This window comes from Streptomyces sp. WAC07094, assembly GCF_036320405.1.
In the GTDB taxonomy this organism is placed as follows: domain Bacteria; phylum Actinomycetota; class Actinomycetes; order Streptomycetales; family Streptomycetaceae; genus Streptomyces; species Streptomyces lannensis.
The window spans coordinates 3892692-3950362 of the sequence record NZ_JAVMJZ010000001.1 but is presented as its reverse complement, the minus strand read 5'-3'; the positions used below and the strand labels follow the sequence as shown (position 1 = coordinate 3950362).

Sequence of the window (57671 nt, the reverse complement as noted above, 5' to 3'; positions counted from 1 at the left end):
CGTCGGGATCACCCTCGACGCACACCACGGGGATCTTCAGCTCACGCAGCCGGGTCATGACCCGGGTGCCGATCTTCCCGAGGCCGAGCAGCACCACATGTCCCGACAGTCCGCGCGGCGGTTTGCGCAGCGCGGACCCGTTGCGGAAGGTGCCGAGCGCCTCCAGCACGGCCGCCAGCAGCACCGGAAGCAGCAGCAACCCCACCAACCCGGACAGCAGTTGGAGAATCTGCCGCCCGGTGGGTTCGCCGATGGCCGGGTTGTTGATGGCGAACAGGTCGAGGAGCGTCAAGTACGTGGCTCGCAGTGGGGTTTCGTCGGTGACGGCCATGGACGCGACGGCGAGCGCGATCACGCAGCCGACAATTCCGGCGAACGACCAGCGCAGCCGCCGCGACAGCAGCGAGCCGAGCGGCACGGGGCCGCGCCCGGCGGCCAGGGCGGGACCCGCGTACGAAACGGCCTCCAGGACGACGGTGCCGCGCCCGGTGGCCTCGGCGACGGCCCTTTCGTCGGGCAGGAGCCGGGGTCCCTGCTCGCCGCTCACCTCCGAACCATCCGCTCCCGCCGGATCGTTCGCCGTCGCGGACAGCAGGGCGAGTGTGCACAGCCCCGGGTCGGCGACCTGACCCGGCGGGGGCGGTGGACGCTCGACGGCCCTCAGTATCAGACCGTCGGTCTGTACGACCTTGGTGGTGCCGGCGACGGCGGTCGCGGCCAGCGCGGGCGCGGCGGTGTCGGCGTCGGACAGGACGGTCGTGGATGCGTCGGGCTCCTCCTCACCGCCGGGCCCGCCCGAGGCCAACGCCGCGGCCTGGTCGAGCAGTGCCTCGATGTGCTGTCCCAGGCGCCGGTTGTACAGGCGCAGCACGAGTCGCAGTCGAGGATTGATTCGGCGGGCGGTGAGCGCGGCCCGGATATTGGTCTCGTCGTCGTCATAGACGAGTGCCAGCGCCGTGGCCCGGTCCACTCCGGCCTCGGCCAGCACGGCCTCGGACGCCTCCGTGGCCTCCAACAGTCTTGTGGAGCCGGGGGATTCCGTCGTGGCGCCGCCCCTGGTGGCGGGACGTGCGTCCGTACCGTTTCCTTGACCGTTGCCGTTGCCGTTGCCGTTGCCCGCCGCTCGTGTGACGGCGGCCGAGACCCGGTCGAGCAGCCCAGATCCCCGGGCGCGCCCCACGACCGGCTGCCGGGCGACTCGTTCGGCGGGCGGTACGACAAGCGTCACCTGCTCCCCGTACACCCCGCGCAACTCGGCGGCCAGCCGGTGCGCGAGTCCGTCGTCGCCGCACACCACCATGTGCGCGACGGGTTCACCCGACCCGTTCTGCTGCGGAACGCCTGCCACAGGGAGAAAGACTGCCCTACTGAGGGCGCTGGTTCCACAGGGGTGGGCAATGCGAGGTGCGGTTCCGGGGAAGGCCGTCCCGTGGGACGGAGGGCGGAAACCGACGGGTTCGACTCGGGCCCCGCTCCTACCGGTTCGGGTGTGCCGGATCACACGGCGCGCATTGAGCGGATTCCCCGGCCGATGTGCGTACCCACCCATGACGATCGGGCTCCGGATGCAAGGATGATGTCCGTCATGGCCGTTGGGTGGTGTTCTCGCACGCTACGGGCCGCGGTGTTCGCCGCAGTGTGCGTATCGCTCGCCGCCCTGGGGCACACGATGATGTCCGGTTCCCCGCTGCCCTGGTGGAGCCCGGCCGCCGGTGTCCTCGTCACCGGTGGCGCGGGCTGGTTCCTGGCCGGCCGCGAGCGTGGACGTCCGTTTGTCGTCTCCGCCGTGGTCGTCGCCCAGGCAGGACTGCACGTGGGGTTCTCCTACGCGCAGTCGGGGCGGCACCTCATGGCGCCCGCCACCACGGGTGGAGGCCTCACACCTCGGGAGCCCATGGACTGCGCGGACATGGGGCCCGCGTCGACGGGACCCATGGACGGACCCGCGTCGACGGGACCCATGGACGGCATGGACATGGGTGCCACGATGGCCGGCGCCGACATGGGACTCATGGATCCAGCCGGCCTCGGACCCGCCGTCGCGGCAGCCTCCGGCGGCATGCTCGTAGCCCACCTGTCCGCCGCCGTGTTGTGCGGCCTGTGGCTGGCATACGGCGAGCGGGCCGCGTTCAGGATCCTGCGGGCGGTCGCCGGCCGGCTGTCCGCACCGCTGCGGCTGCTGCTGACCCTGCCGGCCCCTCCGGAGCGGCCGCGGGTGCGGGCCCGTCGTCGAGGGGCCGACCGCCCACCGCGTCGGCTTCCCCTCGTTCACTCGATCACCTCAAGGGGCCCACCACCGGGAACCGCTGTCCTCTGACGGACAGCCGTATCCCGAGGCCGCGCCACCGCGTGCCCCGGGCCATGGCCGTGATCCGGCAAAGGCGTCGAACGCACGACGCCGGCCCTCACGGCCGCACCCCACTCACCGGACCGCGGGCGCCGCCGACGCGTGCCCTTCGCGCGCGCGTGCCCCGGTGCGGATACCGCATGACCAGAGAAGGACACCAGGTGATCACTTCTGCCCTGCCCGCCTCCCGTGAGGGACGCCGGCCGACACGATCGAGCGACGACTCGATCACCGCCTGGGCACTCGCCGCCCGTCGTGGCGACGCCGACGCCGTCGAGCGCTTGGTCCGGGCCCTGCACCGCGACGTACAGCGCTACGTCGCCCACCTCTGCGCCGACCCGCAGGCCGTCGACGACCTGGCGCAGGACACGTTCCTGCGGGCGCTCGGCAGCCTGCATCGGTTCGAGGGTCGCTGCTCGGCCCGTGCCTGGCTGCTCTCCATAGCCCGCCGTGCGGTGGTGGACAGTTTTCGGCACGCGGCCACGCGGCCCCGGCTGTCCGACGTCCACGACTGGCTGCCGGCCGCCGAGCGTGCCCAGTCGCCGCACGCGCCGGGCTTCGACGACGGTGTGGCGCTGCTCGATCTGCTGACGGCGCTGCCCGCGGAACGGCGGGAGGCCTTTGTCCTCACCCAACTGCTGGAGCTGCCCTACGCGGAGGTGGCCGTCCTGAGCGGCTGCCCCGTCGGCACGGTCCGCTCCCGTGTGGCCCGCGCCCGCGCCACGCTGCTGAACCTGCTCACCGAAGCCGATCCCGCAGCCGGGGTCTGAGGCACTGGACGGGAATGCCTGCGGCGGTCGGCGATGTGGTGGCCGCCGCAGGCCGAGCGTGTGACGGCGCTGCGAGACGGTCCCCACGAACGTGGTGCTCACCGGGAGAGGAACTGCCCGGCACGTCTCCGGATGGCCTTGTGAAGGGCACTGATCGGCGAGGAGCGAGGCGGCAGCCCATGAGTCATACTCAGAAATGTGCCTCGACCGTGGCCACGGATGGGAGCGTACGTTCGAAATCCGCGGCGCATCACCGCCCGGGGACGGAGGAAGGCGGGTGCCGCAAGGGCCCGCGGGAGTGCGTCAGCCGTTTGTGCTCCCTCCCGGCCGGTGAAAAAGGTCCCCGCAGGAAACATTCGTCCATCCAGGCCCGGACGGGTGCCATTGCCGCACCCCGGCAGGGGAGCGAGGCAGCCCGCATCGGGGGGCGTCCGGCGGCCGCAGGAGCCGTCACCGGCCGGACCAGTCCCTTAGGGGGCCATCATGGCTGTGGGAGTTCCGCCCTTGGTCCGCCCCTCCCGGCTCAGGCGCCGAGGGGGCCTCCTGGGCGAATGCCTCGCAGAGTTCCTGGGGACGTTCGTCCTCATCGCCTTCGGGTGCGGGGTGGGAGCCGTGGCGGTCGCCGCGCTGCCGGGATCGGGTCGCACGGCGGGACCCACCACCATCTTTCTCGGTGCCGGAGACTGGCTGCTGATCACATGGGGCTGGGCCATGGCCGTGACCTTCGGTGTCTATGTGGCCGGAGGGGTCAGCGGCGCGCACATCAATCCGGCGGTCACGCTGGCCTTCGCGGTGCGTCGCAGGTTTCCCTGGGCCAAGGTGGTGCCGTACATGTTCGCGCAGCTGACCGGCGCGTTCGCCGGGGCCGCGCTGGTGTACGGCGTCTACCACGACGCGATCCACGCCTTCGACAGCGCCTCGACGGATCCGAAGACCAATGGGCACACCCTCGCCACCTTCTCGATCTTCGGGACGTTCCCCGCCTCGTACTTCCACGGTGGCGTCTGGGGGCCGCTGGTGGACCAGATCGTCGGGACCGCGTTCCTGGTCATGTTCATCGTGGCGGTCGTCGACCTGCGCAACACGGCGGTGAAGGCCAACCTCGGCCCTCTGGTGATCGGACTCGCGGTCGCCGCCGTCGGCATGTCGTACGGCGCGAACGCCGGTTATGCCGTCAACCCCGCGAGGGACTTCGGGCCACGCCTGTTCACCTGGCTGGCGGGATGGCAGGAACTCGCGCTCCCGGGGACACTGGCCGGCTCCTTCAGCGACTACTTCTGGATACCCATCGTCGGACCCCTCGTCGGGGGAGTGATCGGCGTCCTCGCCTACGACCTGTTCGTCGGCGATGTCCTGCACATCCGGTCGCAGTCGCCCGAGCCGCCCCCGGCGGGCCGGACCCGTGCGGCGTCCAGCACCGACGACGAGGAATGACGGATCCGGTGCGGGCGGCGGGCGGGGTGCGCATGGCGCGCCGTCACCGCCGTCCCGCACGGAGCCATGGGCTGCGGATGCACGCGAGAAACCTCTTCAGGGCCCTCGCGTGGGCCGTGGCCCGGCGCGGTCGTCCGAGTACGGCGCCCGGGAAAAGGGAAACCTACCGCCTCGAAGGGGAACCTTCCGCCGCGGAGGACGGAAATACTTCCCGGGCCTTTCCATGGGACAGGGCCAGGCGATGGAGGCGCCGGACGTGCGAAGCCAACGGCCGAAATCGTCACGGGTCGCGTATTTCTGCGACCTGCGCCCGTCCCTGCGGCATGCGGTAATCCATCGTGCGCCTTCACGCTCACCGAGGTAACGTCAGGTCGACCGCCGTGCCGACAACATGAATATCGAGCCCCAAGTACCCCACGCGGGCTTATTCATGATCGGCCGGATATCCCCTTCGTCGGTAAATCGCCGTTGCGCCGGACAAGCGTGTCGGGCAACACCCCCATGGGACACCGCTGTTACTTTGCGCTTCCCGGGGGATCGCAACCCACAAAGGACCGAAAGCGCGCCGGACGGCGAAAAGAAGTGTCTCAGCCGAGTACCGGCCCATCCCGGTCGAGAGGATACGGACCATGCACGATTTTTCTCGCCGCGGCCTGTTCAAGGCGACGGCGGCCGCCGGTGCAGGGGCGGTCGTCGTTCCGGGTATTACAGCCGTGGAAGCCCCGGTCGCGAGTGCCGCGAGCGCGGAGGCCAAAAGCGGGAAATGCCCGCCGGCGCAGTTGACCGGTCGTATCGTCCGCCCCGAAAGTCCGGACTACACGGCCGCGCGTCTCGGCTGGGACCAGCTCTTCTCCCACTATCCACTGGTCATCGTCTTCGCCCAGAACACCCAGGACGTGGTCAGCGCCCTGACCTGGGCGCGGCAGCACGATGTGGCGCTGCGGGTGCGGAGCGGCCGCCACAACCTCGAGGGCTGGTCGAACGTGGACAACGGCCTCGTGATCGACATCAGCGAGCTGAAATCGGTCCACATCGACACCGGCTTGCGTATCGCGAGAGTCGGCGCCGGGCTGAACCAACTGGAAGCGGTGACCGCACTCGCGCGGAAGAACCTCGCGGTGACCACCGGAACCGAGGGCAGCGTGGGCCTGGCCGGTGCGACGCTCGGCGGCGGCTTCGGCTTTCTCACCCGCTGGCTCGGCATGGCCTGCGACAGCCTTGTGGGCGCCGAGATCGTCGTTCCATCGGGTGACGAGTGCGCCGAGGTGATCGAGGTGGATCCGAGGAACCACTCGGATTTGCTCTGGGCTCTCCGCGGGGCCGGAAACGGCAACTTCGGAATCATCACCTCGCTCACCTATAAAGTGACCCCGCTGAACAGCGTGGCTTATGTGCAGGCGATGTGGAACGGCATCGCCGACCTGCCCGGGATCTTCGACGCATGGCAGCGTACGGCGCCGGTCGCGGACAATCGGCTCGGAACCCAGCTCGAGATCCACCGGAACCAGATCCTGTTGTTCGCCGTTCTCGCAGAAGGAACACCGGCGCAGGCGCGGCAGATGCTGGCCCCGGTCCTGTCGATCGGCAGCCCCAATGTCACCGAACAGACCGGTAACTGGGGGGACATCTACGCGGCATTCCAGGTTCCGATCCAGAGCGAGCCCGCGAACTGGAAGTTCTTCTCGCAGTTCACGAGAAAGCCGTTCCCGAGCGCGGCGATCGAAGTCATCACCTCGTACATGTCCGACGCTCCCACGGATGACAGCAATTTCTTCACCCAAGCCTTCGGCGGGGCGGTCCGAAGGACCCCTCGCGGCGGCACCGCGTTCCCGCACCGCGACGCACTCTTCTACTCCGAGCCCGGCGCCGGCTGGGGGACTCGGGGAACACAACCGGGCGTGTGCGACCCGCTCACCCCACAGGCCCAGGCCTGGATCGCCGAGTTCAGCCAGGCACTGCGTCCCTATGTGGACGGCGCCTACGTCAACGTGCCGAACATCGGCATGCAGGACTGGGAAACCGCCTACTGGGGATCCAACTTCGACCGGCTGCGCGAGATCAAGGCGCAGTACGACCCGTACAACGTGTTCCAGTACGAGCAGAGCATCCCGCCCGCGACACGGCGGAACGGCAGGTGAGCCACGCCGTCCAGGAGGCGCGTCTCCTCCCTGACGGGCATGCGGGCCCGGCTGCGTCCCGTCCGGCGGAGGAGGACGTCTCCCGCAACCCGGTCGGCGGCGGCACCGTTGTCGGCTGAGCCACCGGAGTTCGGCCACGAAGGCGGGTGCTCCGAGCGCTCACCCACCTGCTCGGCGGTGCGCCCCGGCACGCAACCAGGTGCGGGGTGGGGCGCACCGCCGAAGCGGCGTCGACCGCGGCCCGGGCCGGTGACGTCGGCTCCGGCGACCCGGTCACGGTGATCGACTTCCACCTCTGCCCGCCGGGCGGCGGTGAAGGGACGGGTTCGCCTTACGCGGTCTTCCGCCGGAGTTCCCGGCCGGCACCGCCGTCAACCCAGTAGAGCCGCGACCACCACCAACACCGGCACCGAAAGCACCGTGGACAGCAGAATCGAGTCCCTGGCGAGCACCTCGCCCACCCGATAAGTGGCGGCGTAGGTGTACAGGTTCTGCGCGGCCGGCAGTGCCGAGGTCACCGTCACGTCGAGCAGTGGCGCTCCGCGCAATCCGAAGACCGTGGTGGCGAGGGCCCAGGCGACGACCGGCTGGCCGAACGCCTTCAAGGCCACGGCGAGGAACACGGGGTGTCGTTCCCGGCCGCGGCCGGGCAGGGCGCTGCCGCGCAGAGAGATGCCGAAGGCGAGCAGGACCGCCGGGACGGACATGTTGCCGATGAGGGTGACGGGGTCCATGACCGGGCCGGGGACGTGGACGCCGGTCGCCGAGACCAGGACACCGCTCAGCGAGCCCAGCGCGATCGGATTGCGCAACGGCGCCAGCAGGCGCCGCCACCACGGGCCCTTCTCGCCCCTGCCGGAGAGGTCGAGGACGGTCAGGGCGATGGGGGTCACCATGACGACCTGGAAGAGCAGCACCGGGGCCACCAGGGACGCGTCGCCCAGGACGTACACGGCGATGGGGATGCCGAGGTTGCCGGAGTTGACGTAGCTGGAGCACAGGGCGCCGATGGTGGTGTCGCCCACGCCCCAGCGGCGTACGGCACCGACCGCGACGAAGGCGCCCGCCGCCGCGGCCGTGCTCATCGCCGTCACCAGCAGTCGGCTGGAGAAGATCACCGACAGGTCGGCGCGGGCGAGCGTGGCGAACAGCAGGGCGGGGGACGCCACATGGAAGGCCAGCTTGGTCAGCACCTCCCGGCCGTGCTCGCCGAGATGGCCGCCGCGGCCGAGTAGATAACCGACGGCGATGACGGCCGCGATGACCGCGAATCCGCTCAACACCCCCTGCACGGCGACTCCTTGGCGGGCCGGGGGGCGTCGGGTATCCGGAACGGTGCCGATCCGGAGGATCCATGGTGCATGCAGCCAACCCTCGGGGGAGGGCCGGGCCGGGTCAATGTGATGTTCGCTGCTCCGGCCGACGGGCTCCGCCGGTGTGCTCCCTCGTCACGCACGGCTGCACACGGATGGGCCCCCTCGCGACGCACGGGGCCGCACAGACGGGACCCCTCGTCACGCACGCGCGGTCGTTCTTCGCGCTGCCGGGGTGCCCAGGGGGATGGGCCGGGAGTGACGCCCGCCACGGTGAACCCGGTCCGGCGGAACTTGTTTTTCTTTCAACTTCATTGTTGAATTCGAAACGACCTGGCCTTGGTCGATCGACGCCCGAAGACGCCCATGCCGGCCGAAGCACCAGGTCGACTGCACAACTCCGCTCTTCACAACCTCTTTGGGAGTACCGACATGAGTGAAGCCGCCCGCGTCGCGGTCATCTACTACTCGGCCACCGGATCCGTGCGGAAGCTCGCCGAGGCGGTCGCCGAAGGGGCGGCCAAGGACGGTGCCGAGGTCCGCCTGCGCAAGGTCGCCGAGCTGGCGCCGGAAGCAGCCATCAACAGCAACCCGACCTGGGCCGAGAACCACCGTGACTCGGAGCACATCGCCGAGGCCACGCTCGACGACCTGGAGTGGGCGGACGCGGTGGTCTTCGGCTCGCCGACCCGCTTCGGCCTGCCCGCCGCGCAGCTGAAGCAGTTCCTCGACCTCACCGGCCCGCTCTGGGCCCAGGGCAAGCTGGCGAACAAGGTGTACTCGTCGTTCGCCTCGGCCGCCAACGTGCACGGCGGTCAGGAGAGCACCATCCTGGCGCTGAACAACACCTTCTACCACTGGGGCGGCATCATCGTCTCGACCGGCTACACCGACCCGCTGGTGTTCCAGGCCGGTGGCAACCCCTACGGCCCCTCGCACGCCTCCAACAACGGCGCCGACCTGCCCGACGAGAGCCGTCTCGAAGCGGCGCGGTACCTGGGTCGACGGGTCAACCACATCGCTTCGGCCCTTCGGCCGGGCGGCTCGCTCTGATCCGTACACCGCTTCCCCGCGGTCCGCGGAGGGACGGGGAAACCCCATCGTGAAGAGGGCCCGGAGACCTCCGGGCCCTCTTCCGTGCGCTCAGGGCGCCATGGCCACCCAGTCGGCGCCGGGCGCGGACTCGCCACCGTCCGCGTACCGGGCGGTCACCCGGTAGAAGTGAGTGGTGCCCTTGGCGGCGCCGGTGTCCTCGTAGGAAGTCCCTGTCGTGGCCGCCAGCTTCTCGTACGCCTTGGTGTCCGGGTTCCAGCGATAGACCTGGTAGCCGGTGGCGTCGGTCACCGGATGCCAGGACAGTTCGACGCCCGCCTCTTTCGACGTGGCCGTCAGCTCGACCGGCGAGCCCTCCGGCGTCGACACGCTCGGTGTCATGTCGAGCTCGGTCGCGGTCACGACCCGGGCCTCGCCCGTCCACTCGAAGGAAGAGTTCCCGGCGTCGTCGACGGCATCGACGATGAAGCAGCGCTCCTCGCCGTCCGGGAGGGTGGTGTACGCGTACGACGTGGTGTCGGCCCCCAGGTCATAGCCGGGGTAGAGGGAGCACCACTGCCCCTCCTCGTCGCCCTGCAACTCGCCGGGCCGGACCACGTACCGTGCCAGGTCCGCGGTCGGGTTGGCGTCCCAGTGCACCTCGAAGCCGTACTCGGTCGGGGTGACGGTCACCCCGGTGACGGCGGACGGCGGAGTGAGGTCCCAGAAAGTGCCGCTGACGGCGACGGACCGCGCGGACTCGTTGCCCGCGGAGTCGAGAGCCGTCACCCGGTAGTAGTAGGTGATGCCCTCGGTGGCCGAGGCGTCAAGGTACGAGACCTGGGCGGTAGTGCCGACGCGGGTGTACGTCCCGTCCGCGTTGGTGGCCCGGTACACCCGGTACGACGCCGCTCCTTCGGCCGCGCTCCACCGGACTCGCAGCGCCTCCGGTTCCCGGGTGACGCTCGGGCCCGCCGGCACGGGCGGCGGGGTCCGGTCGACGGTGGTGACCGCCTGATCGGCGGTGCCGGCCGACTCGTTGCCCGCCTTGTCGTAGGCGCGGATCTCGTAGTAGTAGGCCGCGCCGGTCACCGGCAGGGTCGTGTCCGTGTACGACGTGGCGGTGGTGGTCGCGAGCCTCGTCCAGCCCGTGCTGCTCTTGGGACGCCGGTAGACCCGGTAGCCCGCCAGGTCCATCTCCTTGTTCTTGGACCAGGTGAGCCCGGCCTTCCCCGTAGCCCTGTCGTACGACACGGATGTTCCGGCCGGAGCGAGCGGCCTGACCTTGTCGACGGTCGCGGAAGTGCGGGGCGTGTAGGCGAACTTGACGTTCGCGCTCTGGGTCCAGTTGACGTAGTCGACGCGGAGGGTGTGCTTGCCGGAGGGGACCGTCAGGTTGACGGTCCTGGAGACCGTCGACGAGACGTTCTTCCACAGGTCGATCTTGCGGCTGCCGTCGAGGTAGACACGGATGCCGTCCTGGGCCGACGCGGTGAGGGCGAAGGGGCCGCCGGAGCCGAAGTCGCGCGTCACCGACCAGCGGACGGAGAAGTTGTCGACCGGCAGGGCCGAAGTGGGGTGGCCCGTACCCCAGTTCTCGCTGATCGTGGAGTCGCAGTCGGTCTTCTTCGGTGTGCCCGAGAAGGTGGTGTTCGCGAAGAACTGCCGCTTGTAGACGGGGGAAGCACAGCTGACGGCTGCTGAGGCGGGCGTGGCGAGGGCGGTGAGCAGGCCACCCGCGGTGGTGAGCACGACGGCGGTGGCGGCCGCGGAGGCCACGCGTCGTCCGGCTGGGTTCATTCGGTCCTCTGATCGGATCAGAACGCGGAAAGGAACGTTCGTGATCACGACACATGAGACCGGGCAGAGGTTGTACCTCCACTGGCCGCCGACCCGGACTTTGCTCAGGGGGTCCGCAGTCCCTCCGCTCCCGGGCCCACACGCCGAACTGATCCGGCATCCAGTGCTCCTTCCCGGACGCGCGTCCCGTCCGTGGCGGGTCCGATCACGGTTACGAGTAAGTGATCTCCGGTACACCTGATGGGCCCGGGGTTGCTGTTACCCTCATGCCGTTTTGCATGGGGGGACAGCCGGGGGGCTGGGCATTCTCTCGGCGCCGTTGACGCGCGCCTGATCGGCGACCGCCGTCCCGCCATGCCCTTTTCCCGCCCAGGAGGCCGCGTTGGCCCGTCGTACCACCACCCGTGGGATCACCGCCGCGTTGGCGGTCCTCGCCGTGACCGCCGGATTCGGCCCCCTCTCCGTGCCGGCCGGCGCCCAGACCGCCGCCGGGAGTACCGCCGCGGCGGAGAAGGTCTTCCAGTCGGACCGCTACTTTCCGCGCAAGGACCGTCTGTACTCCGCCGGATCGACCGGCTATCTGCACGCCCAGGAGGGTAGTTCGGGCTATCTGTGGACGTCGTACGGCACCGGCACGACCACCGAACTGGGCAACCTCACCCGGGAGGAAGTCCCCGCGTACCTCGGGGCGTCTTCGGACGTCGTGACCGATGTCGTCTCGCCCACCGCGAAGGTCGTCCTCAGGGACATGACCGCCGGTACCGCCACGGAAGTCGCCATCACTCACGGCCTCTACCGGGCCACCTTCGGCACCCATGTGCTCACCGAGGCACGGGACGCCGACGGCAACCGCCTGCTGTACCTGTTCGGTGACGGCGAATCCGCCGAGGGCACCCTCGTCGGCGGATGGCCGACCGGGATCACCACCAACTTCAGCGTCCTGGGCGGCGACAGCGGGACCGCCGTCATCGCTTACACACTGGCAGGGGGCAGGTTCCACCTGGCACTGGTGGACCTGGCCACCGCGAGCGTCACCGGCGATGTGGCGGTGCCCGTCGCTCCGACGGACGTCGCGCTGAGTGCGGACCGGCTGGTCTGGTACCGGTCCGGCGACACGACGGCACACGTCCTCGACCGCGCCGACCTCTCCGCCGCCGGGACGACGGTGACGCTGCCCGGCACGGAGGGCACCCCGCACCTGGGCATCGCCGGACGCTGGCTGGTGGTGGCCCGTTCCGTGCCGTCGAATGTCCACGACATGGCCGACACATCCGGCGAGCGGCTCATGGCCGTCCCCCTCACCGGCGGTGACGCACTCACCCTGCTCCGGCACGCGAACACCTCACTCACGACGGCACCGGACGGCAGTCTGCTGGCCGTGGGCGGCACCGACTCGGGGCACTGGTCGGTACGCAGGATCACCGACACGGGGGCGGACACCCCGGCGTTGACGGAGCTGACCGCAATTCCGCCGGCGGCCGCCAGGATCAACCAACTGTCGCTGCAGAACGGCACTCTGGCCACCAATGAGGCCGACAGCAGCTTCCTGGGCGCCTACTTCACCCGGCAGGTCACCGCCGATGGAGCGCCGGGCGCGCCGACCTGGCGGGAGTGGACGGACCGCGAGGAGGGCCCGTACGCCACCGGCGACGGTCGCGCGGTGACGTTCACCGCGGAGCCCGAGCCCGTCGGGTCGTACGTCCAGTCCCTCGACAAGGCCGACGATGCCGGCTTCTTCTACCTGCACTCGTCCTCCGGGACCGTCCTCGACGTCACGGGCCGGTACGCGGTCGTCAACGGCTCGTCCCCCGCCAAGCAGTACGTCGGCGACCTCGGCGTCCACACCGATCTGCAGCCCGTCCTCACCCGCTCCGTCACGGCCGCCTCCGTCTGGGGGAGCAAGCTGTGGACCCCGGGTTCCGGTACCGGTGTCGTCACCGCGAAGGACCTGAGGACCGGGAAAACCACCGACACCGTCACCATCGGTGCCCCGTGCGTCCCGAAGGAGTTGCAGGTCGTGGGGCGCTGGATCTACTGGTCCTGCGGCCCCGCCGCGACGGCCGGTGTCTGGGACCGTACGGCGAAGAAGAAGATCTCCGTCCCGTCGGGCCAGGCGCTGCTCGGCGACGGCTACCTCGTCCGGCACGACACCGCGTCCGGAGCGCTCCTCCTCACCTCCTTCGCAGGCGGCACCGCGACCACCCGCACGATCGGCACACTCGCGGCGGGCACCCCCAGCGTGCGCGGGGTGAACTGGACCGTGGACAAGTTCGGCGGACCCGTCGCCTACGTCGACGCGGACCACCGGATCCATCTGGTGCCCAGCGGGGTCGCCGCCCAGCCGCTCGGCGCCGTCGAGTCCGAGGTCACCGGCAACACGCTGGAGAACATGCTGGACGGCAGCCTGTGGTGGCAGTGGGGCGGACTGCTCTCCAAGCCCGCCGCCTCCTGGACGGCCACGGTCACCAGGAAGGCCACCGGCGCCGTGGTGCGTACGCTCGGCGGCGGCGAAGTGCACGGCAATCTGACCGCACGATGGGACAAGCGTGACGCCAAGGGCGCGCTCGTCCCCGACGGCACGTACACGTTCAAGCTGACGGCCCGGCCGGCCGACGGTTCCGGAGTACCGCTGACGGTGACGCAGACGGTGAAGGTGTCCGACGGGGCGGTGGCGCACCGCGACTTCACCGGCAGCGGCAGGACCGAACTCGACGGGATCGGCGACATCCTGGTCCGCTCGTCGTACGGAGACATCGGCTATCGGCCGGGCAACGGCGCGGGCACCTTGAGTGAGGGCGATTCGGTACCGGGCTGGCCCTCCACCGCGACGCTGATCCCCTTCGGCGACATCGACGGTGACCGCCGCAACGACATCCTTGTCCGATTCAGCAGCGGCGAACTGCGGGTGTACCGGCCCGGATTCGGAACGCCGATCGAGACCAGCACCCCCCACACCACGCTGGGCACCGGCTGGAACCAGTACGACATGCTGACCTCGCCGGGGGACGTCAGTGGTGACGGGCGGCCCGATCTGCTGGCCCGTAACGCGTCGACGGGTGCGGTGTATCTGTACAAGGGGACCGGTGCGGGGAAGCTGTCGGCGCGGGTGAAGCTGTACGACAACTGGAAGACGTACAAGAAGGTCGTGGGCGTCGGTGACCTCAACGGTGACGGGATCGGGGATCTGGTCGCCCAGGACAGGTCGAATGTCTTCTACCACTACTACGGCACGGGGAAGGGCACCTTCGCGACCCGGGTACGGCTGTTCACGAACTGGGGCAGTTCGTACAACGTGGTGATCGGGGCGGGTGACATCACGGGGGACGGCAAGGCGGACATCGTTGCGCGGGACACCGCGGGCAACCTGTTCCGGCAGACCGGTTACGGCAACGGATCCTTCGCGCCGCGGGTGAAGATCGGCACCGGCTGGCAGAAGTACAAGGCCCTGTACTGAGGCCCGGGCCGAGAAGTCGCGGCCGGGTGCCCCACATCCGGCCCGACGGGAGGCAGCACCACGGATGACGCCCCGCCTCGCCCGAGGCGGGGCGTCCCGCTTTCCCCGATCCCACCCGCTCGCTCAGGCAGGACCTGATCCTCACGGCTGGGATTGCTCGTCGGTCGAGAGCCTCTGCGCTTTCTGCAGAAGCTCTGTCCAGCCAGGCGAACTACGGAAGCGGTCCACCATCGACGACTGCGACCCGTGGCGCAGCCGGTCCTGGGGCCACGTTCACAGGGCCTCCGGTTCCACCGGCTGAACCCCGGCCTCCGAGTCCATCGCGCGCCTGCTCTGCCGGATGGTCTCCTGGACGTGACGCTCGATCTCCTCCGGGTTCAGGCCGAGGGCCTTGCCCGTGTGCACCGCCCAGACTTCGGCGCGCAGATTGGTCTCGAAATCCAGATCGGCCCGCACGTTCTCTCGTGCGGCTTGCCGATTCTGGCTCACCATCACGAACGTGGACAGGAAGATCGCCTCCAGACTCACGATCGTGGTGAGCAGCCCGAACGGGTAAGGGTCGAAAACCGCTGACCGGCCGAACAGCCCGAGGTTGAGAGCGATCCACACCGCGAACCAGACGGCGTGGACATAGACGAACCCCATCGTGCCCGCGAGGGCGGTGATCGCGTCCGCGAACCGGTCCTGCGACGTGCGCATCCTGGCGAACACCAGCTGTTCGTGGCGCAAGCGGGGATCGGGGCGGCGATGAGTACCGCCGGGAGCGGAGCTCTCTCGGACGGCGTGCTCTCCGGAGTGTGAGGTCATCGTGTCAGCCGTTGTCAGCCTTCCCGTATCGAACCGGTTGCTTCGCAGGGAAGACAGGGCACGGCCCTTATCTGTGACACCTCCCTGCGCCTTCTGCCTCGTACAGGACCGAAGGACGTCGGTGACCCGGTGACCCGGTGACCTGGCGGTCGCCGCCGGAGCCGGATCTGTCGTGGCCCTGCCCCGGGTCAGGGCAGGGCCACGTGCTGTGGCGGCGGCCGGCGGCTGCATCCGTCGCCTGGGGAGAGGGCGTGGCCCCCTCCCCAGGCTGCCTCCCGGACCGCAGTTTCGCCTTTCCGATCAAGATCCGGACACCGCTGCAGGTGAAACGCGCAGGCTAGGAGCAGTCAGGTACGGTGCTGGGGTTACTACAGTTGTTGGGCTGGTTGCCGAAAACGGGACTGGCGATCCGCGTCACCGTGCCGCTGGCCCTGAAGATGCCGCCACCGTCTGCACCCGTTCCCAGCGCCTGGTTTTTGGTTACCGAGCTACGAGTGAGAGCTACTGTGCCGGATCCCGTATTGAAGACGCCGCCACCGCGGGAGTTCGTGCCGTTGGTGGTGTTGCCGGTGACCAGGCTGTTGGTGGTGAGCTTTACCGTGCCGGCGAGGCTATAGATGCCGCCGCCTTGCGCAGTGTTACCGGTGGCGGTGTTGCCAATGACCTTGCTGTTCTTCAGCGTCATGGTTCCGGCTTGCGCGATGCCGCCGCCCTGCGCATTGTTACGGGTGACGTCGTTGTGGGTGACTCGGGTGCTGGTCAGCGTCACCGTCGTGCCGACGGCAGCGGCGATCCCGCCAGCCAGGACGGTTGCGTGATTGCCGGTGATCCTGCTTTTGTCGATGGTCGCCGTGCCGGAACCTCCGAATGGGTTGACAAACATGGCCCCACCGGCAAGCGCCCCGTTGTTGTAGAGCGTGCTTCTGTTGACGCTCACCACGCCGTTGTCGTTGTCGATGGCCCCGCCGTAGGTGTCGGCAGTGTTGGTGGTGAGGCTGGTGTTGTTCAGCGTCAGTACGGCACCGGCGCCACTGAGCCAGATGGCACCGCCCCGGCCGTTGCCGAGGCTACTGGACGCGTGACCGTTGCTGAGGGTCAGGGCGTTGAGCGTGAGGTTTCCATCGGGGCCGTCGATTTCGAAGAAACGGAAATTGGCGGCGGTTGCGGCTCGGGTGATGGTGTCGCCGCGTCCGTTGATCGTAACCTTGTTCTTGATGACCGGCAGGCCGTTATCGTCGTTGGGCGGCGCGGCGTCGGTGAGGATGTAGGTGCAGCCGCGCCTGAGGTTGACCGTGCCGCCGACTGTGGCGACAGCGCCGATCGCGGCCTGCAGGTCGCTCTCGCTGCAGCTGGACAGATTCACAATCAGCGCCCCGCTGGTGGCAGGAGGGATTTTGCTTGCCTCGGCGGAAGGAGCGCCGGTCACTGGGTTGACAGGCGTCGTACCCGACTGCGACACGCCGAGTAGGTCCGGACCCGGTGGGGCAGGTTGTGCGGTAGCGGGCGGCGTGACCACGCCAAAAGCCGCGAGGATGGTTCCCATGAGAATGGGGGCGATACGAGAGATGCTCGGACGCATCGGGGCTCCTTCGGGCGGATCGCGACTGCGTTTTCGTAAGTTGACCGGAATACCGGCAGAAATGATTCATGTCGGATCAATCGGCGGAGACGCAACACGCCCAGCTAGGATCACAATTCAACCGGGAGATCCTCGCCTGAATAGCCACGAGTGACACACCGCATGCGTACTCACCGCGGCAGCCAGCTCCATTCCGGCACCATTCGGCGACGGTGCACTCGGAAGCGCTGAGCGCGATTCGCGTTGAAGGTGAAGCCGCAATTACATCTCCGGAATCCGCTCTACGAGGCTTCCCGGGTCATCGGCTGAGGACCGCCGGAACAGAGTCCGGCGCGCCATCCCGAACCGAGAGACTGTCCGAGGGTCAGTCTTCGCCCTCGAATCCGTGGACGAAGCCTTGGAGAAGAGGGTCCAGTTCGGCCCCCGCTCCGCACAGGGAACAAAGTCGGGTACCGGGATGCTCTGCGGCGTCCAGGGCACTGTCCAGAGTCAAGGCCGGCGCTCCGACAGGTGCTTCCTCGCAGTCGACGGGGTGGACGACCCCCCGGCCGCCGTCCAGTTTCAGCAGCACCCAACCAGAAGGCCGGCGCGGCCCCAGCACCTCGCGCACCGCTGACGGCTTCTCCAGGCGCTCGGTGGGCACGGCCCTGTAGGAGACGCCGCCGACAGGTCGCACGTGCTCGGGGGCGCGCACCCACACCCGGTACTCGGCAGGTTCTACGTCGCCGTCCTCGGTGTTGCGGTACGACGGCAGTCCGACCTCGTAGAACCAGCCCCGGGGGGTTTCATGCCGTGCCCAGAGCCGGGCGGTGAGTTCCTGGCCGTCCGGCAGCAGAACGCGAACTGGCACCGGCACGGCCCGGTCGTCGGGGGCGTCGTCACGCGCCCACGTTAGACGAGACGCCTGCGGCGGACGCCTCAGAAGGCCTGAGGTCCTCCGGGGTGCGGCTACGGACAGCACGAGGAGGCGACGCCATCACTTGATCAACTTCGTTTGGCCCCTGTTTGGCCCCCGAGCACGTCAGAGGGCCATTCGCGATCATGCGAATGGCCCTCTGACCAGCGTCGGGGTGGCGGGATTTGAACCCACGACCTCTTCGTCCCGAACGAAGCGCGCTGCCAAGCTGCGCTACACCCCGATGTCGCTGCTTGTCGCGGCGACGACGTTTACTTTAGCCCACCGGCAGCCGTAGACGAAATCCGGTTTTTCGGCGGTGACGGCGGGTGGGGTCGGGGCGGATGTGGTCCAGTGCGACCAGGAGGACGGCCAGGGCGAAGAACGCCAGACCCAGGAGCAGCGCGTTGGCGAGGACGCTTCGGTAGCCGAGTCGGCCCACGTCCAGGAAGGGGTAGAGGTACCGGCCGGGCGTGCCCGGAGGGATCAGTTCGCCGCGCACCAGGGATGCGGCCAGGTACGCCATGGGGTACAGCAGCCACGTCCGCGCATGGCGCAGGGACAGCGGGGTCGGGCGCATGATCAGCAGCCAGTCCAGTAGCACCGCGACCGGCGTCACCGTGTGGATCACGTGGCTCGCGACCGCCGCCCAGACCGTGTGTACGGCGGGTCGGCTCGTCAGGAAGAAAGAGCCCGGTTCGTGCAGCAGGAGCACGTGGTAGACCAGGCCGGCGATCAGCACATAGAACAGCGCGCCCCCGGTCACCAGGGCGGGCAGTGGGCGGCGGGCCGTCGTGCATCGCCACGCCGACAGGGCGAAGACCACGGCGACGATCACGTTGGCCTGGACAGCGAAATGGCTCAGCACCCGGACCGGACTGCCGATGAGCAGATCGAGGGCCACCGCCGCCGCGGCGACCAGCGCGACCAGCAAACGGTAGGCAGCCGCCATCGGACGATAGGTGGGGGCCACCACGGCCGCAGGAGGAACGAAGGACGGCCGCAGCCTCGGCCTGCTCTGCACCGCCGGCAGGTCGGGGATCTCCTTGGGTATCGGCGAGATCATGCCCTCACGCTAAGTGGATGGGGCAGATCGGGCGATATGGGTGGTCCAGTCGGGTTACGGTCCGGGATACGGCCGCCGCCCGCGTCCGGGCCGCTACTCCTTGCCGACCAGTGTCAGCAGCGACGCCTCCGGCGGGCACGCGAACCGCACCGGCGTGTAGCGGTTGGTGCCGCAGCCCGCCGACACGTGCAGATACGACGCCCGGCCCTCGGCGGTGTGCCGGGACAGGCCCTTCACCCGGTCCGTGTCCAGGTCGCAGTTGGTGACCAGCGCACCGTAGAAGGGGATGCACAGTTGTCCGCCGTGGGTGTGCCCCGCCAGGATCAGCGGATAGCCGTCCGACGTGAACGCGTCCAGAGTGCGCAGGTACGGGGCGTGGACCACGCCCATCGAGAAGTCCGCCGACGAGGACGGGCCGCCCGCCACGTGTTCGTAGCGGTCGCGCCGGATGTGCGGATCGTCCAGGCCCGTCAGTTCCACCTCCAGGCCGTCGATCTTCAGCGCCCCCCGGGTGTTGGTCAGGTTCTGCCAGCCGGCGGCGTCGAAGCCGTCGCGCAGGTCCTCCCAGGGGTTGTGGACGACCCCGACCGCGGGCGCGTTGCCGTTCAGACCGTGGCGGCCCTGCGTCTTCTCCAGCAAGTACCGGGCGGGGTTGCGCAGTTTGGGACCGTAGTAGTCGTTCGAACCGAAGACGTACGCCCCCGGGAACTCCAGCAGCGGGCCGAGCGCGTCCAGCACCTCGGGCACGCCCTCCGGGTCGGAGAGGTTGTCCCCGGTGTTGATCACGAAGTCGGGGCGCAGACCCGCCAGCGAGCGCAGCCAGCGCTGCTTCTTGCGCTGCCCGCTCACCATGTGGATGTCCGAGACCTGGAGCACGCGCAGTGGGCGCGCCCTCGGCGGCAGCACCGGGATCGTCACCCGGCGCAGCCGGAAGGAGCGGGCTTCGAACCCGGCCGAGTAGAGCAGTCCGGCGGCGGCCACCGCCGTGATTCCCAGGGGTACTCCGTATCGCGCGCGCATACGACCATCGTGTCAGAACAAGAGGCGGCGTCGACTCACCTGTGGACAACGGGAGCACCGCCGGGCGAGCGCCTCCGCCGACGACGAGGGCGCGTTGCCGGCGCGTATTCGGGCAGGGCCGTGCGAACCCCTGGAAATCAATGGGCGGTCGCGCCGTCACACCTGCGACAATCGGAGCCATGACCACGCTCAAGTCGAAGCTGCAGGAAGACCTCAACGCCGCGATCAAGGAGCGCAACGAGCTCCGCTCCTCGACGCTCCGGCTGACGCTCACCGCGATCACCAAGGAGGAGGTCGCCGGCAAGGAGAAGCGCCAGCTCTCCGACGAGGAGGTCACCAAGGTGATCACTCGCGAGGCGAAGAAGCGCCGCGAGGCCGCGGACGCCTTCGCGCAGGGCGGCCGCCCCGAGCAGGCCGAGCGGGAGAAGGCGGAGGGCGAGCTGCTGGCCACGTACCTGCCCAAGCAGATGTCCGACGACGAGCTGCGGCAGATCGTCGCCCAGGCCGTCGAGGAGGCGAAGGCGGCCGGGGCCGAGGGCCCGCGCGCCATGGGCCAGGTCATGAAGATCGTGAACCCGAAGGTGGCCGGTCAGGCGGAGGGCGGTCGTGTCGCCGCCGTGGTCAAGCAGCTCCTCGCGGGCGGCTGACCGAACGGCCCCGCACCGGGGACAGCACGACGGGGCGCTCCTCGCAGAAGGAGCGCCCCGTCGTCGTACGAGCATCACCTCGGCGCCGGCGCGGCGCCGACGGCCGCGGACCCGCGGTGCCGGTTAGCCCCGTTGTCCGCCGTTTCCGTTGCCGCCGTTTCCGTTCCCCTGGATCCATCCCTCGGGAATGGAGAAGGAAGGCGTCGGGAACCCGCCACCGGTCTGACCGCCGTTGGCGCCTCCGTCGGTCAGACCGCCACCGGTCAGACCACCGTTGGCCAAGCCGCCGTTGTCGTTGCCGCGGCCGTGCCCGTCACCGTGACCGTCTCCGTCCCCCCGGTCCTGTCGGTCGGGGATGTTGACGAGGTTGAAGTTCTCGACCGGCTTGTTCTGCAGTGCGCCGTTCATCATGTCGCGCCAGATCGGGCCCGGGACCTGGCCACCGTAGACCTTGTCGTTCCACACGCCGCCGATGCGGATGCTCTTCATCTGCCGCTTGTGGGCCGGGTCGCCGACCCAGACGGCGCCCGCCATGTTCGGCGTGTAGCCGACGAACCAGGCCGCGTAGCGATTGTCCGTCGTACCGGTCTTGCCCGCGCTGGGACGGCTGCCGAGGCCCGCAGGCGTACCCGTGCCGTCCTCGACCACGCCCTTGAGGAGGGTGCTGATCGTGTCGGCGGTGGTCTCGGACATCGCGCGCGAGCATGTCGTCTTCGGGACGGGCAGGGACTTCTTCTGGTTGGCGACGGTCTGCGTGATGGACTCGATGGCGACCGGCGTGCAGTACGTGCCGCGGTCGGCGAAGGCCGCGTAGGCGCTCGCCATCGTCAGCGGGGACATCTCCTGGGTGCCGAGCGCGATCGACGGCGCCTGGTTGATCGCAGCGCCGTCCGCCCGGTTGACGCCCATCTTCTTGGCCATGTCGATCACCGGGCAGATGCCGATGTCGCCGATCAGCTGCACGTAGTAGGTGTTGACCGACTTGGCGGTCGCCTCCTTCATGCTGTACGGCCCGTGCTCCGACTCGTCCTCGTTCGTCAGCGTGGTCGGCTTGTACGGGTCGTCCTTCCAGACCTTGCCGTCACAGATCGAGACCGGGCTCGGATACGCCATCTCGTACGGCGAGGGGAACTCCTGGGTGGCCGGCGTGCCGCCTTCGATGGCGGCCGCGGCCACGATCGGCTTGAACGTCGAACCGGGCTGGTAGCCCGCGCCACCGCCCATGGACTTGTCCACCGAGAGGTTGATCTGGGTCTCGTTCTTGCCGAAGCCGTACGGACGGGACTGGCCCATCGCGAGGATCTTGCCCGTGCCCGGCTCGACGATGGTCGCGGCCGTGGCCACGTCGTCGCTCTTGTAGACGTGCTTCTTTATGGACGACTGCACCGATTCCTGCGCCTGCGGGTCGAGCGTCGTGCGGATCGTCAGACCACCGCGGTTCCAGATCTTCGCCCGGTCCGCCTGGGTCTTGCCGAACGACGGGTTGTTCAGGAACACCTCGCGGACGTAGTCGCAGAAGAAGCCCGCGCCCTTGACGGCCGTGATGCAACCGTTCTTCGGCTGGCTCACATGCAGTCCGAGGGGGGTCGCCTTGGCCTTGTCGGCCTCGGCCTGGGTTATGTCGTGCACATCCGCCATGCGCTGGAGCACCACATTGCGCCGCTTCTTGGCCTCCGTCGCGTCGTTCACGGGGTCGTACCGCGTGGGCGACTGGACGAGGCCCGCGAGCAGCGCGGACTCCTGCAGGCTCAGGTCCTTGGCGTGCTTGGAGAAGTACCGCTGGGAGGCGGCCTCGACGCCGTACGCCTGCTGGCCGAAGAACGTGATGTTCAGGTAGTTCTCGAGGATCTTCTTCTTACCGAGCTTCTCCTCGATCTGGATCGCGTACTTCAGCTCGCGGATCTTCCGGCCGACGGTCTGCTGGGTGGCCTGGGCGACCTTCGTCGGGTCGTCGCCGGCCTCCTCCACGAAGTAGTTCTTCACCAGCTGCTGGGTCAGCGTGGAGGCGCCCTGGGCCACTCCGCCGCTCTGCGCGTTCTGGTTCAGCGCGCGCAGGACGCCCTTCAGGTCGATCGCGCCGTGCTGGTAGAACCGCGAGTCCTCGATGGCGACGAGCGCCTTCTGCATGTACGGCGAGATGTCCTTGAGGTCCACCACCGTGCGGTCGCGCGAGTAGACCGTGGCGATCTGGCCGCCCTGGCTGTCCAGGATGGTGGTGCGCTGGCTGAGCTGAGGGCTCTGCAGATTGGCCGGAATGTCGTCGAATCCCTTGACCGACCCCTTGGCCGCGAGCCCGAGCGCGCCGGCTGCGGGCAGCGCGATGCCGGCCATCACCGCCCCCGCGAGCACACTTACTCCGAGGAACTTGGCGGCCAGCTGCACGGGGGACGTCCCCCCGCCCGAGCGCTTCTTTGGCATGAGGGCAGCCTACGTTCTCATTCGGCGGACATGCGTACAGGCATTGGCCTAAGCTGAACCCAACTGTCACAGCAGTAGGGCCACGTATCAAGTACGTCCGGCGACCCCGAATCGTTCCGGTGTTCTCCCGAGTTTTTTGTTGGGTGCGTGTCCGAATCCGCCTTGTGTGTCACTGGGTGTCCGTTGTGACGTAACTGAATTGTCCGGTTCGCCGGGAAAGTTACGTATACCCCCAGCTCACTCCCCCGGGTGATCTGCCGTTTACCCATAGTCCGTTCGGGCCATTCAAGATTGGGCCCGAAGGGGGTGTTGCGCTGTGCCCGCCTTCCGTAACGTCCTCAACTGGCGGCGGTGAATATGCCGCTGCCGCCGTGGGGGAGCCTCGATTCGGGAGAGGACGGCGCCGGTATGGGCTGGGTAACCGACTGGAGTGCGCAGGCGGCCTGCCGCACTACCGATCCGGATGAACTGTTCGTTCAAGGAGCAGCGCAGAACAGGGCCAAGGCTGTGTGCACCGGGTGTCCGGTACGCACGGAGTGCCTGGCCGATGCGTTGGACAACCGCGTCGAATTCGGCGTGTGGGGTGGCATGACGGAGCGGGAGCGCCGCGCACTGCTGCGCAGGCGGCCGACCGTCACCTCGTGGCGTCGCCTGCTGGAGACCGCGCGTACGGAGTACGAGCGCGGAGCGGGCCTGCTGCCCCTCGACGAGGAAGAGGTGTACGAGAACTACGCGGCCGTGGGCTGAGGACCGGCCGGGTCCGGGATCGGCTCGAGCTGTCGGTGGACGCGGACGCCTTCGGGGGGCTCCCCGGGGCGTCGGGTCGTCCCCGACGTGCCCTCGGCGAGTCCACGGAGAGCGGATCCGCCGACCGTCGCTGACCCAGGACGTCCGTTGTGCGGGACGCTCATGAGGTCTGCGCCGCCCACAACGGCTGCCGTCACGACCGGCATCGTCATGCGGCAGGGTCGGCGTGAGCATGCTGTCATGGCTGATCCGGGCCCGCAGTGCGCGCGGTCACTCCTGAGGGCCGGGCCTGCAGGATCGTCATGACTCCATGCCCGGGACGTCCGTGGGGGCCCGTGCCCTCGTTGATCGGTGGACGCAGTCGTTCGGGCAGCGTGTGCGCGACTCGGTTTCCACAGCCTGTGTGTCGACTACGCGCCCCAGAGGGCGCCCGGTTTCGGGGCGGCCCCGGGGCGAACGGTGCGACAGCCATGCTTGCTCGCCGGGACGCTCATGTGTGGTGCGGGTCGCGGAGGGACTCGGTCACCGCACCGGACGATCAGGGCTCCTTAACCGTGTGCTTCGTGCTCCTCGGGACGCTCGTCCTGATTGGCCGCGAGCCGGTCTCCGACGTCCCGCAGTCCCACGAGGTCGTGGACGTCACCGGGCAGCGCGGCCACTTCCGCAACCGCCACCTCGGGGTGGCGCGCGGTGAAGCGGTCACGCGTGCGCTGTTCACGGGAGAGCAACTGCATGCGCTCCGCGTGAAGCCTCAACAGGCCTGCCGTGAGTTGCTCCACGCTCCGGTCCTGGTCCGTGGCGGCGGGGGAGCCTGCGTCGGTGTCAGATGCCTCGGAGGCGGAAGAAGATGAACTGCCGTACGTGTCGGGAGAGTTACGAAGTCCAGCTTTCCCGCCCTGCTGATCCACAATGCGGGGCTCTTCAAGATTTTCCGCGGCGGCGAGTGCCCGCTCGGCCGAGAGCTGGACGGCGTCGCTGCCGTGGACCCGGTTGAGCACGAGGCCGGCCAGCGGCATGTCCTCGGCGGCCAGCCGCTCCACGAAGTACGCCGCCTCCCGCAGCGCGTCCCGCTCCGGCGCCGCCACCACCAGGAAGGCCGTACCGGGCGCCTGCAGCAGTCTGTAGGTGGCGTCCGCGCGGGTGCGGAACCCGCCGAACATGGTGTCCATCGCGGCCACAAAGGTCTGCACGTCCTTCAGGAGCTGTCCGCCGAGCAGCTTCCCCAGGGCGCCGGTCATCATCGACATCCCGACGTTCAGGAATTTCATTCCCGCGCGCCCGCCGACCTTCGCCGGGGCCATCAGGACCCGGATCAACTTGCCGTCCAGGAAGGATCCGAGGCGCTTGGGGGCGTCGAGGAAGTCCAGCGCCGAACGGGACGGCGGAGTGTCGACGACGATGAGGTCCCACTCGTCCCGTGCGCGCAGCTGCCCCAGCTTCTCCATCGCCATGTACTCCTGCGTGCCCGCGAAGCCGGCGGAGAGCGACTGGTAGAAGGGGTTGCCCAGAATGGCGGCCGCCCGCTCGCGGTCCGCATGCGCCTCGACGATCTCGTCGAAGGTGCGCTTCATGTCGAGCATCATGGCGTGCAGTTCGCCGCCGGCGGTGTCCTCGATGCCCTTCACCCTCCGGGGGGTGTTGTCCAGTGCGTCGATGCCCATCGACTGGGCGAGCCGGCGGGCCGGGTCGATGGTGAGCACGACCACTTTGCGGCCGCGCTCCGCCGCGCGCAGCCCGAGGGCGGCCGCCGTGGTCGTCTTGCCCACGCCGCCCGAGCCGCAGCACACGATGATGCGCGTCTCGGGGTCGTCGAGAAGAGGGTCGACCTCCAGGACGGGACCCGGGTTCAACGCGCGCACGGAGCCCGTGTCGTGGAGGAGTGCCGCATCCGGTGCGGAGGCCGATTCGTCGCGTGTGGGGGAGGGGTCCGAGCTCATGAGATCCCTTGCTGACGCAGTTCCGAGGCCAGTTCGTACAGGCCCGCGAGGTCCATTCCCTCGGCGAGCAGCGGCAGTTCGCGCAGGGGCAGGCCCAGCTCCGTGAGCACGCCGCGCTGTTCGCGCTCCAGCGCGAAGCGCTCCGCGTACTCGTCGGCCTGCCGGAGCAGCGGGTCCACCAGCCGTTCGGCAAGCCCGCCGCGGCGCGCTCCGCCGAGTCCGGCACCCGACAGGGACTTGGCGACGGCGGTCCGCGGTACCGCGTGCGCGAGATCGAGGTCCGCCTGGTCCAGGATCGTGGGGCGCACCATGTTGACGATGATCCGGCCCACCGGGAGCTTGGCGGCGCGCAGTTCGGTGATGCCGTCCGCCGTCTCCTGGACGGGCATCTCCTCCAGCAGCGTCACCAGGTGCACGGCCGTCTCCCGCGACTTCAGCACCCGCATCACGGCCTGGGCCTGATTGTGTATCGGGCCGATCCTGGCGAGCCCGGCCACCTCGTCGTTCACGTTCAGGAAGCGGGTGACGCGTCCCGTGGGCGGGGCGTCCATCACCACGTAGTCGTATACGAAACGGCCGCTCCGGTCCTTCCGGCGAACGGCCTCGCACGCCTTGCCGGTCAGGAGCACATCCCTGAGGCCGGGCGCGACGGTCGTGGCGAAGTCGATCGCGCCGAGCTTTTTCAGGGCGCGCCCCGCGCCGCCCATCTTGTAGAACATCTGGAGGTAGTCCAGCAGGGCGAGCTCGGGGTCGATCGCGAGCGCGTAGACCTCACCGCCGCCCGGGGCGACGGCGATCTTTCGTTCCTCGTACGGCAACGCCTCCGTCTCGAAGAGCTGTGCGATGCCCTGTCTGCCTTCGACCTCCACGAGAAGAGTGCGCTTGCCCTCGGTCGCGAGGGCGAGCGCGAGTGCGGCGGAGACCGTTGTCTTACCGGTTCCGCCCTTGCCGCTGACGACCTGGAGCCTGCTCACGTCTTCGAGCCTAACCAGTCAGCGCGCGGCCTACGCGGGAGGCTGTGGACAACTGTGGCAACAGTCGGCCGCACGCGGCCCCCTCCGGGGTGCCGGGCGGCCACATGCACCGCACGCCGCAGCGGCTACAGTCGCCCCCATGACCAAGTGGGAATACGCAACCGTGCCGCTGCTCGTCCACGCCACGAAGCAGATTCTGGACACCTGGGGCGAGGACGGCTGGGAGCTCGTCCAGGTCGTGCCCGGCCCGAACAACCCGGAGCAGCTGGTGGCCTATCTGAAGCGGGAGAAGCAGGCATGAGCGCGGTCGAGTCCCGGCTCGCCGAACTGGGTCTGACGCTGCCGGAGGTCGTGCCGCCGCTCGCGGCCTACCAGCCGGCCGTGCAGTCCGGGGTGTACGTCTACACCGCGGGCCAGCTGCCCATGGTGGAGGGCAAGCTCCCGGTGACCGGCAAGGTGGGCGCCGAGGTCACCGCGGAGGAGGCCAAGGACCTCGCCCGTACCTGCGCGCTGAACGCCCTCGCCGCGGTCAAGTCCGTGGCCGGCGACCTCGACCGCATCGCCCGCGTGGTGAAGGTCGTCGGCTTCGTGGCGTCGGCGACCGACTTCACGGGCCAGCCCGGGGTCGTCAACGGCGCCAGCGAGCTGCTCGCCGAGGTCCTCGGCGACAGGGGTGTGCACGCCCGCAGCGCGGTCGGCGTCGCGGTGCTCCCGCTGGACGCGCCGGTCGAGGTGGAGATCCAGGTGGAGCTGACCCAGGCGTAGTCGGGCTCTCCGGGACGGCTCCGCACCCGCGGAACCCGGGTTCGACCCGTCGCCGGCCCGGAAGAGCGCGCCCGTCCGGCGGCGGGGCGGCCGGGGCCGATCATTGGCACTCGAACATCCGCCCAGTACGGGATAGCCTCCGGCCATGGCTAATGGGCAGTGGTTCCCACCGGAGTGGCCAGAGCGGATCCGCGCGCTCGCGGAGGGCACGCTCACCCCGGCCGACCCGAAGCGCGCGGCCACCGTGATGCTCCTCAGGGACACCGACGGCGGCGCCCCCGCGGTCCACATGCTGCGCAGACGCGCCTCCATGGCCTTCGCGGGGGGCGCGTACGCCTACCCGGGCGGCGGCGTCGATCCGCGCGACCACGAACGCCTGGTCGGCTGGACGGGCCCCACGCGCGCGTGGTGGGCGGATCGCCTCGGCGTCGACGAGACGTCCGCCCAGGCGATCGTCTGCGCCGCCGTACGGGAGACGTACGAGGAGGCGGGCGTACTGCTCGCCGGCCCGACCCCCGAGACGGTCGTCGGCGACACCACCGGCTCCGACTGGGAGGCCGACCGCGCGTCCCTGGTCGCCCGCGATCTGTCCTTCGCCGAGTTCCTCGATCGCAGGGGACTGGTCCTGCGTTCCGATCTGCTCGGCGCGTGGACCCGCTGGATCACCCCGGAGTTCGAACCCCGCCGCTACGACACATGGTTCTTCGTGGCGGCACTCCCCGAGGGCCAGCGCACCCGCAACGCCTCCACGGAGGCCGATCGCACGGTCTGGATCCGGCCCTCGGAGGCGGCGGCCTCGTACGACAAGGGTGAGCTGCTGATGATGCCGCCCACCGTCGCGACCCTGCGTCAGCTCGTCCCCTACGCCACCGCCTCCGAGACGCTGGAGGCCGCGCCCGGTCGTGACCTGACGCCGGTCCTGGCCCGGGCCCGTCTGGAGAACGGCGAGGTCGTGCTGGCCTGGCCCGGACACGACGAGTTCACCAAGCACATTCCGACGGGGGAAGCGCCCGCATGACCTACGCGAAGGAAGGTGCCGGCGCATGACGGACGCCACAGCTCTCCCCGGACAGCCGCGCGGCGGGGTCCTCTCGGGTCCCGCGACCGCGCGCGCCGTGAACGTCCTCGCCCCCAACGCCTCGCCGATGACACTCGACGGCACCAACACGTGGATCGTCTCCGAGCCCGACTCCGAACTCGCCGTGGTGATCGACCCCGGTCCGCTCGACGACGGCCATCTGGGGCATGTCATCGACACGGCGGAGAAGTCCGGCAAGCGGATCGCTCTCACGCTTCTCACGCACGGTCACCCCGACCACGCGGAGGGCGCCGTGAGGTTCGCCGAGCTGACCGGTACGGGGGTGCGCGCCCTGGACCCGGCGCTCCGGCTCGGCGACGAGGGTCTCGGCCACGGGGACGTCGTCGCGGTCGGCGGCCTGGAACTGCGCGTCGTGCCGACACCGGGCCACACCGCCGACTCCCTGTGCTTCCATCTCCCGGCCGACCGGGCCGTCCTGACCGGGGACACCATCCTGGGCCGCGGTACGACGGTCGTGGCCCACCCCGACGGCCGCCTGGGGGACTATCTGGACTCCCTGCGCCGGCTCAGGTCGCTGACCGTCGACGACGGCGTCCACACCGTCCTGCCGGGCCACGGGCCCGTGCTGGAGGACGCGCAGGGTGCCGTCGAGTACTACCTCGCCCACCGTGCCCACCGGCTCGCCCAGGTCGAGACGGCCGTCGAGAACGGCCACCGAACGCCGGACGAGGTCGTGGCCCATGTCTACGCGGACGTGGACCGCTCCCTGTGGCCGGCCGCCGAGCTGTCCGTGCGGGCGCAGTTGGACTACCTCAGGGAACACGGGCTGATCTGAAGGTCTCGCCCGATGGGAGTCCGTAGGAGCCCGGCGCCCTGACACCGTGCACGCGTGCGTACTCCCGAGCGGGGATCAAAGGGCCTCCGACGGAGCGATGCCGGACGGCCGGACCGCCGTTCGACTCGCACGGGAGCACGGCCGTCGAGTGCGTCCGCTCCGCCCTCAGCGGGGTACGCGGCGAACGCCTCGGGCATTCGGAGGGCGCGTGCCCTGCCCGCGGCCGCCGATGATGCGCCGACCGCGCCCGTCACCCGATGGCGGACGGTTCGGGGGCTCGGGGGCCCCGGCGGCCTCACGACGACGGGCCCCGCCTCTCGAGAGGCGGGGCCCGATGGTCGTTGTGCGGGGCCGGCTCCGGCGTACCGGACTCAGCGCGAGCGCTTGGCCAGCCGCTCCACGTCCAGCAGGATCACCGCGCGCGCCTCCAGACGGAGCCAGCCGCGCCCGGCGAAGTCCGCCAGCGCCTTGTTGACCGTCTCGCGGGACGCTCCGACCAGCTGGGCGAGCTCCTCCTGCGTGAGGTCGTGCACGACGTGGATGCCCTCTTCGGACTGCACTCCGAACCGCCGGGAGAGGTCCAGCAGTGCCCTGGCGACCCGGCCGGGCACGTCCGAGAAGACCAGGTCGGACATCTGGTCGTTGGTCTTGCGCAGGCGCCGCGCGACGGCACGCAGCAGCGCGGCGGCCACCTCGGGCCGCGCGTTCAGCCACGGCTGGAGGTCGCCGTGCCCGAGGCCCAGCAGCTTGACCTCGGTCAGCGCGGTCGCGGTGGCGGTACGCGGGCCGGGGTCGAAGAGCGACAGCTCGCCGATGAGCTCACCGGGGCCGAGGACCGCAAGCATGTTCTCGCGGCCGTCGGGGGAAGTGCGGTGAAGCTTGACCTTGCCCTCCATGACCACGTAGAGGCGGTCACCGGGGTCGCCCTCGTGGAACAGTGAGTCCCCGCGGGCGAGGGTCACCTCACTCATGGAGGCGCGGAGCTCCGCGGCCTGCTCGTCATCGAGCGCCGCGAAGAGCGGGGCGCGCCGCAGAACGTCGTCCACGAGTTCTCTCCTTGTCGACCTGCTCAGGGGATCTCGTTCCCCCACGTACCAGGGGACCGTGTTCCCCATTTTGCCGGACGATCCAAACAGTGTGATCTGTCACAAGGATGCCGCACCGGCGCCGCGGGGTACGCGGCAGGGGTCCAATCGGGGGCTCATCCGCCGGCTCCGGGGCGGATGTCGGCGCCGGGCTTTAGGCTGGCCGGGTGTCCAAAACGCCGGTGAGAGCGCAGGCCGAGGGGGCCGGGCAGGTGGTTGTACGTCGGGATTCCGCTGTGGGCGAACAAGACCCTGGTGGCGGAAGGAAAAGTTCAAAGTCGACAAAAGCGGCGCCCGAGGAGGCGACGCCGCGGCAGCCTGCCAGGAAGGCGGCGGCGAAGAAGACCGCAGCCAAGAAGACCCCTGCGAAGAAGGCCGCCGCCGGGGAGGGCGTGACTTCGGGAACGGCCGCCGGGAAGTCGGCGACCGCTTCCAAGAAGGCTGCTCCCAAGAAGGCGGCGGCGAAGAAGGCGGCGGTGAAGAAGGCGGCGGTGAAGAAGGCACCTACGGCTTCCGGGAAGACGGCTCCCGCGAAGACCGCGATCAAGAAGGCCGCGGGCACGAAGAAGGCCACGGGAGCGAGGAAGACCGCTCACCCGGAGGTCGTCGGTGAGAAGACCACGCTCGCCGTGAAGGACGCCGCACCCGCGAAGACCATCGCCACGAAGCCCCCCGGGAACGAGTCGCGCGCGGCACTGGTCCGCCGCGCCCGCCGTATCGATCGTGAGCTCGCCGAGGTGTATCCCTACGCCCACCCGGAGCTGGACTTCGAGAGCCCCTTCCAGCTGATCGTCGCGACGGTCCTGTCCGCGCAGACCACCGACCTGCGGGTGAACCAGACGACACCGGCGCTCTTCGCCCGGTACCCCGCTCCCGAGGACCTCGCCGCGGCCAATCCCGAGGAGGTCGAGGAGATCCTGCGCCCGACCGGCTTCTTCCGGGCCAAGACGAAGTCGGTGATCGGGCTCTCCAAGGCGCTGGTGGAGCAGTTCGGCGGCGAGGTACCCGACAACGTGGAGGACCTCGTCAAACTCCCCGGCGTCGGCCGGAAGACGGCCTTCGTGGTGCTGGGCAACGCCTTCGGTCACCCCGGCATCACGGTCGACACGCATTTCCAGCGGCTCGTACGCCGGTGGCAGTGGACCGATCAGACCGATCCGGACAAGATCGAGGCCGCCGTCGGCGCGCTCTTCCCGAAGAGCGACTGGACCATGCTCTCGCATCACGTGATCTTCCACGGCCGCCGGATCTGTCATGCCCGCAAGCCGGCCTGCGGCGCCTGTCCGATCGCCCCGCTCTGCCCCGCCTACGGCGAGGGCGAGACGGACCCCGAGAAGGCGAAGAAGCTGCTCAAGTACGAGAAGGGCGGCTTCCCGGGCCAGCGTCTGAAGCCCCCGCAGGCCTATCTGGACGCGGGCGGAAAGCCGGCGCCGCCTCTGGGGACCGGGTGAGGCGCCGGCGCGGACTCGCGCAGCACCCGGGAGGGGGACGGTGTCCGGCAGGCCGTACGCCGGGACACCCGCACGAGGGACGTGCGGAACGATCGAGGGCCCCGCAGGCGTTGGGACCGGCAGAACGGGGGTGGCGATGACGCACGCGAGCAACACGGACCGCATGAGCGGCACGGACGGCGGTCGGCTGAACACGGAGGGGCTGCCCGACTGGCTGGATCCGGTCCTACGGGTCGTGCAGACCGTCGAGCCGCTTCAGCTCAGCCGCTTCCTGCCGCCGACCGACGGCGGGGGGCGGCAGTCCGCCGTGCTGATCCTCTTCGGTGAGGGCGAGCGCGGTCCCGAGCTGCTGCTGATGGAGCGTGCCGGCTCGCTGCGCTCGCACGCCGGCCAGCCCGCGTTCCCGGGCGGTGCCCTGGACCCCGAGGACGGCGACCCGCGGGCCGAGGGGCCGCTGCGGGCGGCGCTGCGCGAGGCCGAGGAGGAGACCGGACTCGATCCGGGCGGCGTCCAGCTCTTCGGTGTGCTCCCCAAGCTGTACATCCCGGTCAGCAGTTTCGTGGTGACGCCCGTTCTCGGCTGGTGGCGGCAGAAGAGCCCGGTCGGTGTCGTCGATCCGAACGAGACGGCGCGGGTGTTCACGGTCCCCGTGGCGGATCTCACGGATCCGGCCAACCGGGCCACCACCGTCCATCCCAGCGGCCACCGAGGTCCGGCATTCCTGGTCGAATCGGCCCTTGTCTGGGGCTTCACGGCAGGCGTCATCGACCGTCTGCTGCACTTCGCGGGGTGGGAGCGCCCCTGGGACCGCGACAAGCAGGTCCCGCTCGACTGGCGCGCATGACAAGGTGGCCCCCGTGCTGTGTATCCCAGGGTGCCGCCCTGCCCCATTGCCGCCGTGCGACGGTCCGGATCCCCGGCCGGACGAGTGCGGACCGAACGTGATGAGGCGAGGCTGGAAGCATTGAACGTGCTGGACATCCTGTTGCTGGTCGCCGCCGTGTGGTTCGCGATCGTCGGCTATCGCCAGGGTTTTGTCGTCGGCATCCTGTCGGTGATCGGCTTCCTCGGCGGCGGTCTCGTCGCCGTTTATCTGCTTCCCTTCCTGTGGGACAGGGCGACCGGCGACCACAAGGTGAGCACGACGGTCGCCGTCGTCGCCGTCGTCGTGGTCATCGTCTGCGCCTCCATCGGCCAGGCCCTGACCACTCACCTCGGCAACAAACTGCGCCGGTACATCACCTGGTCCCCGGCCCGTGCCCTGGACGCGACCGGAGGCGCCCTCGTCAACGTGGTGGCGATGCTCCTGGTCGCCTGGCTGATCGGTTCGGCCCTCGCCGGCACGACGCTGCCGACGCTCGGCAAGGAGGTCCGCGGCTCCAAGGTGCTCCTCGGCGTCTCCCGGGCCCTGCCCACGCAGGCGGACACCTGGTTCGCCGACTTCTCCACGGTTCTCGCGCAGAACGGCTTCCCGCAGGTCTTCAGCCCCTTCGCGAACGAACCCATCACCGAGGTCCGGCCTCCCGACCCGACCCTGGCGTCGAGCGCGGTCGCCACGCGCGCCCAGCGGTCCATCGTCAAGGTCATGGGCACCGCGCAGAGTTGCGGCAAGGTGCTGGAGGGCACCGGGTTCGTCTTCGGCGAGCGCCGAGTGATGACCAACGCGCATGTGGTCGGCGGGGTCGACGAACCCACCGTCCAGATAGGCGGCGAGGGCCGGCGGTACGACGCGAAGGTCGTCCTCTACGACTGGCGGCGCGACATCGCCGTACTCGACGTACCCGATCTGAACGCACCCGCGCTGAAGTTCACGTCCTCGGACGCGTCAGGCGGCAACAACGCGATCGTCGCGGGCTTCCCGGAGAACGGCTCGTACAACGTCCAGCCCGCCCGCGTCCGCGGTCGTATCACGGCCAACGGCCCTGACATCTACCACCGTGGCACGGTCCGGCGTGATGTGTACTCGCTGTACGCCACCGTGCGGCAGGGCAACTCCGGCGGTCCGCTGCTGACACCCGAAGGCAGGGTCTACGGGGTGGTCTTCGCCAAGTCCCTCGACGATGCCAACACGGGGTACGCGCTCACCGCGGACGAGGTCCAGGAGGACATCGCCAGAGGCCGCGCCGCGAACCAGCAGGTGGACAGCGACAGCTGTGCGCTCTGAGGCGCAGTAGCTGGTGCGGATGTCGTCGGCCGGTTCGACGGGGGCGGGCTCAGCCGCGCGGGTGACGCAGACGTACCGAGACCCAGCGGGCCCGGCGGCGAAGAATGTGCGGGATGCCCACGCGTGGGTCGGTACCCGCGAGTTGCGGGGCGCCCCCCTGGTGGGAGCTCGGCGCGGCGGCCGAGCGGCGAGTGCGTGCTACGTCACTGTAGTCGTGCGTCCAGCCCATACCCGGACGTCTGCCCCCGCCCCAAGGTCGATAACCGCCCTCATGCCGCCCAATTGGCCTATGCGGCAGGCATGTGGCTGTTCGAGGAACAGGCGTTCCTGCCCGGATACCGGGCGCGTCCGGGACGTCACTGAACGGGGTCGGATTCCTCCGGACGGCCGTCCGGGCCGGTGGTGTACCGGGGCCGGATCAGCGGTCGGGTTCGGGGTCCTTGAGCCAGTTGATCAGCTCTGAGGAGAAGGCCACCGGGTCCTCCTCGTGCGGGAAGTGGCCGAGCCCGTCGAACAGCCGCCAGCGGTACGGCGCCTCGACGTACTCACCCGATCCGGCAGCGCTGCGCGTGCGCATCACGGGGTCCAGTGATCCGTGCAGATGCAGCATGGGCACCCGCACGGGGCGCTTCATGCGCCGGTTGAACTGGATGCCGTCGGGCCGGGCCAGGGAGCGCACCATCCAGCGGTACGGCTCGATCGAGCAATGCGCCGTGGAGGGGATGCTCATGGCGCGCCGGTAGGTGTCCACGGCCTCGTCGTCGGGCAGGTGCGGCCCCGACCAGTCCCGGATCAGCCGTCCGACCAGAGCTGCGTCGTCGGCGGTGAGCCGGCGTTCGGGGATCCAGGGCCGCTGGAAGCCCCAGATGTAGGACCCCGCGGTCGTCTGCTTGACGTCGCCGAGCATCGCCGAGCGCCAGCGCCTCGGGTGCGGCATCGAGGAGACCACCAGCCGCCGTACGAGCTTGGGGCGCATGGCGGCCGCCGTCCAGGCGAGGTAACCGCCCAGGTCGTGACCGACGAGCGCGGCGTCGGGCTCGCCCAGGGACCGTACGACGCCGGTGATGTCGAGCGCCAGGTTCGCGGGGTCGTAACCGCGCGGCGTGCGGTCGCTGCCTCCCACTCCGCGCAGATCCATCGCCACGGCCCTGAAGCCCGCGTCGGCGAGCGCCGTCAGCTGGTGCCGCCAGGCCCACCAGAACTGGGGGAAGCCGTGCAGCAGCAGTACCAGGGGCCCGTCGCCCAGCTCCGCGATGTGGAAACGCGCGCCGTTGGCGGCGACGTCCCGGTGCGTCCAGGGCCCGTCGGGACGCACGACCGAGGTGGGTTGCGCCGAATGGGGGGCGGGGTCCGTCATGAGGACGAGCGTGCCACAGCGTCGACGTCCTTGTCGGCCGAGCTCGGCTGACGGGGGTGCGGCTTGGCGTGCTGCAGGACCCCGGCGCTCTCCTTCATCGACGCGGCGACCTTCTGCGGGCCCTTGCTCTTCTTGGCCTTCTTCGCGAAGAGCAGGCCGATGATCGCGAGCAGTCCGGCGACCAGGACGTTGGCGGCGAAGGACAGCAGGAAGCAGACGGCCATGTTCCAGCCGCTCCACGTCCGGATCCCGTACGCCAGCGCGAAGTTCAGCATGGGCAGAGAGAACAGCAAAACGGCGCCCGCGGCGGAGAACGCGCCTCCGCTCGTCGCGCCACGCTTGACGTCCCGCTTGAGCTGGGCCTTCGCCAGGGCGATCTCGTCGTGCACCAGCGCGGACATCTCGGTCGTCGCCGAGGCGAACAGCTGGCCGATGCTGCGTTCGGCGCCGACCGGGCTGCCGTCGGGTGCGCTCATCGCGGTCTCCCTGTTCTCTGCGTGTGTCCGCTTTGCCTTGGCTGCGGAATTCTGTGGATGTGTCAGATCATGCCGGACGGTGGTTCTCCGTGCTTGCCCCGCCCACCACTTCGGCACGCTTGCCCTACTTCCCCTCCGGCGACCGGTCTGGGCCGGCCTTCGGCAGCCGGTCCCCTTCGGCCTCCGCCGGACGTCCCGTTCCCGGTCCGGCCCGGTTCCCCCGCTCGGTGGTTTTCCATGCGGTTATCCCCGCGTGCTGCGCGCCCCCGCGCTCGAGGATCTCCGCCATGCGCAGGCGGTGTGCGGGGCCGCCCTCCTCGTGGACGTCCGCAGCGCCGTCGAGGTCGTCGTCGCGATTCTCGTCGGCGCACAGGGCGCGGTACTTGGCGTTCCGCACCCTCAGCAGCACACTCGCGCATGCGGCCGCGATCAGCGATCCGGTGAGGACGGATGCCTTGACCTCGCCGGTGAGCGCGGCGTCGCCGGCAAACGCGAGTTCGCCGATGAGCAGCGAGACGGTGAAGCCGATTCCCGCGAGCGAGGCGACCGCGAACACGTCCGCCCAGGCGAGGCCCTCCCCGAGGGAGGCACGCGTGAACCGGACCGTCAGCCACGTACCGCCGAAGATGCCGACCGTCTTGCCGAGGACCAGGCCCAGCACGACCCCGAGCGTCACCGGCTCGGTGAACACATCCGCGAGTGCCTCGCCGGAGACGGCCACGCCGGCGTTGAACAGGGCGAACAGCGGCACCGCGAGGCCCGCCGACAAGGGCCGTACGAGATGTTCGATGTGCTCGCCCGGGGAGTGCTGCTCGTCCTCGCGGCGGTGGCAGCGCAGCATGAGCCCCATGGCCACGCCCGCGATGGTGGCGTGGACGCCGCTGTTGAGCATCAGGCCCCAGACGACCAGGGCGAGCGGCACGTACACGTACCAGCCGCGCACCCCCTTGCGCAGCAGGATCCAGAACACCACGAGCCCGGCGACGGCACCGCCGAGCGCCGCGAAGTCCACTCGGTCGGTGAAGAAGACGGCGATGATCAGGATCGCGAACAGGTCGTCCACGACGGCGAGGGTGAGCAGGAAGGCGCGCAGTGCCGACGGCAGGGAGGCGCCGATCACCGCCAGGACCGCGAGGGCGAAGGCGATGTCGGTGGCCGTGGGCACCGCCCAGCCCGCGAAGGAGCCGCCGCCGGCGGCGGCTGTGAGGGCGTAGACGGCTGCGGGAGCGGCCATACCGCAGAGCGCGGCGACGACGGGGAGCACCGCGGCGCGGCGGTCCCGTAGATCGCCCGCGACCAGTTCGCGCTTGAGCTCGATCCCGGCGACGAAGAAGAAGACCGCGAGAAGGCCGTCGGCGGTCCAGTGCTGGACGGACAGCTGCAGCCCGAGGGCGGCGGGACCCACGCGGTAGTGACTGAGGGTTTCGTGGCTGTCGTGCAGTGGGGGCAGATTGGCCCACAGCAGTGCCATGACCGCCGCCAGCAGGAGCAGCACACCGCCGACGGTCTCGGTGCGCAGCGCGTTCGCGACGAAGGTTCGTTCGGGCAGGGGGAGACGGCCGAAGAACGTGCGGGTGCGGGTGCTGGGCGCGGCCACGGCGATGGACCTCCGGGTCGGTACGAGTGCTTACGGCCGTCACATGCGGACGGCTTGCCGACCAGACTTCCCGGCACACCTTGAGCTGACCATTTTACCTGAGTATTACGATTGCGAATCGCGCGCTTCGGGCGGGAGCGGCCGAGGTGCCCGTGGGGCGGGTGCGGCGCCGACCGCGAAGGCCCCGGCCACGGGCCCACGGGATCAGGAAGAAAGCCCATGAAGAAGGGCCCCGGCGCGCCGCCGGGGCCCCTTCGGACGCAGTGGGACTGCTCAGTCCTCGCTGGGCGCCGCGGGCAGCTTCGCCTGGATCAGGTCCATGACGGTGGAGTCGGTCAGCGTCGTGACGTCTCCGAGCTGACGGTTCTCGGCGACGTCACGCAGCAGCCGTCGCATGATCTTGCCGGACCGGGTCTTCGGCAGCTCGCCCACCGGAAGGATCCGCTTCGGCTTGGCGATCGGCCCGAGCGTCGCAGCGACGTGGTTGCGCAGCTCGGCGACCAGGTTCTCGTCCTCGGACGCCGTGCCCCGCAGGATCACGAAGGCCACGATCGCCTGACCCGTCGTCTCGTCCGCCGCTCCCACGACCGCCGCTTCCGCGACCGCCGGGTGGGACACCAGCGCGGACTCGACCTCCGTGGTCGAGATGTTGTGGCCGGAGACGAGCATCACGTCGTCGACGCGGCCGAGGAGCCAGATGTCCCCGTCGTCGTCCTTCTTCGCGCCGTCCCCGGCGAAGTACTTGCCCTCGAAGCGCGACCAGTACGTGTCGATGAACCGCTGGTCGTCACCCCAGATGGTGCGCAGCATCGACGGCCACGGCTCGGTGAGCACGAGGTAGCCACCGCCGCCGTTCGGCACCTCGTTCGCCTCGTCGTCGACCACGGTGGCGGCGATGCCCGGCAGCGCCCGCTGTGCGGACCCGGGCTTGGTCTCCGTGACACCCGGCAGCGGCGAGATCATCATCGCGCCGGTCTCGGTCTGCCACCAGGTGTCCACGATCGGCGTACGGTCGGCGCCGATGTGCTTGCGGTACCAGATCCACGCCTCGGGGTTGATCGGCTCACCGACGGAACCGAGCACGCGCAGGCTGCTCAGGTCGAACTTCGCGGGGATGTCGTCGCCCCACTTCATGAACGTCCGGATCGCCGTCGGCGCCGTGTACAGGATCGTGACCCCGTACTTCTGCACGATCTCCCAGAACCGGCCCTGGTGCGGGGTGTCGGGCGTGCCCTCGTACATGACCTGGGTCGCGCCGTTCGCCAGCGGCCCGTACACGATGTACGAGTGCCCGGTGACCCAGCCGACGTCCGCGGTGCACCAGTACACGTCGGTCTCGGGCTTGAGGTCGAAGACGGCGTGGTGCGTGTAGGACGCCTGGGTGAGGTAGCCGCCGGAGGTGTGCAGGATGCCCTTGGGCTTACCCGTCGTCCCGGACGTGTACAGGATGAACAGCGGGTGCTCGGCGTCGAACGCGTCGGGCGTGTGCTCCGCGGACTGCCGCTCGACGATCTCGTGCCACCACACGTCGCGGCCCTCGGTCCAGCCGACCTCCTGGCCCGTGCGGCGCACGACGAGCACGTGCTCGACGTTGTCCACGCGCTCGATCGCGTCGTCGACGGCCGGCTTGAGCGCGGACGGCTTGCCGCGGCGGTAGCCGCCGTCGGAGGTGATGACGACTTTGGCGTCGGCGTCCTTGATGCGGGTGGCGAGGGCGTCGGCCGAGAAGCCGCCGAAGACGACGGAGTGCGCGGCTCCGATGCGGGCGCAGGCCAGCATCGCGACCGCGGTCTCGGGGATCATCGGCATGTAGACGGCGACCCGGTCGCCCTTCTGGACCCCCAGCTCCAGCAGGGCGTTCGCGGCCTTGGAGACCTCGTCCTTGAGCTCGGCGTAGGTGATGGCGCGGCTGTCGCCGGGCTCGCCCTCGAAGTGGATCGCGACGCGGTCGCCGTGGCCGGCCTCGACGTGCCGGTCGACGCAGTTGTGCGCGACGTTGAGCTTGCCGTCCTTGAACCACTTGGCGAAAGGCGGGTTCGTCCAGTCGAGCGTCTCGGTGGGCTCCACGGCCCAGGTCAGCCGCCGGGCCTGCTCGGCCCAGAAGCCGAGCCTGTCAGCCTTGGCCTGTTCGTACGCCTCCGCCGTGACGTTGGCGCCCGCGGCCAGGTCGGCGGGGGGCGCGAACCTGCGCTCTTCCTTGAGCAGGTTGGCCAGGCTTTCGTTGCTCACGACATCTCCCTTTCCCAGGGTGTCCGTTGTGTCCCGTGCCACAGCTCATCAGACCGGGGGCTCGGTGACAAGGGCCGACCGGAAATTGGTTTAGACCTGTTGCGGGCTGTCATCGACCAGGTCACCTGAGGTCACGTATGCCCCGCCGGCCTGGTTCATGCGGTGATGTTCGCACCTGTCGCCCGGGACGGAAGGCGGCGCATCGTGCAGTTCACCGGCGTACGACCCGTGCGGCGGGCGACGACGGTCCGGCGGCCGGGCGCCGTCGTCCGGTACGGACATGACGGTGCGGGGTCCGGACGGCCGGACCCCGCACCGCATGCTCCGTCACGCGCGGCTGCGCACCTCCCCGGCCGCCGCCACCTGCCCGAAGACGCCGCCCTCTTCGGACGGCTCGAGCAGATACGCCTGCGCCTCGCCGACGTGGAAGTACATCCCGTGCAGTTCGAGCGCGGTCTCATCGAGCGCGCGGGCCACGGACTCGTGCTCCCGCAGGTGCTCCAACTGCTGCACCACGTTGGTCAGACACAGCTGCTCGATCGCGTCGGCGGGCTGCCGCCCGGCGATCCGGGGGAGTGGGCGCCCCGTGTCGGCCATCCGCTCCAGGCCGGGTCGCCCGTGTCGCAACCAGCGCCGCAGCGGGGTGTTCCCGCCGTTCGCCCCGGAACCGATCAGCGCCTGCATCGCGCCGCACCCTGAGTGCCCGCACACCGTGATGGAGCGCACCTTCAGCACGTCCACGGCGTACTCGATGGCGGCCCCCACCGAGTCGTCCCCGCTCTCCTCGCCGGGCAGGGGCACCAGGTTGCCGACATTGCGGACGACGAAGAGGTCGCCGGGTCCGCTGGAGGTGATCATCGATGTCACGAGCCGCGAGTCGGCGCAGGTCAGAAAGAGCTGCGACGGCCGCTGGCCCTCGCGCGCCAGCCGGGCCAGCTCGCCGCGCACCAGCGGAGCAGTGTTCCGCTGGAAGGCGCTGATGCCGCGCGCGAGTTGTCCCCCGCTCGGTCCCGATCCGGCGTCCGGCTCACCCGGAACACCCTCAGGCGCCGCTGCCGGCGGCTGCTCGCACTGGTGGTTGCGCCACGGTGTCCAGGGTTTGCATCGACAGGTGGACGTCTCCGTCGGTCCCCGGTTCCCGGTGCGCGCGGCGGCGTCCGGCGACGGCATCGTGATGGGCGTCCCCGCTCGGCCGGTCAGGGCGATCGTGCCGCCGCGCGCGCGGTGTGTGCGCTGCCAGTCCTGCAGCGTCTCGTACGCGGCGTGGTCCATGAACGACCCGTCGAGCTCCACGACGGCGTCCGCCCCTGCGGGCACCAGATGCAGGGCGCGGGTGAGCCGGGGCACCGCGAGGAACGTCAACTGGCCCCGGACGCGTACGAGATGAACCCCACTCCGCTCCTCGTGCGTGATACGGGTGCGGGCGAGTCGGTGCAGGGCGATCCCCACGGCGGCGGCGACCCCCAGCGCCACGCCCTGCAGGACGCCCAGGAGGACGACGCCGAGCGTGGTGACGACGTAGACCAGGACCTCCCGGTGGCGGGTGACCGTGCGGATGTGGTGCAGGGACACCATCTGGATGCCCACGGCCATCACCAGGGCGGCGAGCGAGGCGAGAGGGATCAGCTCGAGCAGCGGGACCATCACCAGTGCGGCCGCCACCACCCAGACGCCGTGCAGCATCGTGGAGTTCCGGCTGATCGCGCCGGCCTGCACATTGGCCGAACTCCGGACGGCCACGCCCGCGAGCGGCAGCCCGCCCAGAGTCCCCGAGACGATGTTCGCGGCGCCCTGCCCGAGCAGCTCGCGGTCCAGGTCGGAACGGCCCATGTGGGGGTGGCGCCCGGCCGTCAGCTTGTCCACCGCGACCGCGCCGAGCAGCGACTGGACGCTGCACACCAGCGTGATGGTGAGGACGGCGGCGGCGATGCCGAGCACGGGACCCTCGGGCAGTCCGGCAAGCGCGTGGCTGCTCCAGGACGGCAGTTCGACCTTGGGCAGGGTGAGCCCGGCGAACGAGGCGGTCACGGTGGCCCCGGCGACGGCGACGAGTGCGGCGGGGATCCGGCGCAGGAGCTGTCCCGCACGTCCGGGAAGCCGCGGCCAGGCCAGCAGGAGGGTCAGGGTCAGCACGCTCATCGAGACCGCGGCCGGTTGCAGGCGGGCCAACTGGGCGGGCAGTGCGGTGAGATTGTCGAGGACGGCGCTCTGCGGGGTACCGCCGAGCACGATGTGCAGCTGCGCGACGGCGATGGTGACGCCGATACCGGCGAGCATGCCGTGCACGATCGCGGGGCTGACGGCGAGCGCCGTACGTGCCACGCGCAGGCAGCCTAGGCCCAGTTGGGCGAGTCCGGCGAGGACCGTGATGGCGCATGTCGTACGCCATCCGTAGCGGTGGATGAGGTCGGCGGTGACCACGGTGAGGCCGGCGGCGGGCCCGCTGACCTGGAGCGGGGAGCCACCGAGCCGTCCGACGACGATGCCGCCGACGGCCGCGGCCACGAGGCCGGACTGCAGCGGGGCGCCGGTGGCGAGGGCGATTCCGAGGGACAGGGGGAGGGCGATCAGAAAGACCGCGATCGAGGCCGACAGGTCGGCACCCGCGATACGGAAACGGCGGGGTCGGGTCGGCGGGGGACTGTGGGGCTGGTGCACACGCTTCGTCCGAGTCGAGTCGGCGGCGCGGGCAGGGACGCAGGCGGGCATGGTTCCCGTCTCCTCCGGTGTGGCGCGGTCGCGGAACTGGTGGTCCCCGGCGGGGACCCGGGTCGGGCGCGGCCGTGGGTCACGGCGTACAGCGGCGGGATCTCAACACTCGGTAAATGAACCGTAATGCCAGGTAAAGGAAAACTCCTTCCATGGTCGAGCAAATAGATCATTACGTCACTCGGTGGGGTGAATGACTAATCTCATCGGCTTGTCATACAAATTTCGGCGGTGCCTCGTGTGACCTTGGCCGGGCTGCGCGCTTCGTCCGCACCTGATCGGCGTGGCCCCGGCTGAAGGAAGAAGGTGGGCCGAGATGACCGCCACCCGGAGGATCGCGGCGGGCGTCGCCCTGGCCGGGGCCGGCGCCGCGCTCGCCGGGTGCTCCTTCGGCGCACCCCGTGCCGGCGACGGCGCGCGAAGACTGCTCGGAGCCCATGCCCCGGGCAGTGCGGTCCGCCTGATCGGCGACGGCTCCACTTCCTACACCGGTGCCCAGCCCCATCTGCCGCGACCCGACCGGCTCGCGCCCGGCCACGCGCCCCCGCAGTTCGTGGTCTTCTCCTGGGACGGAGCGGGAGAGGACGACCGGAGGCTGTTCTCGTACTTCCGCAAGGTGGCCAAGGCCAACAACGCGACGATGACCTACTTCCTGAGTGGCGTGTACATGCTTCCACAGGACAAGCGCGCCCTGTACAGGCCGCCGGGACAGCCGCCGGGCCGTTCGGCGATCGGCTTCAACGACAGGAAGGGTGTCAAGGAGACCGCCGAGCAGCTGCGGCTGGCCTGGCTGGACGGCAATGAGATCGGCACACATTTCAACGGCCACTTCTGTCGCGGCAGGGGCGGTGTCGGTCAGTGGTCGGTGGAGGACTGGAGGAACGAGGTCACCCAGGCGAAGGCGTTCGTGAAGTCCTGGAAGACCAATTCCGGCCTGACGAAGGAGCCTCCGCTGCCCTTCGACTACGACAAGGAGCTCATCGGAGCCCGCACCCCGTGCCTGGAGGGGCGGCAGAACTTCGTGAGGGCCGCGCGGGAGCTGGGCTTCCGCTACGACTCCTCCGGTATCGGCAGGCAGCTCTGGCCCAGGAAGCAGGGCGGCCTGTGGGACCTGCCCATGCAACTCGTGCCCTTCCCCGGGCACGACGTGGACCAGTTGGCCATGGACTACGACTTCATGACCGGTCAGTCCGGGACTCGCGGCCAGGACCCCGACAAGTTCGACGCGTGGGGGGATCAGCTGCGGGACGGTCTGCTGCAGGGCTTCGAGCGGGCGTACGGCGGAAATCGGGCGCCCCTGGTCATCGGCAACCACTTCGAGTCCTGGAACGGCAGCACCTATATGCGTGCCGTCCAGGAGGTGGTCGAACGCGTCTGCACCCGGCCCGAGGTGCGTTGTGCCTCCTTCCGCCGGCTCGTGGACTGGCTCGAGGCGCAGGACCCGCGGGTCCTGGAGAAGCTCCGCACACTCGGGGTCGGCCGGGCCCCGGCGGAGGGATGGGGGGCCTTCCTGGGTGCCTCCCCCGCCCCGGAGGCACCCGGCGGCACCCCGCGCTCCCCGTCGGTGCGACCGTAGGCGCCGGACGGACAGCGCTCACACGGCGGCCGCCAGGCCCTCGTTCAGGACGAACCCGGGGTCGATCTGCGCCGCCAGATCGGCCCCGGTGCGTTCGTTGCCCCAACTCGCCGCGTTCTTCAGGTGGAAGTGCACCATCTGCCGTGTGTAGCGCTGCCAGTCGCGCACCCCGTACATGGCGTCCGCGGCGGCCCGAAGCGTGTGCAGGGAACGGCGGTTGGCGTCCTCCAGCAGTTCGAACCGCGGTGGACGCCCCTTCTCCATGGAGCGCACCCAGTCCGACTGACCGACCGTCACCAGCAGGTCGTCGCCGACCTCGGTGCGGAGGAAGTCGATGTCGTCCTGGCCGTGCACCTTGTTTCCCACGACCTTCAGGGCGACCCCGAAGTCACGGGCGTACTCCTTGTACTGGCGGTAGACGGAGACCCCCTTCCGGGTCGGCTCGGCGACGAGGAACGTCATGTCGAAGCGGGTGAACATCCCGGAGGCGAAGGAGTCCGACCCCGCCGTCATGTCGACCACCACGTACTCGTCCCGGCCGTCCACCAGATGGTTGAGGCAGAGTTCCACCGCTCCCGTCTTGGAGTGGTAGCAGGCGACCCCCAGGTCGGCGTCCGTGAACGGTCCGGTGACCATCAGGCGGACGGCGCCGCCGCCGAGCTCCACCGGGCGCGCGCAGGCGTCGTACACCGGGTTGTCCTCCCGCACCCGCAGCAGCCGTGAGCCCTCGCCGGGCGGAGTCGTCTTGATCATCGTGTCGGCGGAGGCGATCCGGGGATTGCGGCCGCGCAGATAGTCCTTGATCAACCGCAGCCGGTCGCCCATGGCCGGCAGCGCGGCGGCCTCGTCCTCCTCGAGTCCGAGCGCGGCGCCCAGGTGCTGATTGATGTCGGCGTCGACGGCGACGACGGTCGCCCCCGCGGCGGCGAGATGGCGGATGAAGAGGGAGGACAGGGTCGTCTTGCCGCTGCCGCCCTTCCCGACGAAAGCAATTTTCATGTTCACCAACAGTAATCGCATGATTGCTGTAAGTGGCGTCACTCTATGAAGAAGACCACTCCATCGAAGGAGGGGGCGCGGAGGTGCGTAGTGTCGTACTCATGAGTACGACAGGTGCGACCGCCGATCCGCTAGCGGCCCTGGGGACACTGCCCGGGGTGGCCGAGTCCGTGGAATCCGTGCGCAAGGCCGTGGACCGGGTCTATGGACACCGGGTCATGCGGCGCCGCAGCAGCGAGGTCACCTCCGAGGCGGCGCTGCGCGGAGCGCGTGGCTCGGCGGCCCTGTCCGGGGCCGACTGGGCTCTGGAAGAGGTGCGCAGGCGCACCGACTTCAGCGGCGACGACGGCGCCCGCACCGTCGGTGCGGCCCTGCGGCTGACCGCGGAGGCGGGGCAACTGCTCTCCATCTGGCGGCAGTCGCCGCTGCGGGTCCTGGCGCGTCTGCACCTGGTGGCGGCCGCGACGGACGACCCCCGCGTGGGGCGCCCGCGGCAGGACGGCGAGCCGGTCGACGAGCCGCTCGTGGAACTGCCGCTGCCGGGCGCGTCCGAGGTCGCCGGCCGTCTGGAAGGCCTCGCCGAGCTGATCATCGCCGGAGGCTCGGCCCCGGCCCTGGTGACCGCGGCCGTGGTGCACGGCGAGCTGCTCGCCCTGCGCCCCTTCGGATCGCACAACGGCCTTGTCGCGCGCGCGGCCCAGCGCATCGTCCTCGTGGGCAGCGGTCTCGATCCCAAGGCGATCTGCTCCGCCGAGGTCGGCCACGCCGAACTCGGGCCCGCGGCCTATGTCGCCGCCCTCGACGGTTATGCGTCCGGCACCCCCCAAGGCGTGGCGGCGTGGATCGCCCACTGCGGGAAGGCCGTCGAACTGGGAGTGCGCGAGTCGACCGCGGTCTGCGAGGCGCTGCAGCGCGGAGCGGCCTAGCGGCGCGCAGGGCCCCTTCCCCGGCTCCTGCACGGCCCCTGCACATGGTTGCGGCGGTACGAATGCTCGTACCGCCGCTGGCATGCTCACAGGGTTACCAAGCGTCCTCGATGTGTCGCCCATCAGGTCGGGAACTTCTGCCCGTCACCTGGTGCGGCTGGCCCGTAATCGACGGGTCGACGTCGCGTGGGTGCTCTGTGTTCATGCTGGGTCCGTGGGGCCAATTGCGTTTCTTAAAGGTGATCCCTTCGGATGTCCTTTGGTCTCGCGGGCCACTAAATCCTTTTGTACTCCAGCCCCGGGCCATGCGGAACCCCCGGCTGCACTTCTTTACTTTCACGTTCAAATGGGCATGAATCGGGCGCAAATGCGACGCCGTCGCACCTGCCGCGGATTCACACGGCCGAAGCGCGGCGCCGGCTGGTGTACCAGACGAGCCCCGCCGTGGCGGCGGCAGCGCCTATGGCCGCCATCGCGAGCAACGCCGGCCGCGGAGGCACCGACAGCCGCTGCTTGAGCCGGACCGGGCGGTGGAAGTCCAGAATCGGCCAGCCGCGGGCGAGTGCCTCGCGCCGCAGGGTCCGGTCCGGGTTCACGGCGTGCGGATGGCCGACCGACTCCAGCATGGGCAGATCGGTCGCCGAGTCGCTGTACGCATAACAGCGCGCGAGGTCGTACCGCTCGGTCCGGGCGAGCTCTCTGATCGCCTCCGCCTTCGTCGGCCCGTACGCGTAGTACTCCACCTCGCCCGTGAAGCAGCCGTCGGCGCCCACGACCATACGGGTGGCTACCACGCGGTCCGCGCCCAGCAGTTCGCCGATCGGTTCGACGACCTCCGCGCCCGACGTGGACACGATCACGACGTCGCGTCCGGCGGTGTGGTGCTCCTCGATGAGGGAGGCGGCCTCGTCGTAGATGATCGGGTCGATCAGGTCGTGCAGGGTCTCGGCGACGATCTCCTTGACCTGTTGGACGTTCCAGCCGCGGCACATCGCGGACAGGTGCTCGCGCATCCGCTCCATCTGGTCGTGGTTGGCGCCGCCCGCGAGGAACACGAACTGCGCGTATGCGGTACGCAACGCGGCCCTGCGGTTGATCAGCCCCCCTTGGTAGAAGGACTTGCTGAAGGTGAGTGTGCTCGACTTCGCAATGACCGTCTTGTCCAGGTCAAAGAAGGCCGCTGTGCGGGGCAAGGAGTGGTTTTCCACGGGCCCGAGCATAGGCGCCCACCATTCGGCGTAAGGTGTGGCGCGTGGGTTTGCCTGAGAGGCCTCTCGGGTACACCATGGAAGTCACGGATCGTTCGCGACCGTGCTAACCCGGTCCGACTCCTCCCCCCCCGAGTCGGCCGTGGGGACGACCCCCGCTCTCCCCCCCGGCGGGGGTCGTCGCATGTCCGGGTGGGTTTTTCTTCCTTCTCCGCGTGATCTCGGGCCCTGCTGCGGTGCGGCGGGCTCCGCTTCGTCATACCCATAGTTCGTCACGGTGTGTAGTGGATCGGGTGCGCTGAGGAGGTTTCCCGGACCTCGTCCGTTTGAGTGACGGCGATATTCACAACCGTTGAGTCGTCCACAGTTATCGACCAAGATCCACACGATTTCCAGGATCACCCGCACCGTGATTCCAGCGCGTCCACCGAAGGCGAGTTCATGGCCGGTTGGGTTTGCCGGGCGCGTTTGGCCGGTTCGTATCGGCCGTTCATATGGAGACCGGTTGCCGGTTCTTCACACGAGCGGGAAGCGCGGGGAGGCAGTGGGCCCCGCGGACCGCGCGGAAGAAGCAGCGAAGGGGGCTGGAGATCGTGGCGGGAGCCATTGCGCACGACGGGTCGACCGTCGTGGAAGGGCGGCGGAGCGGGCCGCTGATCGTCACCGAGGACGCCGAACTCCTGGACGACCTGCTGCGCCTGTGCGCGGCCGCGGGCGCCAGACCGGAGGTTCACCCGGGGGTGCCGGCGCACCGGGGGAGCTGGGAGGCGGCTCCCCTCGTCCTCGTCGGCGACGACGCGGCACGCCGGGTGCGCGGGGCAGCGCGCAGGCGCGGAGTCGTGCTGGTTGGGCGGGATCAGGACGATCCAGGTGTCTGGCGGCGCGCCGTCGAGATCGGCGCGGACCACGTCCTGGTCCTGCCGGACGGTGAGCAGTGGCTCGTCGACCGCATCGCCGACGTCGCCGAAGGCGTCGGACGGCCCGCACTCACCGTGGGCGTGATCGGTGGCCGCGGCGGGGCCGGAGCGTCCACGCTCGCCTGCGCCCTGGCCGTCACCTCGGCGCGCGAGGGCAGGCGCACGCTGCTGGTGGACGCGGATCCCCTGGGCGGCGGACTCGACGTACTCCTCGGTGGCGAGACCGCCGAAGGGCTGCGCTGGCCCGCGTTCGCCGCCTCGCGGGGCCGTGTCGGGGGCGGTGCCCTGGAGGAGTCCCTGCCGAAGCTGCATGCCCTGCGGGTGCTGAGCTGGGACCGCGGCGACACCGTGGCCGTCCCGCCCCAGGCGGTGCGCGCCGTCCTCGCCGCGGCCAGACGGCGCGGCGGAGCGGTCGTCGTCGACCTGCCCCGCCGCGTCGACGAGGGTGTCGCCGAAGTGCTCGCCCAGGTGGATGTCGGGGTGCTGGTCGTCCCGGCCGAACTGCGCGCCGTCGCGGCCGCGCGGCGGGTGGCGTCGGCCGTCGGCATGGTCCTGGGCGATCTGCGGATCGCGGTACGGGGGCCGTTCGCGCCCGGTCTCGACGACCGCGAGGTGGCTCGGCTGATGGGACTGCCACTGGTCGGCGAGGTGCCCGCCGAGGACACCTCGCGCGATGGTTGCGCACCGCCCGGGGGAGCGGCTCGGGGGCCGCTCGCCCGGTTCTGCTCGGCCTTCTGGCAGCGGGCCTCGGCCGAGGCGGGTGACTGACCCATGGAGGCGGGATGGACCCGGAGGACCACGGCGGATCGCGGCACGGTACTCGGTCCGGGGCCGGCCGAGGGCGCCGAGCGTGCGGCCGTGCTCGGCGAACGGACGCGGCTGCTCGACGGGGTGCGCCAGTGGCTGGCCGAGAGCGGGGCCGAGCCGACCCCCGCGCGCGTGGCACAGGCGCTGCGCGAGCAGGGGCGGGTGCTCGGCGATGCGGAAGTGCTGGGAGCGGCCCGGCAGTTGCGCTCGGAACTGGTCGGCAGCGGCCCTCTGGAGCCGTTGCTCGCCGATCCCGCCGTGACCGACGTCCTGGTCTCGGCACCCGACCGGGTGTGGGTGGACCGGGGCGGCGGACTGGAATTGACGGACGTGTCCTTTCCGGACGCCGCGGCGGTGCGACGCCTCGCGCAGCGCCTCGCCGCGGTGGCCGGGCGCCGGCTCGACGACGCCAGACCGTGGGTCGACGCCCGCCTGCCCGACGGGACGCGGCTGCACGCGGTGCTCCCGCCGGTCGCCGTCGGTTGCACGTGCCTGTCGCTGAGGGTCGTGCGTCCGCGGGCGTTCACCCTCGACGAACTGGTGGCGGAGGGGACGGTGCCGCCGGGCGGGGACCGGGTGCTGCGGGCGCTGATCGCGTCCCGGCTCTCCTATGTGATCAGCGGCGGGACAGGCACGGGGAAGACCACCCTGCTGAGCGCGCTGCTGGGCGTGGTGGGGCCGTCGGAGCGGATCGTGCTGGCCGAGGACTCGGCGGAGCTGCGGCCCGAGCACCCCCATGTGGTGCGCCTCGAGGGACGGCCCGCGAACCAGGAGGGCGTGGGGCTGGTGGAGCTCCAGGACCTGGTGCGGCAGGCGCTGCGGATGCGCCCCGACCGGCTGGTCGTCGGAGAGGTCCGCGGGCCCGAGGTGGTGTCGCTGCTTGCGGCGCTGAACACGGGCCACGAGGGCGGGTGCGGCACTCTCCACGCGAACGCGGCGGCCCAGGTGCCCGCACGGCTGGAGGCGCTGGGCACCGCGGCGGGTCTGGACCGGGCGGCGCTGCACAGCCAGTTGGCGGCCGCGCTCTCGGTGGTCCTCCATCTCGTGCGGGACCGGAGCGGGCGGCGCCGTATCGCGGAGGTGCATGTGCTGGAACGGGACGTGTCGGGGCTCGTGGTGACGGTGCCCGCCCTGAGATGGGGCCGGGAGGCGTTCACGCGGGAGCGGGGCTGGGAGCGACTGAGGGAACTGCTCCGGCACGGAAGGGACGAAAGCGGCTCGAGTGACGGAGATGAGGTGTGGTGACGGTGATCGGTCAGATGTCGCTCGCCGTCGGGCCGGCGTGTGCCGGGGCGGCGGCCTGGCTGATGAGCGGCTCGGGCAAGGGGGCGCGTCGTGCCCGATCGCTGTTCGCGGACGGCGGTCCGACGGCGGGGATCGGTCCGCCGCACTGGAAGCGGGCCTTGGCACGGGTACGCCGGTTGCCGACCGAATGGTGGTCGGTCGTCGGGGGTGTGCTGATCGCGGTGCTCGGTGCTTCCGCCCTGCCGCTGGCGGCCGGGGTGGCCGGGGTGCCGCTGCTGCGCCGGGTGCGGCGGGCACGGGAGGCACGGAAGGCGCGGGAAGCGCGTGGCGCTGCGGTGATCGCGCTGTGCGGGGCGCTCGCCGGGGAGGTGCGTGCTGGACGCCAGCCGGGCGAGGCACTGCTGTCCGCGGCGCGGGACGCGGGCGGCCTCGGCGGAGCGCAGGCACAGGTGCTGGCGGCCGCGCGGTTCGGCGGCGATGTGCCGGGCGCGCTCGCGGACGCGGCACGACAGCCCGGGGCCGACGGGTTGTCCGGGCTGGCCGCGTGTTGGCGGGTGGCCGTGGACCGGGGGGCGGGACTGGCCGCCGGACTGGATCGGCTGGAGGGCGCCCTTCGCGCCGAGCGTGATCAACGGGATGACCTCCGTGCCCAGTTGGCGGGCGCCCGGTCGACGGCGGTACTTCTCGCGGGGCTGCCAGTACTCGGCCTGGTGCTCGGCACCCTGCTGGGCGCACGCCCGCTGCATGTGCTGCTGCACACCGGTCCGGGCCTGGGCTGTCTCCTGGCGGGCGGTGTCCTGGAAGGGGCGGGGCTGTGGTGGGCCATGCGGATCGTGCGCGCAGCGGAGGCGGCATGAGCGCCGACCTTGTCCACAGGCTGGGGACACTGTGTGGGGTGGCGGCGCTGTGGTGGGCGATGAGCCTGACGGCAGCAGCGCGGCGTGAGCGTCGGGCGCGGCGTCGGCTGGCCGCGGTGCTGGGGCCGGGCGGCCCGGCCGAGGTGCTGGGGCCGGGCGGCCCGGCCGAGGTGCGGCGGACCCCGGTGTCCGCGCTGGTGGCCGGATGGGGACGCGCCGGGCCGACGGGCCGGTGGATCGGGGCGCCGGGTGCCGCGGCGGGGGAGCAGTCGACTGCGGCTCCGGGTGCCGCGGGGCGGCGGACCGAGGCTCGGGACACCGTGCGGCGGTGGCTGCCCGTCGCGGGGGCGCTGTGCGCCGGCTGGGTGCTGCTCGGCGGATTCGGCGGACCGGTGGCCGGTCTGGTCGTCGGGCTCGGTGTGAGGCGATGGCGGGACCGGCAGGAAGCCGACCGGCTCGCCGAGGAGTACAACCCCGCCGTGGTGGCCCGCCGGCTTCCACCGGCGGCCGATCTGCTGGCGGCGTGCATCGCGGCCGGTGCGAACCCCGTGGCGGCCGCACAGGCGGTGGGCGAAGCCCTGGAGGGACCGGTCGGCGAGCGGCTGGCGCGGGGCGCGGCCGAAGTGCGGCTCGGGGCAGAACCGGCCGACGCATGGCGGCGGCTCGCCTCCCTCCCCGGCGCGGCACCGCTGGCGCGACTCCTGGAACGGGCCGGTGACTCCGGCGCGCCGGCGGCCGCGCCGGTCGGCCGGCTCGCTGCGGAGGCCCGCGCCGAGTGGGGCCGGACGGCGACGGCGCGGGCGCGCCGGGCGGGGGTCATGGTCACCGCTCCGGTGGGTCTGTGCTTCCTGCCCGCGTTCATCGCGGTCGGGGTGCTCCCCGTGGTGATCGGGCTCGCGGGAGGGCTGCTGGGAGGAGGTGGCCGATGACGGACCGTACCTGACGAACCGAACGAACCAGACCGACATAGCAGGCCGAAACAGGCAGACCGGAAAAAGCAGATCAACACAGGCAGACCGATTCCGGCGAACCGGATCGGACAGACCGACGGACGAGAACCTCATGGGGGTCGGCATGGGCAAGGCGGTACGAGTACGGGTCCGGGCGCGTGCGCTGGTGCGCCGGGTACGGGCGGCGATGCGAGAGGAGGCGGGCATGGTGACGTCCGAGTACGCGATGGGGGTCATCGCCGCGGTGGCCTTCGCGGCGGTCCTCTACAAGGTGGTGACGAGCGGGCAGGTCAGCGGGGAGCTGCAGGACATCGTGAAGCGGGCGCTCGATGTCCGGATGTGACCGGGCGCAGCGGCGCGGCGGTTCGGGCCCGGGCCGCGACCGCGGGTTCGTGACGGCGGAGACCGCGGTCGTACTGCCCGCCCTGGTGCTCTTCGCCATGGCCCTTGTGTGGGCCCTGCTGGCCGTGTCCGCGCAGATCCAGTGCGTGGACGCGGCCAGGGCGGGGGCCCGGGCGGCGGCTCGGCAGGAGCCGCCGGAGGTGGTCGCGGAGATGGCCCGGCAGGCCGCGCCCGACGGGGCGAGGGTGACGGTGGACCGGCGGGGCGAACTGGTGCATGTGCTGGTCGTCGCGCACCCACCGGGCCCCGACGCCCTTCCGCTCGAACTGCGCCACGAGGCAGTGGCGTCGGCCGAGGACATCGTGGGGGAGGAGCGGTGAGACACCGGGGCGGAGCGGTGAGGTTGCGCCGACTGCTGAAGGCCACGTGGCCGGGGCGCCGGCCGGCCGGAGACCGCGGCTCGGCGACGGTCTGGTGCGTCTGTGTGATCGGTGCCCTGTGTGCCGTGTCCGGGACGCTGCTGGCGCAGGGTGAGGTCGTGCTGGCCCGCCACCGTGCGGCCGGCGCGGCCGATCTGGCGGCGCTCGCGGCCGCCGACCACTGGGCGGACGGGGAGGAGAGGGCGTGCGTCACGGCGGGACGTGTCGCGGCGGCCCAGGGCAGCCGGATCGTGCGGTGCGCGGTCGTGGGCGAGGTCTCCGACGTCACGGCGGCGTCGGCCTCGGGACCGTTCACCGCCGAGGTCAGGGCGAGGGCGGGCCCGGCTGAACCGGCGGCGCAGGGCGGACGCCCGGAACCTCCGCCTCGCTCTCCTTCCGCTCCGCGGCCTCGGCAGCGTTCTCCGGCGCCCCGCGCAACAGCACCGTGAGGAGTCGCACGGCACCCCTCTTGTGCAGCGGATCGTTGCCGTTGCCGCACTTGGGGGACTGGATGCAGGACGGGCACCCCGCCTCGCACTCGCAGGACGCGATGGCCTGGCGGGTGGCGGTCAGCCAGGCGCCGGCCGTGTGGAAGGCGCGTTCCGCGAAGCCCGCGCCGCCCGGGTGGCCGTCGTAGACGAAGACCGTGGGGAGGAGGGTGTCCGGGTGGAGCGGGACGGAGACGCCTCCGATGTCCCAGCGGTCGCAGGTGGCGAAGAGCGGGAGCATGCCGATCGAAGCGTGTTCGGCGGCGTGCAGGGCGCCGCCGAGGATCTCCGGGTTGATCCGGGCCTCGTCCAGCTGGTCCTCGGTGACCGTCCACCACACGGCACGGGTGCGCAGCGTACGGGGAGGCAGATCGAGTTTCGTCTCGCCCAGCACTTCACCCGTGATGACACGCCGACGCAGAAAGGAGACGACCTGGTTGGTGACCTCGACCGAGCCGTAGCACAGCCGTCCGTCGCCCCAGGGGATGTCGACGTCCGTCTCCAGGACGGAGATGGCCGTCGTGTCGCGGGCGACCGTCGAGTAGGGAGGGCTGGCCTCCTCGACCAGGGCCACGGAGTCCTCCAGGTCGAGGGTCCGCACCAGATACGTACGGCCCTGGTGCAGATGGACAGCGCCCTCGTGCACCGTCGTGTGCGCGGAGCCCGCGTCGACCGTGCCCAGCAGTCGTCCGGTGCCGGCCTCCACGACCTGGACGGGCCGCCCGCCCTCCCCGCGGATGTCCGTGAGGTCGGCGGCCCGCTCCCGCCGGGTCCAGTGCCAGGCCTTGGTCCGGCGGCGCAGCAGCTTCGCGGCCTCCAGCTGGGGGAGCAGTCCCTCGGTGGTGGGGCCGAAGAGCTCCAGGTCCTCCTCCGTCAGCGGGAGCTCCGCAGCCGCCGCGCACAGATGGGGGGCCAGGACGTAGGGGTTGTCCGGGTCGAGGACGGTGGACTCCACCGGCTGGTCGAAGAGGGCCTCGGGATGGTGGACGAGGAACGTGTCCAGTGGGTCGTCCCGGGCGACGAGCACCGCGAGGGCGCCCTGACCCGCGCGGCCGGCGCGGCCCGCCTGCTGCCACAGCGACGCCCGGGTGCCCGGGTAGCCCGCGATGAGGACGGCGTCCAGGCCCGAGACGTCGATCCCGAGCTCGAGGGCGGTGGTGGCGGCCAGGCCGAGCAGTTCTCCGGAGTGCAGGGCCCGTTCCAGGGCGCGGCGCTCCTCGGGGAGGTAGCCGCCGCGGTAGGCGGCCACGCGCCGGGCCAGGGAGCGGTCGACCTCGGCCAGCCGCTCCTGGGCGATGACGGAGATCAGCTCGGCGCCCCGGCGGGAGCGGACGAAGGCGACCGAGCGGACTCCCTGCACGGCCAGGTCGGTCAGCAGATCGGCGGTCTCGGCGGTGGCCGTACGCCGGACGGGTGCACCCTTCTCGCCGTGCAGCTCGGTGAGCGGGGGCTCCCACAGGGCGAAGACGAGCTCGCCGCGCGGGGAGGCGTCGTCGGCGACCTCGACCACGGGGACGCCGGTGAGGCGGCGCGCGGCCACCGAGGGCTCGGCGGCGGTCGCGGAGGCCAGCAGGAACACGGGTGAGGCCCCGTAGCGGGCGCACAGGCGCCGCAGACGGCGCAGGACCTGGGCGACGTGGGAGCCGAAGACGCCCCGGTAGGTGTGGGACTCGTCGATGACGACGTACTTCAGGGCGCGCAGGAAGGAGGACCAGCGCGGGTGCGAGGGCAATATGCCGCGATGCAGCATGTCGGGGTTGGTGAGCACGTAGTTGGCGTACTGACGCACCCATTCGCGTTCTTCCGGCGGTGTGTCGCCGTCGTACACCGCGGGGCGGATCGCTGTGCCCAGAGGTTGTGAAAGTTTCTTCACGGATCGGCACTGATCCGCCGCGAGCGCTTTGGTCGGGGCGAGGTACAGGGCGGTCCCGCCGCGGCCGTTCGGGGCTTCCGCGCCGTCCAGCAGGCGGGAGAGCACCGGCACGAGATAGGCGAGCGACTTGCCGGACGCCGTGCCCGTGGCGACGATCACGGAATCGCCGTCCAGCGCGTGCTCGGCGGCGAGGGCCTGATGGGCCCACGGGTGCTCGATGCCCGCGTCCTGCACGGCGGCTATGACCTCGGCGCGGATCCGGTCCGGCCAGACGGCATGGCGGCCCTCTCTCGGGGGCAAGTGCTCCGTATGAGTGATGCGCGCAGCCCGGCTCGGTCCCGAGGCGAGCCGGTCCAGGACCGTGCCCGGAGAGACGCGGGACACGGGGCCCGACAGGGTTCGATCGGATCGGTGATTCTTGGCCATCGGCACCGAGTGTGTCACCGGAGTGACGGACAATGGGTCCAAGGCGTCGTGCACGCCTGCCGGTAAGTGATTGAATGCCATCGCGGCTGGCGAACCGTCCCGGGGGTCTGCCGAGGTGTCCCGAGGGGCGACCGCTCGATAGCAAGGTGCTGGAGGATCCGTGGACCTGTCCCTGTCGACCCGTACCGTCGGCGATCGTACGGTCGTCGAGGTCGGTGGCGAAATCGACGTATATACCGCGCCCAAGCTGCGCGAGCAGCTGGTCGAGCTGGTGAACGACGGGAATTTCCACCTCGTCGTCGACATGGAGGGCGTGGACTTCCTCGACTCCACCGGGCTCGGCGTGCTGGTGGGTGGCTTGAAGCGCGTTCGGGCCCATGAAGGGTCCCTGCGCCTGGTGTGCAACCAGGAGCGCATTCTCAAGATCTTCCGCATCACCGGCCTCACCAAGGTGTTCCCCATTCACACCTCGGTCGAGGAAGCGGTGGCGGCCACCGACTGACTCCGTTCCCGGGCCGTAGTGCCCGGACGGCAGAAGCAAAGAGACGGGGGGCCGGGTCCTTGCGGCCCGGCCCCCCGACCGCACGCCCGAAGTTCCGAGGGGGATGCATGGCCACCGTTGAACTCCTCTTCAGCGCGCTGCCAGAACATGTCAGGACCGCCCGACTGGTGGCGGCGGCCGTGGCGCGCCGAGCTGGGGTTGAGGAGGCCGTGCTCGACGAGGTCAGGCTCGCCGTCGGCGAGGCCTGCACCCGGGCCGTCGGACTGCACCAGAGCAACGGCATCTCGGCGCCGGTGCGGGTGCTGCTGACCGAGGAGGAGAAGCAGTTCTCCATCGAGGTCGGTGACGAGGCGCCGCACGTGGGGCTCGGTGGGAGAGCGCCGGGTGCCGACGAGGCGGACGCGGAGGCCGAGGAGGACGAGATGGGCCTCGCGGTCATCAGCGGTCTTGTCGACGACGTCGAGGTCACCGCCGGGGAGAACGGCGGACAGATCAGGATGAGCTGGCCGACCGTGCCGCCCGCCACGCTCCCTGCCTGATCCTCCTCGCCCCCTTTCTGTGCTTTTCGTACGTTTTTGAAGGGTCCTGCCTGTGCAGGACCCTTCTTTTTGTACAGTCGTACCGGAATTCGTGAATTGCTTCACGATCAATCGCAGGATGATTTGATCAAGTTCAGATCCAGTCAATGGTTTTGAGGCATTACCTCTTTCGGGTTCTGTGGCGCACGTGCGATCTTTTGCTGAAGAGGAGGTGAAGGCCAATTCCGTTTACCGCGCACTGTTTTGATCAGGTTCCGCTACCTACAATCCGTCCACATCTTGAGCTCAGCCCAAGCGTCAAGGAGGACGAATGGCGGGGCTTTCTACCCCTCAACAGTTTGATCACCCCACAACCCTCGCAGCCGCAGTACTGACCGACAGCAACCGCCTGATCGTGGTGGTCATCGGGGTTGTCGCCCTGGCGGCCCTCGCGGTCGCCGGGGTCCTGGTCCGTCAGGTGCTCGCGGCAGGCGAGGGCACCGACAGTATGAAGAAGATCGCTGCGGCGGTGCAGGAAGGCGCGAACGCCTACCTGGCCCGGCAGCTTCGCACGCTCGGCGTATTCGCCGTGGTCGTGTTCTTCCTGCTCCTGCTGCTGCCCGCGGACGACTGGAATCAGCGCGCCGGACGATCGGTGTTCTTCCTGATCGGCGCGGTGTTCTCGGCGGCCACCGGCTATATCGGCATGTGGCTCGCAGTGCGGAGCAATGTGCGGGTTGCTGCGGCGGCGCGCGAGGCGACGCCTGCAGAAGGTGAGCCGGAAAAGGATCTCACCGCCGTCTCGCACAAAGCCATGAAGATCGCCTTCCGCACGGGTGGCGTCGTCGGCATGTTCACCGTGGGGCTCGGTCTGCTGGGCGCCTCCTGTGTGGTGCTCGTGTACGCGGCGGACGCGCCGAAGGTCCTGGAGGGCTTCGGCCTGGGCGCGGCGCTGATCGCCATGTTCATGCGTGTCGGTGGCGGCATCTTCACCAAGGCCGCCGACGTCGGCGCCGACCTGGTCGGCAAGGTCGAGCAGGGCATTCCGGAGGATGATCCGCGCAATGCCGCGACCATCGCCGACAATGTGGGCGACAACGTCGGCGACTGTGCCGGCATGGCGGCCGACCTCTTCGAGTCCTACGCCGTGACGCTCGTCGCGGCGCTGATCCTCGGCAAGGCGGCATTCGGCGACTCGGGACTGGCGTTCCCGCTGATCGTGCCCGCGATCGGGGTGGTGACCGCGATGATCGGAATCTTCGCGGTGGCCCCGCGTCGCACCGACCGCAGCGGTATGTCCGCCATCAACCGCGGATTCTTCGTCTCCGCGGTGATCTCGCTGGCGCTGGTCGCGGCGGCCGTGTTCATGTATCTGCCGTCGTCGTACGCCGATCTCAAGGGCATCTCCGACGCGGCCATCCGGGCCAAGGACGGGGATCCGCGGATCCTCGCGCTGGTTGCGGTGGCCATCGGCATCGTGCTCGCGGCCCTGATCCAGCAGCTGACCGGCTACTTCACCGAGACCACGCGCCG

The 57671-nt window shown here is 70.3% G+C and carries 47 protein-coding genes, 1 tRNA gene and 1 pseudogene (2 of these 49 cut by a window edge); 27 read left to right on the top strand and 22 right to left on the bottom strand.

All coding sequences use genetic code 11. The annotated features are described in order from the left end of the window. Positions 1 to 1300: the 5' portion of an NAD-binding protein gene (locus tag RCR19_RS17400; RefSeq protein ID WP_331269466.1), read on the bottom strand. 653 nt of this gene lie to the left of the window's left edge; only the first 1300 of its 1953 coding nucleotides appear in the window; the start codon lies at positions 1298 to 1300; its stop codon lies beyond the left edge, outside the window. Positions 1301 to 1585: 285 nt separating this feature from the next. Here RCR19_RS17400 and RCR19_RS17395 point away from each other — a divergent pair, with 285 nt between their 5' ends. From RCR19_RS17395 to RCR19_RS17380, 4 genes are all read left to right on the top strand, one after another. After that, positions 1586 to 2317: a hypothetical protein gene (locus RCR19_RS17395; protein ID WP_331265983.1), complete on the top strand. Its 732-nt coding sequence runs from the start codon at positions 1586 to 1588 to the stop codon at positions 2315 to 2317. A 191-nt stretch (positions 2318 to 2508) separates the two neighbouring features. Next, a complete protein-coding gene (locus RCR19_RS17390) occupies positions 2509 to 3117 on the top strand; it encodes a sigma-70 family RNA polymerase sigma factor (RefSeq protein ID WP_331265982.1) in 609 nt (202 codons plus the stop codon). 483 nt (positions 3118 to 3600) lie between these two features. Further along, the gene (locus RCR19_RS17385; protein ID WP_059133562.1) at positions 3601 to 4551 is read left to right on the top strand and encodes an MIP/aquaporin family protein; all 951 of its coding nucleotides are present in this window, start codon (positions 3601 to 3603) and stop codon (positions 4549 to 4551) included. A gap of 629 nt (positions 4552 to 5180) precedes the next feature. Then, a complete protein-coding gene (locus RCR19_RS17380; RefSeq protein WP_331265981.1) occupies positions 5181 to 6689 on the top strand; it encodes an FAD-binding oxidoreductase in 1509 nt (502 codons plus the stop codon). Positions 6690 to 7060: 371 nt separating this feature from the next. On the opposite strand, the gene RCR19_RS17375 is transcribed toward RCR19_RS17380, so the two are convergent. Further along, a complete protein-coding gene (locus RCR19_RS17375; RefSeq protein WP_331265980.1) occupies positions 7061 to 7981 on the bottom strand; it encodes an AEC family transporter in 921 nt (306 codons plus the stop codon). 453 nt (positions 7982 to 8434) lie between these two features. Here RCR19_RS17375 and wrbA point away from each other — a divergent pair, with 453 nt between their 5' ends. Continuing rightward, positions 8435 to 9055: an NAD(P)H:quinone oxidoreductase gene (wrbA, locus tag RCR19_RS17370; RefSeq protein ID WP_059133565.1), complete on the top strand. Its 621-nt coding sequence runs from the start codon at positions 8435 to 8437 to the stop codon at positions 9053 to 9055. A gap of 90 nt (positions 9056 to 9145) precedes the next feature. Here wrbA and RCR19_RS17365 read toward each other — a convergent pair whose 3' ends face one another. Next, positions 9146 to 10834 (bottom strand): PA14 domain-containing protein, encoded by a 1689-nt coding sequence (locus RCR19_RS17365; RefSeq protein WP_331265979.1) that lies wholly within the window; start codon positions 10832 to 10834, stop codon positions 9146 to 9148. Positions 10835 to 11216: 382 nt separating this feature from the next. Here RCR19_RS17365 and RCR19_RS17360 point away from each other — a divergent pair, with 382 nt between their 5' ends. After that, positions 11217 to 14288, top strand: coding sequence for an FG-GAP-like repeat-containing protein (locus tag RCR19_RS17360; protein WP_331265978.1), 3072 nt, complete (start codon positions 11217 to 11219; stop codon positions 14286 to 14288). 273 nt (positions 14289 to 14561) lie between these two features. On the opposite strand, the gene RCR19_RS17355 is transcribed toward RCR19_RS17360, so the two are convergent. The 6 genes from RCR19_RS17355 to RCR19_RS17330 all read right to left on the bottom strand — a co-directional run bounded on the left by RCR19_RS17355 (position 14562) and on the right by RCR19_RS17330 (position 19655). Next, positions 14562 to 15017 carry a DUF1003 domain-containing protein gene (locus RCR19_RS17355; protein ID WP_331265977.1) on the bottom strand — a complete coding sequence of 152 codons (456 nt, stop codon included), beginning with the start codon at positions 15015 to 15017 and terminating at the stop codon, positions 14562 to 14564. Positions 15018 to 15432: 415 nt separating this feature from the next. Next, entirely contained in the window at positions 15433 to 16674 is a 1242-nt protein-coding gene (locus RCR19_RS17350) for a hypothetical protein (RefSeq protein WP_331265976.1), read from the bottom strand. A gap of 364 nt (positions 16675 to 17038) precedes the next feature. Beyond that, the gene (locus RCR19_RS17345) at positions 17039 to 17530 is read right to left on the bottom strand and encodes a DUF6233 domain-containing protein (RefSeq protein WP_331265975.1); all 492 of its coding nucleotides are present in this window, start codon (positions 17528 to 17530) and stop codon (positions 17039 to 17041) included. A 209-nt stretch (positions 17531 to 17739) separates the two neighbouring features. Continuing rightward, positions 17740 to 17813, bottom strand: a tRNA-Pro gene (locus RCR19_RS17340). Between the two features lie 33 nt (positions 17814 to 17846). After that, positions 17847 to 18635, bottom strand: coding sequence for a Pr6Pr family membrane protein (locus tag RCR19_RS17335; protein ID WP_331265974.1), 789 nt, complete (start codon positions 18633 to 18635; stop codon positions 17847 to 17849). A 93-nt stretch (positions 18636 to 18728) separates the two neighbouring features. Continuing rightward, entirely contained in the window at positions 18729 to 19655 is a 927-nt protein-coding gene (locus tag RCR19_RS17330) for a metallophosphoesterase (RefSeq protein WP_331265973.1), read from the bottom strand. Between the two features lie 179 nt (positions 19656 to 19834). Between RCR19_RS17330 and RCR19_RS17325 the strand changes: the two genes are divergently transcribed. Continuing rightward, a complete protein-coding gene (locus RCR19_RS17325) occupies positions 19835 to 20302 on the top strand; it encodes a GatB/YqeY domain-containing protein (RefSeq protein WP_331265972.1) in 468 nt (155 codons plus the stop codon). 123 nt (positions 20303 to 20425) lie between these two features. On the opposite strand, the gene RCR19_RS17320 is transcribed toward RCR19_RS17325, so the two are convergent. After that, on the bottom strand, positions 20426 to 22720 hold the full coding sequence (locus RCR19_RS17320) for a transglycosylase domain-containing protein (protein WP_331265971.1): 2295 nt from the start codon (positions 22718 to 22720) through the stop codon (positions 20426 to 20428). Positions 22721 to 23128: 408 nt separating this feature from the next. On the opposite strand from RCR19_RS17320, the gene wblA reads away from it, so the two are divergent. Further along, entirely contained in the window at positions 23129 to 23467 is a 339-nt protein-coding gene (wblA, locus tag RCR19_RS17315) for a transcriptional regulator WblA (RefSeq protein WP_059133594.1), read from the top strand. A 548-nt stretch (positions 23468 to 24015) separates the two neighbouring features. Here the strand turns inward: wblA and RCR19_RS17310 are convergent. Together RCR19_RS17310 and RCR19_RS17305 are read right to left on the bottom strand one after the other, a co-directional pair. Continuing rightward, a complete protein-coding gene (locus RCR19_RS17310; RefSeq protein ID WP_331265970.1) occupies positions 24016 to 25404 on the bottom strand; it encodes an ArsA family ATPase in 1389 nt (462 codons plus the stop codon). Next, a complete protein-coding gene (locus RCR19_RS17305; RefSeq protein ID WP_331265969.1) occupies positions 25401 to 26378 on the bottom strand; it encodes an ArsA-related P-loop ATPase in 978 nt (325 codons plus the stop codon). The genes RCR19_RS17310 and RCR19_RS17305 overlap by 4 nt, the downstream gene beginning before the upstream one ends. 139 nt (positions 26379 to 26517) lie before the next feature. Here RCR19_RS17305 and RCR19_RS17300 point away from each other — a divergent pair, with 139 nt between their 5' ends. From RCR19_RS17300 to RCR19_RS17285, 4 genes are all read left to right on the top strand, one after another. After that, entirely contained in the window at positions 26518 to 26679 is a 162-nt protein-coding gene (locus RCR19_RS17300) for a DUF4177 domain-containing protein (protein ID WP_003975360.1), read from the top strand. Further along, entirely contained in the window at positions 26676 to 27143 is a 468-nt protein-coding gene (locus tag RCR19_RS17295; RefSeq protein WP_331265968.1) for a RidA family protein, read from the top strand. The genes RCR19_RS17300 and RCR19_RS17295 overlap by 4 nt, the downstream gene beginning before the upstream one ends. A gap of 145 nt (positions 27144 to 27288) precedes the next feature. Beyond that, positions 27289 to 28161 carry an NUDIX hydrolase gene (locus RCR19_RS17290; RefSeq protein ID WP_331265967.1) on the top strand — a complete coding sequence of 291 codons (873 nt, stop codon included), beginning with the start codon at positions 27289 to 27291 and terminating at the stop codon, positions 28159 to 28161. A 25-nt stretch (positions 28162 to 28186) separates the two neighbouring features. Next, a complete protein-coding gene (locus RCR19_RS17285; RefSeq protein ID WP_331265966.1) occupies positions 28187 to 29017 on the top strand; it encodes an MBL fold metallo-hydrolase in 831 nt (276 codons plus the stop codon). A 371-nt stretch (positions 29018 to 29388) separates the two neighbouring features. Here RCR19_RS17285 and RCR19_RS17280 read toward each other — a convergent pair whose 3' ends face one another. Next, on the bottom strand, positions 29389 to 30063 hold the full coding sequence (locus RCR19_RS17280; RefSeq protein WP_030573597.1) for a Crp/Fnr family transcriptional regulator: 675 nt from the start codon (positions 30061 to 30063) through the stop codon (positions 29389 to 29391). A gap of 431 nt (positions 30064 to 30494) precedes the next feature. Between RCR19_RS17280 and nth the strand changes: the two genes are divergently transcribed. From nth to RCR19_RS17265, 3 genes are all read left to right on the top strand, one after another. Then, a complete protein-coding gene (gene nth / locus RCR19_RS17275; RefSeq protein ID WP_331265965.1) occupies positions 30495 to 31553 on the top strand; it encodes an endonuclease III in 1059 nt (352 codons plus the stop codon). Positions 31554 to 31689: 136 nt separating this feature from the next. Continuing rightward, the gene (locus tag RCR19_RS17270) at positions 31690 to 32397 is read left to right on the top strand and encodes a CoA pyrophosphatase (RefSeq protein WP_331265964.1); all 708 of its coding nucleotides are present in this window, start codon (positions 31690 to 31692) and stop codon (positions 32395 to 32397) included. A 120-nt stretch (positions 32398 to 32517) separates the two neighbouring features. After that, positions 32518 to 33717, top strand: coding sequence for a MarP family serine protease (locus tag RCR19_RS17265; protein WP_331265963.1), 1200 nt, complete (start codon positions 32518 to 32520; stop codon positions 33715 to 33717). 49 nt (positions 33718 to 33766) lie between these two features. On the opposite strand, the gene RCR19_RS17260 is transcribed toward RCR19_RS17265, so the two are convergent. From RCR19_RS17260 to RCR19_RS17235, 6 genes are all read right to left on the bottom strand, one after another. Beyond that, positions 33767 to 33946, bottom strand: a complete 180-nt coding sequence (locus RCR19_RS17260) for a hypothetical protein (protein WP_079051031.1) — start codon at positions 33944 to 33946, stop codon at positions 33767 to 33769. A 189-nt stretch (positions 33947 to 34135) separates the two neighbouring features. After that, positions 34136 to 35074: an alpha/beta hydrolase gene (locus RCR19_RS17255; protein WP_331265962.1), complete on the bottom strand. Its 939-nt coding sequence runs from the start codon at positions 35072 to 35074 to the stop codon at positions 34136 to 34138. Next, entirely contained in the window at positions 35071 to 35550 is a 480-nt protein-coding gene (locus RCR19_RS17250) for a phage holin family protein (RefSeq protein WP_331265961.1), read from the bottom strand. The genes RCR19_RS17255 and RCR19_RS17250 overlap by 4 nt, the downstream gene beginning before the upstream one ends. Positions 35551 to 35674: 124 nt before the next feature. Continuing rightward, positions 35675 to 37147: a Na+/H+ antiporter NhaA gene (nhaA, locus tag RCR19_RS17245; RefSeq protein ID WP_331265960.1), complete on the bottom strand. Its 1473-nt coding sequence runs from the start codon at positions 37145 to 37147 to the stop codon at positions 35675 to 35677. A 273-nt stretch (positions 37148 to 37420) separates the two neighbouring features. Then, complete coding sequence (gene acs / locus RCR19_RS17240; RefSeq protein ID WP_331265959.1) at positions 37421 to 39418, bottom strand: acetate--CoA ligase; 1998 nt, start codon at positions 39416 to 39418, stop codon at positions 37421 to 37423. A 285-nt stretch (positions 39419 to 39703) separates the two neighbouring features. Further along, positions 39704 to 42085 carry a bifunctional SulP family inorganic anion transporter/carbonic anhydrase gene (locus RCR19_RS17235; RefSeq protein ID WP_331265958.1) on the bottom strand — a complete coding sequence of 794 codons (2382 nt, stop codon included), beginning with the start codon at positions 42083 to 42085 and terminating at the stop codon, positions 39704 to 39706. Between the two features lie 316 nt (positions 42086 to 42401). Here RCR19_RS17235 and RCR19_RS17230 point away from each other — a divergent pair, with 316 nt between their 5' ends. Continuing rightward, the gene (locus RCR19_RS17230; RefSeq protein ID WP_331265957.1) at positions 42402 to 43661 is read left to right on the top strand and encodes a hypothetical protein; all 1260 of its coding nucleotides are present in this window, start codon (positions 42402 to 42404) and stop codon (positions 43659 to 43661) included. Between the two features lie 18 nt (positions 43662 to 43679). On the opposite strand, the gene RCR19_RS17225 is transcribed toward RCR19_RS17230, so the two are convergent. Continuing rightward, positions 43680 to 44660, bottom strand: a complete 981-nt coding sequence (locus RCR19_RS17225) for an ATP-binding protein (protein WP_331265956.1) — start codon at positions 44658 to 44660, stop codon at positions 43680 to 43682. A gap of 101 nt (positions 44661 to 44761) precedes the next feature. Between RCR19_RS17225 and RCR19_RS17220 the strand changes: the two genes are divergently transcribed. Further along, positions 44762 to 45586 (top strand): oxidoreductase, encoded by an 825-nt coding sequence (locus RCR19_RS17220; RefSeq protein WP_331265955.1) that lies wholly within the window; start codon positions 44762 to 44764, stop codon positions 45584 to 45586. Between the two features lie 395 nt (positions 45587 to 45981). Here RCR19_RS17220 and RCR19_RS17215 read toward each other — a convergent pair whose 3' ends face one another. Next, the gene (locus tag RCR19_RS17215) at positions 45982 to 46806 is read right to left on the bottom strand and encodes an HAD-IB family hydrolase (protein ID WP_331265954.1); all 825 of its coding nucleotides are present in this window, start codon (positions 46804 to 46806) and stop codon (positions 45982 to 45984) included. Positions 46807 to 47387: 581 nt separating this feature from the next. On the opposite strand from RCR19_RS17215, the gene ssd reads away from it, so the two are divergent. The 7 genes and pseudogenes from ssd to RCR19_RS17180 all read left to right on the top strand — a co-directional run. Then, entirely contained in the window at positions 47388 to 48479 is a 1092-nt protein-coding gene (gene ssd / locus RCR19_RS17210) for a septum site-determining protein Ssd (protein ID WP_331265953.1), read from the top strand. A gap of 3 nt (positions 48480 to 48482) precedes the next feature. Next, complete coding sequence (locus tag RCR19_RS17205; protein WP_331265952.1) at positions 48483 to 49763, top strand: TadA family conjugal transfer-associated ATPase; 1281 nt, start codon at positions 48483 to 48485, stop codon at positions 49761 to 49763. 14 nt (positions 49764 to 49777) lie between these two features. Then, entirely contained in the window at positions 49778 to 50620 is an 843-nt protein-coding gene (locus tag RCR19_RS17200) for a type II secretion system F family protein (protein WP_331269465.1), read from the top strand. Next, a complete protein-coding gene (locus tag RCR19_RS17195) occupies positions 50617 to 51549 on the top strand; it encodes a type II secretion system F family protein (RefSeq protein WP_331265951.1) in 933 nt (310 codons plus the stop codon). The genes RCR19_RS17200 and RCR19_RS17195 overlap by 4 nt, the downstream gene beginning before the upstream one ends. 145 nt (positions 51550 to 51694) lie before the next feature. Then, positions 51695 to 51913: a DUF4244 domain-containing protein gene (locus RCR19_RS17190; RefSeq protein ID WP_115975967.1), complete on the top strand. Its 219-nt coding sequence runs from the start codon at positions 51695 to 51697 to the stop codon at positions 51911 to 51913. After that, the gene (locus tag RCR19_RS17185; RefSeq protein ID WP_331265950.1) at positions 51900 to 52292 is read left to right on the top strand and encodes a TadE family type IV pilus minor pilin; all 393 of its coding nucleotides are present in this window, start codon (positions 51900 to 51902) and stop codon (positions 52290 to 52292) included. Before RCR19_RS17190 ends, RCR19_RS17185 begins: the two co-directional genes overlap by 14 nt. Continuing rightward, a pseudogene (locus tag RCR19_RS17180) lies at positions 52289 to 52615 on the top strand (Rv3654c family TadE-like protein); the annotation flags it as partial. The gene RCR19_RS17185 and the pseudogene RCR19_RS17180, both read left to right, overlap by 4 nt. Before the next feature lie 40 nt (positions 52616 to 52655). On the opposite strand, the gene RCR19_RS17175 reads toward RCR19_RS17180, so the two are convergent. Next, positions 52656 to 55199, bottom strand: coding sequence for a DEAD/DEAH box helicase (locus RCR19_RS17175; RefSeq protein WP_331265949.1), 2544 nt, complete (start codon positions 55197 to 55199; stop codon positions 52656 to 52658). Between the two features lie 79 nt (positions 55200 to 55278). Here RCR19_RS17175 and bldG point away from each other — a divergent pair, with 79 nt between their 5' ends. The 3 genes from bldG to RCR19_RS17160 form a co-directional block, all read left to right on the top strand. Then, on the top strand, positions 55279 to 55620 hold the full coding sequence (bldG, locus tag RCR19_RS17170; protein WP_010986038.1) for an anti-sigma factor antagonist BldG: 342 nt from the start codon (positions 55279 to 55281) through the stop codon (positions 55618 to 55620). Between the two features lie 107 nt (positions 55621 to 55727). Further along, positions 55728 to 56159, top strand: a complete 432-nt coding sequence (locus RCR19_RS17165; RefSeq protein ID WP_331265948.1) for an ATP-binding protein — start codon at positions 55728 to 55730, stop codon at positions 56157 to 56159. Positions 56160 to 56469: 310 nt separating this feature from the next. Beyond that, positions 56470 to 57671, top strand: the 5' portion of a protein-coding gene (locus tag RCR19_RS17160; protein WP_331265947.1) for a sodium-translocating pyrophosphatase. It continues 1201 nt past the right edge of the window; the window shows 1202 of its 2403 coding nt (coding positions 1-1202); the start codon lies at positions 56470 to 56472; its stop codon lies off the right edge, out of view.

Coding starts and splice junctions, on each gene's coding strand:
- RCR19_RS17395 (WP_331265983.1), top strand. CDS start 1,586: ATGGCCGTTGGGTGGTGTTCTCGCACGCTACGGGCCGCGGTGTTCGCC.
- RCR19_RS17385 (WP_059133562.1), top strand. CDS start 3,601: ATGGCTGTGGGAGTTCCGCCCTTGGTCCGCCCCTCCCGGCTCAGGCGC.
- RCR19_RS17380 (WP_331265981.1), top strand. CDS start 5,181: ATGCACGATTTTTCTCGCCGCGGCCTGTTCAAGGCGACGGCGGCCGCC.
- wrbA (WP_059133565.1), top strand. CDS start 8,435: ATGAGTGAAGCCGCCCGCGTCGCGGTCATCTACTACTCGGCCACCGGA.
- RCR19_RS17365 (WP_331265979.1), bottom strand. CDS start 10,834: ATGAACCCAGCCGGACGACGCGTGGCCTCCGCGGCCGCCACCGCCGTC.
- RCR19_RS17350 (WP_331265976.1), bottom strand. CDS start 16,674: ATGCGTCCGAGCATCTCTCGTATCGCCCCCATTCTCATGGGAACCATC.
- RCR19_RS17335 (WP_331265974.1), bottom strand. CDS start 18,635: ATGATCTCGCCGATACCCAAGGAGATCCCCGACCTGCCGGCGGTGCAG.
- RCR19_RS17330 (WP_331265973.1), bottom strand. CDS start 19,655: ATGCGCGCGCGATACGGAGTACCCCTGGGAATCACGGCGGTGGCCGCC.
- RCR19_RS17325 (WP_331265972.1), top strand. CDS start 19,835: ATGACCACGCTCAAGTCGAAGCTGCAGGAAGACCTCAACGCCGCGATC.
- RCR19_RS17320 (WP_331265971.1), bottom strand. CDS start 22,720: ATGCCAAAGAAGCGCTCGGGCGGGGGGACGTCCCCCGTGCAGCTGGCC.
- wblA (WP_059133594.1), top strand. CDS start 23,129: ATGGGCTGGGTAACCGACTGGAGTGCGCAGGCGGCCTGCCGCACTACC.
- RCR19_RS17310 (WP_331265970.1), bottom strand. CDS start 25,404: ATGAGCTCGGACCCCTCCCCCACACGCGACGAATCGGCCTCCGCACCG.
- RCR19_RS17300 (WP_003975360.1), top strand. CDS start 26,518: ATGACCAAGTGGGAATACGCAACCGTGCCGCTGCTCGTCCACGCCACG.
- RCR19_RS17295 (WP_331265968.1), top strand. CDS start 26,676: ATGAGCGCGGTCGAGTCCCGGCTCGCCGAACTGGGTCTGACGCTGCCG.
- RCR19_RS17290 (WP_331265967.1), top strand. CDS start 27,289: ATGGCTAATGGGCAGTGGTTCCCACCGGAGTGGCCAGAGCGGATCCGC.
- RCR19_RS17285 (WP_331265966.1), top strand. CDS start 28,187: ATGACGGACGCCACAGCTCTCCCCGGACAGCCGCGCGGCGGGGTCCTC.
- RCR19_RS17270 (WP_331265964.1), top strand. CDS start 31,690: ATGACGCACGCGAGCAACACGGACCGCATGAGCGGCACGGACGGCGGT.
- RCR19_RS17260 (WP_079051031.1), bottom strand. CDS start 33,946: ATGGGCTGGACGCACGACTACAGTGACGTAGCACGCACTCGCCGCTCG.
- RCR19_RS17255 (WP_331265962.1), bottom strand. CDS start 35,074: ATGACGGACCCCGCCCCCCATTCGGCGCAACCCACCTCGGTCGTGCGT.
- RCR19_RS17250 (WP_331265961.1), bottom strand. CDS start 35,550: ATGAGCGCACCCGACGGCAGCCCGGTCGGCGCCGAACGCAGCATCGGC.
- RCR19_RS17235 (WP_331265958.1), bottom strand. CDS start 42,085: ATGCCCGCCTGCGTCCCTGCCCGCGCCGCCGACTCGACTCGGACGAAG.
- RCR19_RS17230 (WP_331265957.1), top strand. CDS start 42,402: ATGACCGCCACCCGGAGGATCGCGGCGGGCGTCGCCCTGGCCGGGGCC.
- RCR19_RS17225 (WP_331265956.1), bottom strand. CDS start 44,660: ATGAAAATTGCTTTCGTCGGGAAGGGCGGCAGCGGCAAGACGACCCTG.
- RCR19_RS17220 (WP_331265955.1), top strand. CDS start 44,762: ATGAGTACGACAGGTGCGACCGCCGATCCGCTAGCGGCCCTGGGGACA.
- RCR19_RS17215 (WP_331265954.1), bottom strand. CDS start 46,806: ATGCTCGGGCCCGTGGAAAACCACTCCTTGCCCCGCACAGCGGCCTTC.
- RCR19_RS17205 (WP_331265952.1), top strand. CDS start 48,483: ATGGAGGCGGGATGGACCCGGAGGACCACGGCGGATCGCGGCACGGTA.
- RCR19_RS17200 (WP_331269465.1), top strand. CDS start 49,778: ATGTCGCTCGCCGTCGGGCCGGCGTGTGCCGGGGCGGCGGCCTGGCTG.
- RCR19_RS17195 (WP_331265951.1), top strand. CDS start 50,617: ATGAGCGCCGACCTTGTCCACAGGCTGGGGACACTGTGTGGGGTGGCG.
- RCR19_RS17190 (WP_115975967.1), top strand. CDS start 51,695: ATGGGCAAGGCGGTACGAGTACGGGTCCGGGCGCGTGCGCTGGTGCGC.
- RCR19_RS17185 (WP_331265950.1), top strand. CDS start 51,900: ATGTCCGGATGTGACCGGGCGCAGCGGCGCGGCGGTTCGGGCCCGGGC.
- RCR19_RS17175 (WP_331265949.1), bottom strand. CDS start 55,199: ATGGCATTCAATCACTTACCGGCAGGCGTGCACGACGCCTTGGACCCA.
- RCR19_RS17165 (WP_331265948.1), top strand. CDS start 55,728: ATGGCCACCGTTGAACTCCTCTTCAGCGCGCTGCCAGAACATGTCAGG.